Here is a 56,504-nt window from a genome sequence, read left to right on the forward strand (position 1 = left end):
CTCGGCCTCAAGCTGCGCCTCCAGACCTTGTGCCGTGTCACGGGTGCGCGCCAACGCCGCCTCGAGCGTGGCAACCTGCGCGGCCAACGATGCCGCGGCACCGCCCCGCTCATCGGCCTCGGCCTGCGCCTCGGCCAGTGCCGCCTCGGCGTTGGCCAGCCGCTCGGCCCAGCTTTCCTCGCGCGCGGCAAGCTGGGTTTCCAACTGCGCCGCCTGCGCCTGCGTATCGTCCAGCGCCGTCTCCAGCGCGGCCAGACGCGCCTCGAGCGTGTCGACCCGCCCGCGCGCACTCTCTCCCTCGGCCAGCGCCGCGGCCAGTGCCGCCTCAAGCGAGTCGATCCGCGCCGCCTGCTGCGCCTCCTCCTCCGCCGCCTCCGAAAGCGCCGCCTGCCGTTCTTCCCCGGCCAGCAGCGCCGCCGCCAGCGCCATTTCAAGGTCGTCGATCCGCAGCGCCCGCTGCGACGCTTCCTCTTCCACTTCCGAAAGCGCCGCCTGCGTTTGCTCGCCCTCCAGAAGCGCCGCCGCCAGACGCGCCTCGAGATCCGCGCCCGTCTCTTCCGCCGCCGCCAAAAGCGTCAGCGTCTCCTCGGCGCGCCTGCGCTGTTCTTCCAGCGCCAGCGTCATCGCCGTAAGCTCCGTTTCGGCATTCTCCAACCGGTCGCGCAACATCTCCGCCGCCGCCGCCTCGGCCAAGCGCGCCTGTTCTTCCTCGCTCAGCCGCTCTTCAAGCTCCGCCCGTTCGGCCATAAGCCCCGCCTGCGCGCTTTCCAGATCATCCTTTTCACTGCGCAGCGACGCAACCAGCGCCTCCAGCGCCTCGCGCCGCGCCGCCGCCAGCCGCGCGGCCTCCGCCCCGGCGTCGATCTCCTCGCGCGCCTGCGCCAGCGCAAGGTCAAGCGCCTCGCGCTCGCTCACAAGCTCGGCCTCGCGCGCCTCCAGCCCGGCAATCGTCTGGCGGTTCTCGGCCTGCGCGGCCAGAAGCCCCGCCACCTGTTCCTCGAATGTCGCGATCCGCCCCTCGGCCGTCTCAAGCTCCGCACCCAGCGCCGCGCGCTCGGCCCTGAGCCGCTCGATCACCGACGCCTGCCGCTCGGCCGCGGCCTCGGCCGTCTCGATCGTGTTGGCCAACTCGCTTTCAAGCCCCGCCGCACGGCGCTGCTCGACCCCGAGCGCCTGCGCCAGCGCCGCCACCTCGGCCGACAGCGTATCAAGCTCGGTCTCCTGCCCGCTGATCGTCTCGCGCAGCACGAACTGCACCAGCATGAAGATCGTCAGCACGAACATCAGGACCAGCAGAAGGCCGGTCATCGCATCGACGAACCCGGGCCAGATCGAGGCCTGGAACCGTTGCCCTGTGCGCCGCGACAGCGCCATGGCCTTACTCCTCTCCGCCCGGTTCCTGACCCGGGCCGTGCTGATGCTCGGGCGCCAGCTTCAACGTCCGCACCGGCCGCGTGCCGCGCCGCTCCAGAACCCGCACCAGCGCATTGATGTCATTGCGCAGCTCGGCCATGGTCTCGTGCCGCCCGGCGCTGATCTCCTCGAGAATGCGCAGCATCTGCACATCGATCGAGCGCAGCCGCATCCGGCTCTCGGCGTCGATCCCGCCAACCTCCGGGGGCGGCCGGTTCTGCATCTCGTAAAGGATCGCCTCCTGCCCCTCGGCCACCCGCATCAGCGCGGTATGCACCGGGTTCTGGTCGCTCATCCGATAGGTCATCCGCTCGATCGCATCGGCCAGCGTGCCCAGCTTTTCGTCGACCATCGCCCGGGTCATGTCGGACTGGGCGAACATCTGCTGCAACTCGTCCATCTGCTCGGCCATGTGATCGACGAGCCCGGCCAGAACCGCCTGTTCGCCGCCCCCATCACCGTCATGATCGCCACTGGCAAAGCCCAGCCGGGTGATCGAGGACAACCATTCCTCCAACTCGCGGTAGAACCGGTTCTGCCCATGCCCCGCGAACAGCTCCAGCAATCCCACGATCAGAGACCCGGCCAGCCCCAGCAGCGACGAGGCAAAGGCCACTCCCATGCCGCCCAACTGGGTCTCAAGCCCGCCCATCAGACGGTTGAACACATCCACGCCCTCTTCGCCCTCCTGCGGGGCAAGGCTGCGGATCGTGTCCACCACCGCCGGCACGGTCGTCGCCAACCCGTAGAACGTGCCCAGAAGGCCAAGGAAAATGAGCATGTTGACGATATAGCGCGTGATCTCGCGCTCTTCGTCGATCCGCTGCGCCACCGAATCGAGGATCGAGCGCGCCGAGGACGAGCTGATCTGCATCCGCTGCCCCCGCCCGCGCAACAGCGTCGCCAACGGCGCCAGAAGCTGCGGCGCATGCACGCCCTCGGCCTCACCCCGCCCCCCGGCAAAGGATTCGATCCAGCGCACCGAGCGCGACATCTGGAACACCTGCCAGAAGCAGGCCAGCACACCGATGATGAAAACGAAAAAGATGAACCCGTTGAGATAGGGGTTGGCGGTAAAGACCGGCATCACCCTTGGCAGGGCGAAAAAGATCCCCACCCCCGCAAGCGCCAGCACGACCAGCATCATCACGATCTGGCGCACGGGATGGGAGAACTGCGGTTCGGCCTCGCGGTCCGGCTGGTCCATCTGGACGGTTCCTGACACGTTGTTTCGTTGAGCGTCGATGATAGGGCCTCACCGCGCCCAAGCCAAGGAATATTGATGTTTCAGGGCGGCTTGCCCGCCTTTCTTCACGGCACCTGATGATAATTCCGCACCCGCCGCACCAGCCATTGCAGATCGGGGTCGTGAATGCCCATCTCGTCGAGATGCGTCACCGTGTTGATCAGGTATTCGTCGTTGGGCCCCATGCCCCCCTCGGCGCCCGCGATGATCCGCGCCTGCTCTTCCAGATCGAGCCCGCCGCAATACTGCACGTGATCGGCATCGACCACGTAACACAGCGCCTCGACCTCGCCACCGCCCTCCAGCACGACCGGCAAGCGCCGCTCCAGATAGGCGGCGGAGATCAGTTCACGCTCACGCAGATAGGCAAGGGTCTCGTCCTCGTGGCCTGGACTGACCCGAAGCGCGATCCCGTCACACCATGCCTTTTCGGTCTGATCGAGCGCCAGCACCAACCCCGGACGCTCGGGCGTGCCGCGATGATGGATCGAGCGCATGCAGAACGTGCGCGCATACCCCATCAACCGCGCCATGCGCCGCTCGGCCAGCGGAAAACCCGGCTTCCACATCAATGATCCGTATCCGAAGACCCACATGCTCTGGTCCTTTCTTTTGCGGGGCAGTAAACACCACGTCGCGGCTCGGACAACAAGGGGGCGACGCGTGAAACGGCTCTTGATCATCATCATCGTCGCCGGGTTGGGCTGGTCGGCCTACTGGTATGCCGCCATGATCGGCACCCGCAACGGGTTCGAAGCGTGGTTCGAGGCGCGCCGCGCCGAAGGCTGGCAGGCCGAATACACCGATCTCACCATCCGCGGCTTTCCCAACCGGGTCGATGCCACGTTCGAGCGGCCCGTGCTGGCCGATCCCGAAACCGGGCTGGCATGGTCGGCGCCGTTCTTCCAGATCTTCGCGCTCAGCTACCGGCCCAACCACATCATCGCCGCCTGGCCCGAGACCCAGCGCCTTTCGACCCCGCTGGCCCATTACGACATCGCCAGCAAGGAGATGCGCGCCAGCCTTGTGACCGAAGCGACCCCCACCCTGCCGCTTGAGCGGATGAACCTCGTCGCCGGAGCCATGGCGATCACCACCGATGACGATGCGATCACCACGCTCGACGGGATGCAGGCCGCCGTGACCCGCCTGCCCGGCGCGCCCTCCGGCTATCGCTTCGCGGTCAATGCCGACGGCCTCACCCCCGCCCTGCCCGACCGGGCCGGCCTGCGCACCGGCGGCGCATTGCCGCGACGGCTCGACGCGCTGCGCGCCGATCTCGAGGTGGAGTTCGACACGGCTTGGGATCTCTCGGCTCTCTCGGAGGCCCGGCCCCAGCCACGGCGCATCCGGCTCAGGCTGGCCGAAGCGCGCTGGGGCCAGCTCGAACTCAAGCTCGCCGGAACGCTCGACGTGGACCGCAACGGGCGACCCACCGGACGGCTCACCGTCAAGGCACAGAACTGGCGCGATATCCTCACCCTCGCCCGCGACCTCGGCTGGATCGGCCCGACTTGGGGCACGCGGCTCGAACAGGGGCTGGCTCTCGTGGCGCAGCTTTCCGGCAATCCCGAAACGCTCGACATCCCGCTCGATTTCACCGCCGACCGGGTCTCGCTCGGCCCGGTCCCGCTCGGCCCCGCCCCGGTGCTGCGGCTCCGCTAAGGATTGGCGCCGCGCTGACGCGCGTCGCTCAGGGGCGGGGGCCTCGCGACGCTCGGCCCCCGCCCCCGGAGTTCACCCGCGTTCACGCACCCTCGCCGCCGCGCCATCCGCAAGCCCCGGCCAATGAGTATTTTTCCCAAGAAAGAACACATACACGCCTGTGCTCTTTCTTGGTCAGAAATACTCGAAATTCCAACCGGGACAGTTTTCCCGGGGGCGGGCCACCGCGCGGTGCATTGATCAATTTTTCCCTAACCGATACCGCGGTGCGGCGGTGTACGCAGAACAGCCGCGGCGCAGCCGAGGATCACCCCCCGGTTCTCGGCGCATGGCAACGCGTTAACCACGCGGCGCGGTGCCACAACATATCCTTAACGGCAATATGTCCCCGCGCGATAGCGCGCCGTGTCGAGATGAAAATGATCGCGGTGATACCGGTCGGCGGCGGGGCCCAGAACCGTGCCGAAAGGGCCGCAGGCGCGCGCATGCATCTGCTTGAGCGCACGCCCGCGCCAGCCCCGGCCCCAATGGTTCAACACGTTGATTTCGCTACCATCTTTCAGCCTCACACCGGCCACATCAATGGCCCGTCCCTTGCCATGTTCCGAGATTTTCGCCCCGGTCTTGCTGTTGCGCGTCCGGCAGGCGTAATGCGCCGCGACCCTGATCTGGCTCGCCCCGCCGCCCCGCTGACCGAGGGCGGGTTTCATGCCGGTTTCCACCCATGTTTTCAGCGCCTTGGCCGTGCCGCAATCGACCACGGCCCGTTGGCTCAGCGTGACACCGGCCACCGAGCGCAGCCTTACCGCGTCGTTTACCCCGCATCCGTTAATCTTTCCCGGCACACGCCCCACCGTCTCGCCCTGAATCGACGGATCGCCACAAACCATGCCGCGCCGAATCGCCCGCTGACGCTTTGACGCGAAGATCCGCACCCCCTCACCGCGCTGCTTGGGCCGCAACACACGCCCAAGCCCGAGACCGCGCCGCTCCTGCCGCTCCGCGCCGGGCGCCGGGGCACCGGTCTCGGCCCGCGCCGACGGGCGCAGGGATGACTCGGGCGGGGCCGCGCAAGCTCCGAAGGGAAGGGGCAATAAAGCAAGCGTTATCAGCACCTTGAGCTTCATTTCGGCTTGACCCTGCCGAAATCGGGCGCATCCGTGTCCTGCCCCGCCTCGATGATCCCGCGCCGGATCGAGCGGGTGTGGCTGAAGTAGTCGAACAATTGCTCCCCGTCACCCGTACGGATCGCGCGTTGCAATGCGAAAAGCTCTTCGGTGAAACGGCCAAGGATCTCGAGCGTCGCCTCCTTGTTGTTGAGAAACACATCACGCCACATGGTCGGGTCCGAGGCCGCGATCCGGGTGAAATCGCGAAACCCCGCGGCCGAGAACTTGATCACTTCCTGCTCGCTCACCCGGCGGAAATCGTCGGCGACCCCCACCATCGTGTAGGCAATGAGATGCGGGATATGGCTCACGATGGCGCAGAGAAGGTCGTGGTGTTCGACCTCCATCACCTCGGTATTGGCCCCCAGCATCCGCCAAAACGCCGCCACCCGCTCGACCGCCTGCGCCTCCGTGCCCTCGGTCGGAACGATCAGGCACCAGCGGTTGTCGAACAGTTCGGCAAAGCCCGAACGCGGCCCCGAATGCTCGGTTCCCGCCATCGGGTGCGCCGGAACAAAGTGAACGTTTTCAGGAAGATGCGGCGCCACCGCTTCGAACACCGCCGCCTTGACCGACCCCACGTCCGACACCGTGGCCCCGGGTTTGAGCACGGCGGCGATCTCGCGCGCGACCGATCCCATCGCCCCCACGGGCACGCAAAGCACGACCAGATCGGCATCGCGGGCGGCCTCGGCGGCACTGTCGCAGACCCGGTCGACAAGGCCGATCTCGCGGGCGATCTCGCGCGTCTCGGCGCTTCTGGCATGGCCGGTGATCTCGCCCTCGTAACCGGCACGGCGCAGCGCGAGGCTCATCGAACCAGCGATCAGACCGAGGCCGATCAGGGCGATACGTTCATATGGCGCCGCCATCACACGCCCTCCCGCCAGCGCCCCAATGCCGCGATCACGCGGCCGGTCTGCACCGCGTCACCCACGGTGATCCGAAGCCCCTCGGGGAACCCGTATCCCGTGACCCGCCGCACGATGATCCCGTCTCGTTGCAACGCCGCATCCGCCGCCGTCGCCTGCGCCTCATCGGCAAAGCGGGCAAGTACGAAATTGGCATGGCTGTCATCGCAAGCGATGCCCATCTCCCGCAATGCCCCGATCAGCCGCGCCCGCTGTTTTGCGTTCAGCGCAGCACAACGCGCGACCCAGTCGCGATCACGCACCGCCGCCTCCGCCGCCGCCAGTTGCAGCACCGAAAGGTTGAAGGGCTGGCGGATACGGGTCATCACGTCGATCATGGAACGCGGTCCATAACCCCAGCCGACACGCAGCCCACCAAGCCCGTAGATCTTGGAAAAGGTGCGTGTCATCAAGACATTGGGCCGTTCCGAGGCGAGTGCCGCACCGCCATCATACCCCTCGGCATACTCGGTATAGGCGCCGTCGATCACGAGGATCACATGGTCCGGCAGCCCCCCGGCCAGCCGTTCCAGATCGCCTTCTGGCACCATCGTGCCGGTCGGATTGCCCGGGTTGGCGATCAGCACCAGCCGCGTCCGCCCGGTGACCGCGCGCAGGATCGCATCCACATCCACCACGCGCCCCGCCTCGGGCACGCATACCGGTGTCGCCCCCGCCATGTGGGCCAGGATCGGATACATCGAAAATCCGTGTTCGGTATGGATGATCTCGTCCCCCGGGCCGCTGAACGCCTGGGTGACGAATTGCAGCACCTCGTCCGAACCGACCCCACAGATGATGCGCTCGGGGTCGAGCCCATGCACCGCGCCGATCGCCGCGCGCAGGTCCGCGTGATCGGTCGGCGGGTAAAGATGCACATCGCCCGCCGCCCGGGCCAGCGCCTCGCCCGCCACCGGGGGTGATCCCAACGGGTTCTCGTTCGACGACAGCTTGAGCACCTCGTCATGCCCGGCCAGGCGCGACTTGCCGCCGACATAAAGGTCGATCTCCATGATGCCCGGTTGGGGTTCGATCTTGTGCATCGCGGTCTCCTTGGGGTGTTGATAACGGCCCCGTCCGGTCCGATCCAGACGGAAACGTGCCGCAACGGCATGGGCCGGGCATAAAAAAGGGCCGCGTCGGCATCCCGTCGCGGCCCTTTTCGATCCTGTTGCGAAGCGGCTTAGTTCTTCGCGTAGAATTCGACGACGAGGTTCGGTTCCATCATCACCGGATAGGGCACATCGCCCAGCGACGGCGTGCGCACGAAGGTCGCGCTCAGCTTGGAATGATCCGCGTCGATGTAATCGGGCACGTCACGTTCGGGCAGTTGGGTCGCTTCCAGGATGGCGGCCATCTGCTTGGATTTCTCGCGCACTTCGATCACGTCACCCTCGGACACACGGTAGGAGGGGATGTTGACCCGCTTGCCATTGACCAGAACATGGCCGTGGTTCACGAACTGGCGCGCGGCGAACACGGTCGGCACGAACTTGGCGCGGTAGACCACGGCATCAAGACGGCGTTCCAGCAGGCCGATGAGGTGCTCACCGGTGTCGCCCTTGACCCGCTCGGCCTCGGCATAGATGCGGCGGAACTGTTTTTCCGTCAGGTCGCCATAATACCCCTTGAGCTTTTGCTTGGCGCGCAGCTGGATGCCGAAATCGCTGAGCTTGCCCTTGCGGCGCTGGCCGTGCTGGCCGGGGCCGTATTCGCGGCGGTTGACGGGGGATTTCGGACGGCCCCAGATGTTTTCGCCCATCCGGCGGTCGATCTTGTACTTGGCAGTCGTGCGTTTGGTCACGGCTGGTCTCCTTCTGATGCATGGCCCCGCGGGCCACTATGGAAGGGCGTTGTCCTCTGGTCTTACCCGGTTTCCCGGCACCCGACAGGCATCCCCTTGCGGGGGCCACCAACACCAATGAAACCGCGCTTATAGATCAGAGCCTGCGCGTGTCAACCGGAAAGGCAGGCATCGAGGACAGGCCGAACGGCGCGGCTTATGCCGCCTCATGCCTCATGATCGCCGCTTCCGACTCCGACAGGTTGCGCCTTGCATAGTCGCCATAGGATCGCGGGCTGTATTCAAACGCCGGAAACCTCCGCAACAGCCGCTCGCGATCCCGCGCCCCAAGGGTCGAGATGGCGGTGTTCGCGGGGTGAAAGCTCTCGGTTTCCACGCCATTGGCCCAGACCACCTGATGCGCGGGCAAGAGCAGATGCACATATGTGACCTCGCGCAACTGGCTGTCGGTCACGACATCACGCCCGTTCACCATGTCCTTGGCGCGCACCAGCACCTCGTCGGTGTTGAAGAGCGCCCGCGCCACGGACCCCTTGACCACCATGCGATGCTCGGGGCTCACGATCAGTTCCTCGTCGGGGCGCCCGACACCCAACGCCCCGGCCCGAATGCGCACCGGCCTGAGGCGCGGCATCGCGAAAAGCCGTGCACCCGTCATCCGGCGCGACCCGATCCACAGGACGTCCTGCGCGCCGTTGTCCTTGGTCTGCACCCGATCACCCTCGCGCAGGTCTTCGACGCGCCGCGGCCCCTCGGGCGTTTCGATCCGCGTGCCGGGGGTGAAACAGATCACGCCCCCCGCGTCCGGCCCCGCCGGATCATGCACCGGCCCCTCATAGCTTTGATAAACGACCCAAAATTCCCGGTCACATGGGGGCATGTCGTTGAAAAACATCAACAGTGGCGGTTGCCCCGGTGCCACGTTGATCAAGGTAACGGTATAGCTGCGGCTGCCATCCGTCACGACGAAATTGTTGTCAAGAAGCGGCCGGTCCGGCTCGACATCTTCCAATCGCGTCCTGTCATGCACCGCCGCCCCGACAAGCCGATGCACCACCCGTGCCGCGCGCTTGCGAATATTCTGTTCCCCGTCCGCCTGTTCCAGCCGCAAAAGCTCACCAGGGCCATCCACGCGCACCGCTTCCCCACGCCAGAGCCATGTCGCCCCGACATTCAGTGCATAAACCGGCGCGGCACCCAAGCCGTCCACTTCCGTCTGCGACCAGGAGATGACAAACGTGCCGCGAAAGCCCGTTTTCATTGCCTGATTACCTGCCTTGTCGTTTTTTATTGCCTCGACGGTAACAGAGGCGATTCGTCCGGCCAACCCACCGGGATGACGATCACGCGCAAACTGTTGCTGAAAATCCTGATGTGACACATCAGGAACGGTTGGTAACGCCTTTTAGTTGCATCAAAAATTCACCTTCAACGTGACCGAACCCGAGAGTTTCGACCCGCTCTGGCCCACGACTTCCTCGCACACTCATGTCGGCCCGTTAAACCCGCTCGACCCCTGCCGGTGCCCCTCGGCACACGGGCACTGTCACACCCGCTCGCCGACCAGCCCCATCACCATGGCAAGGAAGAAGGCTTAGGGCCACAGACCCGGGAGTATCGCGATCAGATCCGCATCCGCGGCACATCGTTCGGATCAAGCCTGAGCTCGATCAACAGCGGCCGGTCGCGCGTTTCGATCGCCTTGATCGCGCCGTCCAGATCCTCGGCCGACTGCACATAGACCCCCTGCCCGCCCAGCGCGGTTGCGACCTCGGCAAAGGACGGCCAGTCGAACTGCGCAAGCCCCGGGTCCATGCGCTTGTCGAGAAACTGGATATGCTCGGCCCCATAGGCCGAATCGTTGCAAAGCACCACGATCAGATCCTGTTGCAATCGCACGGCGGTGTTGAACTCGTTGAGCCCACCCATCATGAACCCGCCATCGCCGGTGAACAGCACCACGGGCCGATCGGGTGCCGCAACGCTGGCCCCGATCGCCTCCTGAAGGCCGATGCCGATCGAGCCGAAATTCGTGGTGGCGATGAAACTCTTCGGATCGGGCGCCGAGACGCGGCACCAGACCTCGGTCATGAACCGCCCGCCATCCGTGGTCAGAACCCGGTTATCGGGCAGCGCCTCTTCCAGACGATCCAGCGCATACATGTAATTGACATAGCCCGGCTTGGCCTTGTCGGCCTGCCCGGGCGGATGCGCGGTCAGCGTTTTCATGTCCAACTCGCCGGTAAAGCCGCTGGGGGCGATCTCGGCCTCGTCAAGCCAGTAAACGATGTTGTCGGCGGTCAGCCCCGCATCGGCGGCCAGCGCCGCGTCGGGATGGTAATTGAAGCTGATCTGGGCCGGGTCCTCGTTGATCTGGATCACCCGCTTGCCCTTCATCAGCTTGCCCTGATCGGTGGTAAAGGCATGCAGGCTGGCGCCGAAGGCGACCACGCAATCGGCCTTGTCGATCACCTCATAGGCCGCCGGGGTGCTGAGCGTGCCGAAAATGTCCATGTTATAGGGATGATCGTTGAACAGCCCCTTGGCCTTCAACGTCGTGGCCAGCGGCGCCTCCAACCGGTCGGCCAGCCGGATCAGGCTGTCGCGCGCGCCCACGGCCCCTGCCCCGGCAAGGATGATCGGCCGCCGCGCCGATGCGATCATGCCGATTGCCTGATCCACACCGTCACCCTCGGGCACATAGGCGGGTGTCTCGAAAACCTCGAACACCTTCTTTTCATGCACGGTTTCCTGCCACATGAAATCGGCCGGCATGTTGAGCACGATGGGCCGCTTTTCGACTCGTGCGCGATAGAACGCATGGCCGATGTCATAGGATGCAGTCTCGGGCGCACGCATCTGCTCGAACCCGCATCCCGTCACCTTGACCAACTCGCGCTGGTCGATGCCCTGCAGGTGCTGCGGGTTCATCACCGGCGTATCCCCGGCCAGAAGAACCATGGGCACATGACCGCGCGCGCCCTCGGTCAGGGCGGTCGTGCAATTGGTCAGACCCGGCCCATGCGTCACCGTCGCCACGCCCACGCGTCCCGCCACATGCGAATAGGCCAGCGCCATCAGCACCGAACTGCCCTCGTATGCGACGGGCACGAAGGTGCCGCCACAGTTGCGCACGAAATGATCGACCATGAAGAGGTTCGCATCCCCCATCAGCCCGAACATCGTGTCAACGCCCTGATCCAGCACCGAACGTGCAATCGACTGATAGGTATAGTCCTTGCTTTCCGACATGTTCCCCTGATCCCTTCCTGTTCGCGGCTGTCACGGCTTCATCCAAGACGGGCTCTCTACCAGTCTGGTGTGGCATGGCAATATTAGACCACGTTGCGCCACCACCGCCAAGCCGCACAGCGGCTCCAATCGCGCCTTACATGGCCCGTGTCACGCCGCCATCCACGCGCAGGCTCTGCCCGGTGATATAGCTCGAATCGTCAGTGAGCAGGAACGCCGCCGCCTTGGCCTGCTCCTCGGCCCGCGCCAACCGGCCCAGCGCCGACATGTCGGCATATTTCTGTGGCAGGTCGAGGCTGTCGGTAAAGCCCGGCAACAGGCAGTTCATGCGGATATTCGCCGCGCCGTAGCGATCGGAATAAAGCTTGGCAAAACTCGACACGCCGACGCGGTAAACGCTCGACGTGGGAAAGATCAGCGACGGCTCGAAGGCCGAAAAGGTGGTGATGTTCACGATCGACCCGCCGCCCTGTGCCTCCATCACCGGGGTGAGCAGTTTCGCCATCCGGATCACCGGCTTCATGACCATCTCATGCGCCCGGTCCCACTCCTCTTCGGCAATCTCAAGCAGATCGCCCTTGGGCGGGCCGCCCACGTGGATCAGGCAGGCGTCGATCCGGCCATAGGTTTCCATCGTCAGGTCGAAAACCGCCCTCGTGTCCTCGGCCACCTCGGCCCGGCCACGATGCGCAACACCGTCCAGTTCCGCGGCCAGCGTCTCGCAGTTTTCCGATGGCGACATCAGCGCAAGCCGATACCCGCGGGCATGCATCTCGCGCGCGGTCGCGGCCCCCATGCCACGGCCACCCCCGATGATCAGACAGGTTTTCTCGCTCACGTCTCTTTCCTCCTCTATGGATATTCACTGCGGCACTTTGGCCCTTGTCAAAGCCCCGACTCGACAGCATTTCTCCCGGTGTCGGGGCCGTAGCTCAGTCGGGAGAGCGCGTCGTTCGCAATGACGAGGTCAGGGGTTCGATTCCCCTCGGCTCCACCATCCGCCACCACGCCACATCGGGCCTCCGGGTCACTCCGCTTGCGTCACCGTCAGCCCGAGCGCGCGCCAGACCTGCATGCCCCCGCGATAGTAGTAAATCTTCTCGGCCGGGAATCCAGCCTCGATCATCCGCCGCGCGGCGGTGGGCGACTGGCCGCACCATGGACCGTTGCAGTAAAGCGCCACCGATTTCACATCCGGGCCATCACAGATGAACCCGTCGAAATCAGGCTCGCAGCCCAGCTCATGCAGGCGATCGGCGGCTTCGGTATAGGGCACGTTCACCGCCCCGGGGATCGCGCCGCCGCGAAAATCGGGCCGCACCCGGCCGTCCATGACCACCACGTCGGGATCGTTCAGAAACCCCAGCATTTCCAGTTCGCCAATCGGGGTGACGCCCGGCGCGGGCACCATCGGCTGGATGCAGAAATTCGGACAAGGCCGCGAGGTCATGGAAAAATCGCCCGTCAGCCGGTTGTCATTGTCCTGAATCCGGCTGATCTCGACCGGGCCCTGCGCGGTTTCGACCGTGACCGACATCATGTCCGGCGTGATGTTCACCGGCTCCTGCGCCGCCAGTGGCGTGGCCAGAAACGCCGCGATCATTGCAAATTTCTTCATCCTCTTACCTTTCCTTTTTACCGAAACCCCGCGATCCGGCGCGGCCACCCGGCGGGTCGCCATTCTTCGGCATGACCCATGTCGGCCCCGGCCGTTCCCGCCCCCGGCGCGCGACCAGGCCCACAACCCTCGCCTGCACCCGGCTCAGCGCAGCACATGCACCGAGCATTGCGCGTGACGCACCACGCGCGCTGCGGTCGACCCCAGAAAGTAATCCGAAAACTCGGGCCTGTGCGAGGCCATGACGATACAGTCGATCCCCTTTTCCCCGGCGTAATCGAGGATCGTGCGTGCCGAATGGCCCGCGACCACCACGGGCGTCACGTCTGCGACACCACCCAGTTCGGCCTTGAGCGCCGCTTCGACCTCTTCCTGCATCTTCTGCATCTGCCCCTCGGGCATCTGCGACTGCACATAGCCCGGCATCTGCTCGACCACGGTCAGCGTGGTGATCTTGGCCCCGTCCGCCGCCAGCGCCCGCGCCACGTTCAGCACCGTCCCGGTATTGGGGTCATGATCGGCCGCAATCGGCACCAGAATATTCTTGTACATCGCTTGGTCTCCTTCTTGTCATATCTCGTACCGTGCAGCGATGATCAGCGCAGCACATGCACCGAACAGCCTGCGTGGCGCACCACCTGCGCCGCGGTCGAACCCAGAAAATAATCCTGCAAACCGGGCCGGTGCGACGCGAGAACGATGCAATCCGCCTCATGCTTCTCGGCCCAGTCAAGGATCGAGCGGCCGGAATGGCCCTCGATGACGACGGCGCTGGCATTCTCGACCCCTTCGGCCATCTTCTCGAGCTCGGCCTGAATTGCCTGGCCCGTCTCGTCGATGAATTCTTGCGACATATACGAGATCGCATAGCTCGGGACGTGCTCGACCACATGCAAAAGCGTGATCCGCGCACCCTCCCCGGCCAGTATCCCGGCCACCTCGATGGCCTGCTCGGCATCGCGTTCGGCCTCGAACGAGACCGGAACCAGAATATTCATGTACATGGCACAACCTCCCTGACTTGGCCCGCATCACCCTGCGACATCCGCGAGCGCGGCACCTTGATTCAAATCATGCCCCTCCCCCGCGCGGCACAGGCGATGTCAGTCGAAACATTCCACGACGTCATACATCACCGGCTCAAAGGTCTTGCACAGTTCGTTGATCGCGCGATTGCGCGCGCGCATCTCGTCGGTGCGCAGCATGGCCAGAAAATCCTCGCGCCGTTCCCATTGCGAGTAATTGGCGATCCGGGTCTGCGCGTCGTTGATATGCAGTCCCGCGGCGATAAAGCCCGGCTGCTTCGAAATGAACGCCGCGTAGGCATCATTTAGCGCATCCATCAGGTCCTGCGCCGTGCCCGGGGTCATTTCGAACGTGGTGATGACGGTTTGATAGCTGTTGTCCTTGGCGATCTTCGGCATGTTTGCCTCCCTTTGGCTTGCCACATCATGGCCTCGCTCCGGATGCTCCATGATGAGCCTAGCAGCCTGCGGGCGAAAAGCGAAAGCCGATTCTGGTTAACCCTCTGTTTACCAAGGTTACCCGATAGTGACCGTCCAATCCGGAGACGGCCCATGATCCGCGCTTTCGCCTGCCTGCTTGTCGCTTGCCTCGCCGCGTCGCCGGCCCTTGCCGGGGCATGGCCACGTACCAAGGGCGAGGTGTTCCTCGCGGCGGCGACCCGTGTCGTCGCCGCCCGTGCCGAAGGCCCCTACTCGATCTATTCCAACGCTTATCTCGAATACGGCCTCGGTGATCGCCTCACCCTCGGCCTCGACATCGGGCACGGCATATCGGGCGCGACCAAGACGATCGCCTTCGTGCAACACCCGCTGCCCATCCGCTCGGACAGGCACCGCTTTGCCGCCCAGATCGGGGTCGGCCAGATCTCGGGCGAGGTCACGCTGCGCCCCGGGTTCTCCTATGGGTTCGGCTTTGGCCATGCCAGCGGGACGGGCTGGTTCGCCATCGACAGCGTCGCCGAGATCCGCCTCGCCTCGGGGCGCACGGATTACAAATCCGACATCACCCTCGGCATGTCGCATGGCTCCCGCATGAAAAGCATTCTACAGGTTCAGACCGGGCTTTCTCATGGCGATCCGTCCTTCATCCGGCTTGCCCCCTCGCTGGTGATCCGGACCGGCGCGCGCACCCATCTCGAACTCGGCATGACCAGGGGGCTCGTGGGCGATCATCGCACCGGGCTCAAGCTCGGTTTCTGGCGGGCCTTTTGATCCCGCTGCCGGAACCCCGCCTGCCCGCACCGGCACAATGAGTATTTTTTCCAAGAAAGAGACAGGAGGGCCGGTTGAACCCGCACCCCCCGCTCTTTCTTGGCCCAAATACTCAAAGCACCTCATCCATTCTCAGCCTGACCGTCACCTCACCGCGCACCGCCTGATCGAAAACCAGCTCCACCCGGTCGTTGTTCGGCCCCTGCTTGAGGTTGGCATAGGGCTGCTCATGGCGCGCAACATTGGCGCTATTGCGCAACGCGCCGATCGGCTGAACCGATTCAAGCGTGCGCGCGAACCCGCCAAACGGCAGCGCGGGCGCGCCCTCGATCACCCATGTCTGCGCCTCGGTCGGCTGGACATGTTTGATCACCCGCGGGTTCTCGGTCGAGATGTCGACCAGGTTATACATGTTCGCATTGAAGGTGATGTTCTTCATCCGGTCATAGTTGAAATCGGCAAAGCTGGTATCCACCCGCTCGACCCGCTCGATATTGCCGCCGATGGTGCGAAAGTGATTGCCGCTCACCGTCATCCCGTTGATGAAATGCTCGTCACCGCGGGGTTTGGCCACGATGAAACTGAACCACGGCGCGACATGGCTGCACAGGAAGTAGTTGTCGGAAATCGTCAGCGCGCTGAACGAAAGCTCCGAGGCGAACGCGGGATGATTGTCATACTCGTTGGTCCATTCGACAAAGCAATTGTCGACGTAATTGCCATCTAGAACCGAGCGCGTGTTGGTCCTGGCAAAGACGATCCCGGCGGTGCGGATGCCATTCGACGCCCCGTCACCCTGAAAGAAATGGTTGCCGCTCACGATCGTGCCCGTGCCCCCCAGAATCGCGAAATGGCGGAACTTCGCGGCCCGGTTGTTGCGCAGTTTCACGTCGTTGCCATTGGTGTTGAGCACGATCGACACCCGGTCCTGGCTGAGCATGCTCCCCTCGTCCGAGATGAACTGGCATCGGTCGATCAGCATCCCCTGACAGCCCTCGCCATGGCTCGAGATACAGCGATCCTTCGCCCGGGTCACGAAACAGTCGCGCAGCTGAAAGATGAGCCCGGTCGGCGCCAGAAGAATACCACTCGCCACGCCCGAACACTGGAATTCCACATCCGAGATCGAGAGTTTCGACAGGTGCTCGAAGCCGCTGAAATCGAGGATGTACTTGAACCGCCGGAAGGTAAAGTTCTGCGTGCCTTCAGCATCGAACAGCTCCTGGCTGAGCGTGACTTCCTGTGCCGCCACGTTCTTGGCACGCACATAGACCTCGCGACCCACGCCATTGCCCTCGACCAGCGATCCCACCGGGATGTTGGCCACGTTGACCACCCCGGTCAGCACCTTGCCGTTGCTCGCCGCATAGCTCGCCTGGCTGGTCACCACCTCGGTATCCCAGGCCGGGCCGCTCGCGGCATCCAGCTGCCCGTTGCGGATATGGCGGCGCTGCGCGAACGTGGTGTGGTTGGCCACCGCCGCCTGCATGTCGATGGGTTCGCTCACGGTAATCCGCCGCCCCCCCATGTCGAGCCCCTCGTGATCGGAATTGTTCAACAGCGCCTGGAACGCCTTCTTGAAGGCCAGTTCCTCGTTGCCGAACGCGTCGATATAACTCGGCAGATCGAAATCCTTGGTCAGCGACAGGATCGCCGCGTCGGGCATGACCACCGTGCCCTCGAACTGCACCCGGCTCTCGAAGGTGACCGACTGGCCGAGGAAATACACCCCCTTCGAGACCAGCACCCGGCGCCCGTTCGCCGCCGCGTCCGCCGCCTCGAAAGCGTCGCGGTCGTCCGTCACACCGTCGCCCAGCGCGCCATAATCGCGCACATCGACCCACGGCATCATCTCGCGCAGGAAAACGCTGGTGACATCCTCGATCACGATATCGTCGATCCGCACCACGCCGCCGTTCGATCCGGTCAGGTCGAGCCCGAAATGACCATAAAGCGGCTCCGGGCCCCAGACCATGTCGACCCCGGTGCGCAACCCCGCGCCGATGATCGCGCTGACTTCGACCACCTCGCCATACTGGCTCAACGTCACGCCCGGCCCGGTCTCGGTCAGGCCCGGCACATGCGCGCCCCCCGCGCCCCCTGCCCATGCGGCGATGCGTATGCCCGGCAGGTTGCCACTGATCGCCTTGACCCGCGCACTCACCCGCAGATAGCAGCCGGGCAAGAGCGGCGTCTCGCCCATGTAGCGCAGCCGCTGAACGCTCTCGACCTTCTGCAATTCCAAGGCGCCGCCGAAATCCTGATCCGCAGGCACGAAGGCGGCGTTGAGCGCGTTGTCATAGGTGTCCGATCCCGGCGTGCCATCGCCGCTCGACCAAACGTCAAGCCCACCCGCAAAGGCCGGCGGCATCAGCACCACGCCATCGGTAATCGCCTTGTTCATCCCGTTTCCTTTCCGCAATCCGTGCCGGTGGCCCGGACGTTCCATCTGTCTCGAAACTCACGCTCCGGAACGCAGGACGACCCGGGCAGGAAAGGGAGGTATCAACAGGCGGTTAACGGTGCCTGAGCGCACCGTGACGGTGCCCGCCGCCGCACCGCGCGCCCGCAACGCCGGCGCACGCCGCGTTAACGCAGTCCGGTTAACCATTTGGAAGGCATTGCCCGGCAGCCGGGCAGCAGCCGGCGGGCAGCCGGATGTCACCCCCCCTGAAACGCCGAAAGCCGGGCGTTAAACCCGGCTTTCGAAATGGTTAAGATCGGCCTTGGGCTCAGGCGCTCAGCCGGTTCTTGATCATCGGCCCGACGGTGCCGAAATCCATCTGCCCGGTGTATTTTTTCTTGAGGATTCCCATCACCTTGCCCATGTCACGGATCGAGTTGGCCTCGGTTTCGGCGATTGCCTTTTCGATCGCCTTGGCGACCTCCGCCTCGTCGAGCTGCCGGGGCAGGAATTCCTCGATCACCGCGACCTCCGCGCGCTCCCGCTCGGCCAGGTCAAGCCGCCCGCCCTCTTCGTAAGCGCGCGCGCTCTCATGGCGTTGCTTGACCATTTTCCCAAGAATCGCAAGCACTTCCGCATCACCAACACCGGCCTCGTTGCCCTCGCCCCGGACCGCGATATCGCGGTCCTTGATCGCGGCATTGATCAGGCGCAGTGTCGAAAGGCGAGCGACCGCCTTGTCCTTCATCGCCTGCTTAAGGGCGGCGTTGACCCGCTCTCGCATATCCATTTCTCTGGCCATCCCCATGGTTGCCGTAAGGGAGGGACCATAACCATTCACACCGACCATGACAACCGCCGTGCAAGGGCCGCCAAGGGCCCCAAACCGCCCCTTGACCACCGCCCGCCCCGACACTAGTTTCGCGCCAATTTGCCCCCCTTGACCCCGCGGAGAGACTCGCATGGCGCTTGACACCCAACCCCGCCCGACCGCCTGCCTCGCCCTCGCCGACGGCACCCTGTTTTATGGCCACGGCTTTGGCGCCACCGGGGAAACCACGGCCGAGCTGTGCTTCAACACCGCGATGACCGGCTATCAGGAAATCATGACCGACCCGTCCTATGCCGGGCAGGTCGTGACCTTCACCTTTCCCCATATCGGCAATGTCGGCGTCAATGCCGACGACGATGAAACCGCCGATCCGGTGGCCGAAGGCATGGTCGTCAAATGGGACCCGACCGAACCAAGCAACTGGCGTGCCACGGAAAACCTTGCCCATTGGCTGGCCTCGCGCGGGCGGATCGCGATCGGTGGCGTCGATACGCGCCGCCTCACCCGCGCCATTCGCCAGCAGGGCGCACCGCATGTGGCGCTGGCCCATGATCCGCAGGGCAATTTCGACATCGCGGCGCTTGTGGCCCGGGCGCGCGGTTTTCCCGGGCTCGTCGGCCTCGATCTTGCCCGCGATGTAACCTGCGCGCAAAGCTATCGCTGGGATGAAATGCGCTGGGCCTGGCCCGAAGGCTACACGCGGCAGGCCGAACCACGGTTCAAGGTCGTCGCCATCGACTACGGCGCCAAGCGCAACATCCTGCGCTGCCTCGCCTCGGTCGGATGTGATGTCACCGTCCTGCCCGCCACCGCCACCACGGACGAGGTGCTGGCCCATGCGCCCGACGGGCTGTTCCTGTCCAACGGTCCCGGCGATCCGGCCGCGACCGGCGCCTATGCCGTGCCAATGATCCGCGAGATCCTCGATCAAAGCGATATGCCCCTATTCGGCATCTGCCTTGGCCACCAGATGCTCGCGCTGGCCCTCGGGGCCAAGACGGTCAAGATGAACCACGGCCACCACGGCGCCAACCACCCGGTCAAGGATCTTGAAACCGGCAAGGTCGAGATCACCTCGATGAACCACGGTTTCGCCGTCGACAGCCAATCGCTCCCCGAGGGCGTTCTGGAAACCCATGTTTCACTTTTCGATGGTAGCAATTGCGGCATCCGCCTGTCCGACCGCCCGGTCTATTCGGTTCAATACCACCCCGAAGCCTCCCCCGGCCCCCAAGACAGCTTCTATCTCTTCGAGAGATTTGCCAGAGAAATGGAAAAACGAGCCTGAACCGCGCCAAATGCACCGGATATCGTCAAGTTCCCGGTCACATGATAAACAAGCGTTAACCATTTCGCGTTTCCGAAACGCCAAGATTCCCCGCATTTTCAACGCTTTTTAACACAAAATTAACCCTGATTAAGCAATCCTTCCTCTGCAGAACGCCCGCAAAGCGTCGATGGGAAGGGACTTGTCATGCAACACGCCCGGTCATTTTCCGGAGCCGACCATAATGTCGAAGACCTCGGGCGGTTCCTGCAAAGGGCCGGTCTCGTCTCGGCCAGGGACCTGCTGGCGGCAAGAAGCATCAAGGCACGGTTCGGCACCTCGCTCGATCACATCCTGATCTCCGAAGGCCTGATCGACGCCGACACCATGGCCACTGCGCTGGCCCGGTTCCACGGTGTGGCCCGCATCGACCCCGAAAGTGAACCGCCCGACCCCGATCTGGCTGACCTGATCGACCTTCGCCTCTGTCTCAACCACAGCGTCCTTCCATGGCGCATGAAGGGCAACACTCTTCGGATCGCCGCGTCACGCTTCGAGGATTTCGCCCATGTGCTCACGATCCTCGGAAAGGATGCGCCGCATGCCGAAATGGTGCTGGCCACCTCGTCCGAAATACAGATCACGCTGGCCCGTCTGCATCGTGAAACCCTGACGGCAAAAGCGTCGGCACGCGTGCCGCTCGATGAAAGCTGTCGTGGCTGGGGCCAGACCGGATGGCTGCGCTTTGGCGTGACGCTCGGCGGCCTCGCTGTGCTGCTGGCTCTGACCTTCGCCTTTCCGTCGCATGTCTTCGCCCTGCTCGCCGGCTGGGCCGCCCTGACCTTGTTTGTCGCAGCCGGGCTTCGTCTCGCATCTTATGTCGCGTACATGTCCCGCCCCGCCGACCCCGCACCGCCGCCAATCAACCCGGAAGAAGTCCAGCTTCCCAAAGTCTCGGTGCTAGTGCCACTTTTCAAGGAGACCGAGATCGCTCAGGCTTTGGTGCGTCGGCTCGGACGATTAACCTATCCGAAATCCCTCCTCGATATCGTGCTCGTGCTTGAGGAAAACGACACCCTGACGCACGAAACCATCGCGAAATGCGACTTGCCCACCTGGATGCGCGTCGTCGAAGTTCCCGAAGGGCAGCCCAAGACCAAACCCAGAGCGATGAACTATGCGCTCGATTTCTGCGATGGCGAAATTATCGGCATCTGGGACGCAGAAGATTCACCGGACCCGGATCAGATCGACCGCGTTGTCGAACGGTTCTTTCACGCCCCCGAAGATGTCGTCTGTCTTCAAGGCGTCCTAGACTACTACAACAGCCGTCAAAACTGGCTTGCGCGCTGTTTCACCGTCGAATACGCGGCCTGGTTCCGGTTGATGCTGCCTGGAATGTCACGGCTCGGACTCGCCATTCCGCTTGGGGGAACCACGCTTTGGTTTCGGCGTGACATACTCGAAGAACTGGGCGGGTGGGATGCGCACAACGTAACAGAAGACGCCGACCTCGGCTTTCGCCTTGCGCGGCATGGCTATCGAACCGAAGTGATCAACACCACCACAGGCGAAGAGGCCAATTGCCGTCTTTGGCCATGGGTGCGCCAAAGGTCACGCTGGCTCAAGGGATACATGGTCACCTATCTCGTCCACATGCGTAACCCGATCAGATTCTACCGGCAGATGGGACATTTGAAATTCTGGGGGGTTCAGGCGCATTTCGTAACGGCCCTGTCACAATTCGTATTGGCGCCGTTCCTGTGGTCGTTCTGGCTAGTCCTTCTGGGGCTGCCGCACCCGCTTGACCCGATCCTGCCACGCAGTTTCCTCGTCAATCTTGGCGTCCTGTTCCTGATGATCGAGGTCCTTACCGTCCTGATCAATGCAACCGCCGTTTCAGGAGCCCGTCACCGCCACCTTCTTCCATGGGTGCCGACACTGCATTTCTACTTCCCGCTTGGTGCAATCGCTGCCTACAAGGCGCTCTACGAGCTGGTTTTCCGGCCCTTCTTCTGGGACAAGACACAACATGGGCATTCATTGAAAACACCCGAAATGGCGCCTGCCTCAGCTCTCGAAAGCACTCGCATCCAGCTTGAGTCGGGTCATGAAAGCCCGTGAAATGTGATCCTTCAACGCGGCCTGCGCGGCACCTTCGTTCCTGGCCTCGATCGCGCGCACGATCGCATCATGCTCGGCCAACGCCGTCTCGCCGCGCCCTTCAACCGCAAGCGAGGTCGTCTCCATCAAGGCCATCGACTGATGAACCAGCGTCAGTTGCTGCATGAGAAACCGGTTGTGAGAGGCCAAGTGAAGCTGACGGTGAAACCTGCGGTTTGCCCGGGCAAGCGCGGATGGATTATTCACCAGGTACCGATCATCCTCGACCATATCGCGCAGGACGCGCGTTTCCTCTTCCGTTGCATGTTTCGCTGCCAAACGCGCTGCAAGCCCCTCCAGCTCGGCGCGCACCACGTAAAGCTCGGCCATCTGGTTGTGGTCGAGCGACGCAATGATCAGGCTGCGCCCGTCCCGTGTCAGCAGTTGCTGGGTTTCGAGCCGCTGCAAGGCCTCGCGGATAGGAGTCCGCGATACTCCAAAACGCTCTGCAAGATCACTTTCGACCAGGCGGTCACCGGGACGAAATTCACCGACGTCGATCGCCTCCAGTATCAGGGAATAGGCATCGCGCTGAGCGGTCTTTGCCTCTTTCATCCTGTTCCTTTCGCAAACTGTGGGTTGCACAAAGTAGAGCCGCAAAAACCCAAGGCTTCAACCCTCACGTCACTTGCATGCCTTTCACGCTTCAAATAGCGTTTGCGCATGCCACGCAACCTGTTCTCGCATGTCACCCACTGGGTCTTCGATCTCGACAACACACTTTACCCTCCCGAGGCGCGCCTGTTCGATCAGATCGAGTTGCGGATGACAAATTATGTGATGGAGGCACTGGGTATCGACCGGCCCCGGGCCGACCATCTGCGCAAGAAATACTGGCGCGAATACGGCACCACCCTTGCGGGGTTGATGCAGGAACATGGTGCCGATCCGGCCCCTTATCTGACAGAGGTGCATGAAATCTCGCTCGAGACCCTTTCGCCGGATCGCGACCTGCGTCAGAGAATCGACGCCCTGCCCGGCCGCAAAATCGTCTACACCAACGGAACCGCCCCCTATGCCGAACGCGTGATCGCCGCACGGGGGCTCGACGGCGCGTTCGATGCGATCTACGGCGTCGAAGAAGCCGCGTTTCACCCGAAGCCCGATCGGCGTGCTTTTGAGCATGTGTTCTCCACCGACGGGCTCGATCCGTGCAAAGCTGCGATGTTCGAGGACGATCCACGCAATCTTGCCGTTCCGCATGCGCTTGGGATGCGAACAGTTCACGTGGCCCCGACCGCAGAAGAGGCCGTGCATGTGCATCATCATACGGATGATCTCGCCGGGTTTCTCGCGCGCCTGGTCGATTGAAACAACAACGCGTTTCAAGCGGTCACAACGTCACGCTGCGTCAATCCGCGTATGGCGCTCACATCCCTGATCGCTAGAAGCCCTCAACACTCAACCAAGGAGACGCGCGCATGACTGGCAATGGCACCCAAGACAACCCCGAGGTTGATGACAACGGTGACGATACGGCCCTGGTCAAAAAGATACTCCTCGCTCTTGTCGTCATTCTGGCGGCCTGGGGGGCTGCGATTTTCAAATGGGGTGTGCCCGGTCTTTACATCCCCGCGTTGGCCAGTGTGCCTTTGATCTATCTCGTCCTGATCATCGTCGCCCGGGGGTGACACGCAAAGGACAGAATGCCACTTGGAAACGCTCCATCCGATCCGCTAGGCATGGTGCAGGAGGTGCCTTGGCATGCCAGAGTTCGATTATGACATTCTTGTCTCCGGCGGCGGTGTCGCGGGGCTGACTGCCGCGGCGGTTTTCGGAAGCGCCGGCTTCTCCGTTCTTTGCGTCGACCCCGCCGCGCCAGTTACCGAGCGCGATGCCGAAGGGTCGGATCTGCGCACCACCGCATTTCTGCAGCCCTCCCGTGATCTCCTAGAATTTGCGGGGCTCTGGTCGAGGCTTGCGCCCCATGCAGCCCCGCTTCAGGTCATGCGGATCGTCGACGCGGGCGGCCCCAGCCCCGAACCCCGGCTGACAAAAGATTTCAACGCAGGCGATATCACGGACCTGCCGTTCGGATGGAATCTGCCCAATTGGCTTTTGCGCCGCGAGATGGTCGCGCGGCTTTTGGAACTGCCGAATGCCGAATTTCGACCGGGGACCGCTTTTGCCTCGCTGTTCACACGCGAAACCGGTGCGCGGGTCGGGTTGAGCGATGGCAGCCGGGTTCATGTCCAGTTGGTCATCGCTGCCGATGGGCGCAATTCGCCGGTACGCAGAGCCAGCGGAATACCTGTGAAAACGACGCGCTACGGGCAAAAGGCGCTGGCTTTCGCGGTAACGCATCCGGTCCCGCACAACAATGTTTCAACCGAAATCCACCGTTCGGGCGGGCCGTTCACGCTGGTCCCGCTGCCCGATTATCAAGGACTGCCCTCCTCCGCGATCGTGTGGATGGAACGCGGGCCTGAAGTGGCCCGGCTCGCCGGGTTGGATGTGCCCGATTTTGAAGCGGCGATGAATGAGCGGTCTTGCGGGCTGTTCGGCCCGTTGACGCTGGCTTCGCGGCGGACGATCTGGCCGATCATCAGCCAGATCGCGGACCGCATGCATGGCGAACGCGTGGCACTTGTGGCCGAAGCCGCCCATGTTGTCCCGCCCATCGGAGCGCAAGGGCTCAACATGTCGTTGAGTGATATGCGCACTCTACTAGATACTGCGCAATCCAACCCTGATCGACTGGGGGATCGGCAGATGCTCGAGACCTATCACAAGCACCGGCATACCGAAGTTGCGGCACGTGTGGCGGGGGTCGACCTGCTGAACCGCGCCTCGATGATCGAGAGCCAGCCCCTGCGTGATCTGCGCGCGGTGGGGTTGGGTGCGATCTATTCGCTGGCACCGGTGCGCAAGGTGATGATGCAACTGGGACTGGGTGCGCGCGGATAGGTAGGGGTTTGTTCATTTTCCGGTCTCGACCTCCGCCGCATCCGGGCAATATGCGAGTCGTCATCCTATAGGCCCCTCAAGGCGTTCTTCCGACAAAAGCACATTGGCCTCGACCTCGCCCGCTCCGGGAAGCGTCATGATGCGGCGGCGCAGGATGCGCTCGAAATCGGGGATATCCCGCGCAACCACGCGCAGCCGGTAATCGTAAAGCCCGAGCACGTGCTCAACGGTCTGCACCTCGGGGATGGCCGAGACGGCGCGTTCGAAATCTTCAAGGCTCACCCTCCCCTTGGTGGCCAACTTGACGCCCAGAAATACCGTGACGCCGAACCCCAACTTGTCCCGGTCGAGCACGAGACGGCGTGTGCGAATCACGCCGATCTCGGTCAATCGATTGATTCGGCGCCATGTCTGCGGTTGCGAAAGACCGATTCGTTTGCCGATGGCACCCGCGCTGAGACGGGCATCGGTGGCGAGATGGCGCAGGATGGCGCGGTCGGTGTCATCCAACTCGATCATATCGGCAGCACCTCATCGGTCTTGATACGAGCGACATGCATCAACGCCTCGATATCGGCGATATGCGGCAAGGTCAGGATGCGGTCGCGATAGACCTGCTGATAATGCGGCATGTCGCGGGCGATGACCGAGAGCCTTGTGTCAACTCGACCAAGAAACGTTTGAATCTCAAGGACTTCCAGAACTGTTCGTGCTGCTGCAAGAAACTCGTCAAAGGCACGCGGTTGGGTTTTGTCAAGCGTGATGCGCAAGGAGACCTCGACCGAATATCCCAGCGCCTGCCAGTCGATGACGATTTCCTGACCAAGGATGATGCCCTTTTCCTCCATCCGCTCAAGGCGCCGCCAGCAGTTCGACGCCGTCAACCCACAGATCTCGGCGAGGTGGGTGGTGGGGGAGTCGGGGGTGGCCTGGAGGTGGCGGAGGATGCGGCGGTCGGTGTCGTCTAGCATTGGTTTTTCAGATTTCTCTTTATTCACGAATTGATCTTTCGATTTTTGCCCGCTGGAAGCAATCTTGGCAAGGACTCACGCGTGAGGCGCCTTATGATTGCCAACCAGTGGCGGAGACCCGGAGAGTGGTCGCCGCGAAAGATCAACACGCACTGAAAGGAACGCACCGATGCGCGTCTATTATGATCGCGATTGCGATATCAACCTGATCAAGGACAAGAAGGTCGCCATTCTCGGCTATGGCAGCCAGGGCCATGCCCATGCGCTCAACCTGCGCGACAGCGGGGCCAAGAACGTGGTCGTCGCGCTGCGCGAAGGCAGCGCCAGCGCCGCCAAGGCCGAGGGTGAAGGACTCAAGGTCATGGGCATCGCGGAAGCGGCGGCCTGGTGCGACCTGATCATGTTCACCATGCCCGACGAGTTGCAGGCCGAGACCTACCGCAAATACGTGCATGACAACCTGCGCGACGGCGCGGCGATTGCCTTTGCCCACGGCCTCAACGTGCATTTCGGCCTGATCGAGCCGAAACCCGGCGTCGACGTGATCATGATGGCCCCCAAGGGCCCGGGCCACACGGTGCGCGGCGAATACGTCAAGGGCGGCGGTGTGCCCTGCCTTGTCGCGGTCGACAACGACGCCACCGGCAAGGCGCTGGAAATCGGCCTGTCCTATTGCTCGGCCATTGGTGGCGGGCGTTCGGGCATCATCGAGACCAATTTCCGCGAGGAATGCGAAACCGACCTCTTCGGTGAGCAGACGGTTCTGTGCGGCGGGTTGGTCGAACTGATCCGGATGGGTTTCGAGACGCTGGTCGAGGCGGGCTATGCGCCGGAAATGGCCTATTTCGAGTGCCTGCACGAAGTGAAGCTGATCGTTGACCTGATCTATGAGGGCGGCATCGCCAACATGAACTATTCGATCAGCAACACGGCCGAATATGGCGAGTATGTCAGCGGCCCGCGCATCCTGCCCTATGACGAGACCAAGGCCCGGATGAAAGAGGTTCTGACCGACATCCAGAGCGGCAAGTTCGTGCGTGATTTCATGACCGAGAATACCGTTGGCCAGCCCTTCTTCAAGGGGACGCGCCGGATCAACGACGCGCACCAGATCGAGGAAGTCGGCGAGAAACTGCGCGGGATGATGCCGTGGATCTCGGCCGGCAAGATGGTCGACAAATCGAAGAACTGAGGCGGGTTTCAAACCCGTCCTGACCACGCGAGTCGCGCGGGTCTTTCATCGTCTGACCCCGGCCTGCTGGCCGGGGTCTTTTCATGTGGAAAACGGGGTTTCGGGGGCAAGAATTAACCCTTTGGTGATGAAAAATCCATGCGCCGGGCGTGGGGAGCGTGCGCCCGCAACGGGCAAGCCATTGTTTTCATTGAATACGGGTATGCGCGGGTGCCCTGAACCGGGTAAACATGCAAGCAACGGTTAAGACCGGGCCGGGGGGTGACATCCGGCTGCCGCCCGGCTGCCCTCCGGCTGCCGGGTGATACGCATCGGGCTCCGTGCGCTATGTAACTTTTGGTAAAGCCGCGGGATGGCCGAGGGCGGAAAACGCCCAAGCGAGGGCATGCGCCGGCCCGAGTGAGCGCGAATGCGCCCGCCTTGGGGCGGGCGGGGAGACTCGCTCAGCCGCAGGCAAGCCCCAGCGCGTTTTCAGGTTTCAACGGACTCGAAACGCTTTAGAACGTCGCCTCGACCGCCGCGACCACCTGATCGACGGTGGCGTTGAGCAGGGCGTTGTCCTCGCATTCGGCCATGACCCGGATGAGCGGCTCGGTTCCCGATTTGCGGATCAGGAGCCGCCCCTTGTCGCCAAGCTGCACCTTGGCATCGGCGATGGCCCGTTGCACGCTGTCCTCGGTCAGGGGCGCCTGACCGGGCTTGAACCGCACATTCTTCAAGAGCTGCGGCACCTTTTCGAAACTCTGCACCAGGTCCGAAGCACGATGCCCGGTGCGCACCATCTCGGCGAGGAATTGCAGCCCCGCCATCAGCCCGTCACCGGTGGTGGCATAGTCGGTCATCACGATATGGCCCGATTGCTCGCCGCCAAGGTTGTAGCCGCCCGCGCGCATCCGTTCGACCACGTAGCGATCACCGACCGCGGTGCGTTCGAGCCGCAACCCGCGATCCACGAGGAAGCGTTCAAGCCCGAGATTGGACATCACCGTGGCGACCAGTGCGCCGCCCTTGAGCCGCCCCTCGTCGGCCCAGCGGGCGGCGAGAAGCGCCATGATCTGATCGCCGTCGGCGGGGGCGCCGGTTTCGTCGATCAGGATCGCGCGGTCGGCATCGCCATCAAGGCAGATGCCGAGATCGGCGCCGTGGGCGACCACGGTTTCGGACGCAAGGCGTGGCTGGGTCGAGCCGCATTCGTGGTTGATGTTGAACCCGTTGGGGGCGACGCCCACGGGGATGACGTCGGCACCGAGTTCCCATAGCACCTCGGGCGCGGTGCGGTGAGCGGCGCCGTTGGCGCAATCAATGACCACCTTGATCCCCTCGAGGCGCTGGCCCGGAGGAAAGGTGGATTTCACGCGCTCGGCATAGCGGAAGCGGCCATCGTCGATGCGTTTGGCGCGGCCGATATTGCGGGCCTGCACCGGCTCGACCCCGGATTCGATCAACGCCTCGATCTCGGTTTCGGCCTCGTCCGAGAGCTTGAACCCGTCGGGGCCGAAGAACTTGATCCCGTTGTCGATGGCGGGGTTGTGAGAGGCCGAGATCATCACGCCCAGATCGGCGCGCATCGAATGCGTCAGCAGCCCCACGGCGGGGGTGGGCACGGGGCCGAGCAGCAGCACGTTCATCCCGGTCGAGGTGAGCCCGGCGGTCAGCGCGTTCTCGAACATGTAGCCCGAGCGCCGCGTGTCCTTGCCGATCACGACGCGGTGGGCGACCGATTTGTTCCGCCGGAAATAGCGGCCCACGGCGGCGCCGATCCTGAGCGCCATTTCGGCGGTCATCGGGTAGGTGTTGGCGGTGCCACGCACCCCGTCGGTTCCGAAAAACTTGCGTGTCATGGTCGTCCTCGTGTGACGGCGCGCCAGAGGGCGAGCGCCTGTGCGGTTTCGCTTACATCATGAACCCGCAGGATTTGAACCCCCTGCGCGGCGGCGGCCAGTGCCACGGCGATCGAGCCGGGGGCGCGTGCATCGGCGTCGGGCGCGCGACCGAGCCGGCCGATGAACCCCTTGCGCGAGGCGCCCAGCAGGACCGGGCAGCCCAGCCCGTGAAAGAGCGAGATGCCGTGCAGAAGGGTCAGGTTGTGCGCGAGCGTCTTGCCAAAGCCGATGCCCGGATCGACGACGATGCGCGCGCGCGGGATGCCCGCCTGTTCGAGCGCCTCGACCCGGGCCGAGAGCCAGTCATGGACATCGAGCAGCACATCGTCATAGCGCGGGTCGTCCTGCATGGTTTCGGGGTCGCCCTGCGCATGCATGATGCAGACCGGCAGACCCTCTGCGGCGCAGAACGGCGCCAGTGCGGGATCGAAGGTGAGCCCGGCCACGTCGTTGACGAGCGCGGCACCCGCGGCATGGGCGGCGCGGGCCACCGGCTCCTTGCGGGTGTCGATCGAAATCGGGGTGGTGATCTCGGAGGCGATGGCGCGGATCACCGGTTCGGTGCGGGCGATCTCGCTTGCCAGTGGCACGGGTGTGGCGCCGGGGCGCGTGCTTTCGCCGCCGATGTCGATCATGTCGGCGCCTGCTTCGGCCATGGCGAGCGCGTGGCGCAGCGCTTGGGTGAAGCCGTCGAAGGCGCCGCCGTCGGAAAAGCTGTCCGGGGTGACGTTGAGGATGCCCATGATCCGGGGGGCATCCATGGTCAGGCCGCAGACCGGGGCGCGCGCCGCGGTGAGGCGGGCGCGGGTGTCGTCATCGAGCGCGGTGGCGGGCCGGATGTCGGGCGGGCCGTCGCGGCGCAGCGCCTCGACATGGGTGAACCAGCAGGGGCCGCCCGCGAGGGGCAACGCATCGGCGGGCCGGGACGGGCCGGTCTGGACGAGGGGGCGAAAATAGACGCTCATGCCGGTCTGAATGGGCGAATGCGCGGCTTTTGGCAAGGCTCAGAGACGTGTTGCGGTCACCGGCAGGCTGCGTCCGGGCAGGTCGGCGGGCGTTTCCGGCAGGGATTCGCCGATCGCCATGAACGAAGCCGCCTGCATCGCGCGCGCGAACCAGAGCGCCAGCGCCACCGCGTCGCCGCCCTTGGCCGAGGGACCGTCGACCGCGTCGAGCACGATCTTGGACGGTGCCCAGACGCTGATCTGGCCTTGTTTCATGGCCCAGTCGAGTTCGGTCCGGGTTTCGACCACGACGCAGCGCGGGTCGCGCGCGGCCAGAACCCATGCGTTCTGTTCGATGGCCAGAAGGTCGATGCGCCGTTGGGTCATCGCGTGGCCGGTGCGCGGCACGGCGAGATCGGACGGCCCGACGCAAAGGAGCACCGGGTTGTCGCCCGCTTCGAGTTGATCGAGCCAAGCCGCGAGATGCGGCGCGGCAATCGCCTCGTTCGACAGGAACACGACCTGCGGATGCGGCCCGTCACCGGGTTCGGGCGGGGCGGTGAACAGCGCCGGATCGCCCTTGGAGCGCACGATCTCGACGCCCAGCGCGCCGGGGCCGCGGTCGAGTTTCTCGACACGGACAAAGACACGCTCGGCCTGCGGTTCGAGCAGGATGCGTTCGGCAATGCGTTCGGCCAGCGTTTCAAGCAGGTTCAGACGTTCGGCCGCCAGCTCGGTGGCAATCGCCTCGGTCACCTTGTCATAGCTGAGGATGCGGTCGACATCATCGTCGATCAGGCTGTCGAGCGGGCGCACCTCGACCACGATGTTGAACTGCACGCGCTGTGTCTTGCCGCGCTCGGACTGAAAAGCGCCGATCTCGACCTCGACAACGTGATCGCGCAACGAGATCCGGTCATGCGGTTGCTCGCCGCCCGTGGCGCGGGCGCGCGCATCGGGATGGGCGAAAGCGAGTTGGATTTCGTTGCTCATGGCCTGAGCCCTCCGGGGCGGCGGCATTGGGGTTCGGATACTGGAGGCCAGTCTAGCCGTGCCGGGCGCGCATATCAGGATGAGGCGCGGCAAGAAAGCCGCGATTTGCGGCATGCAGACGCGATCAGCCGGGCGCTGCGTCCCGCCATGTTACCCGCAAGGGCAGTGATTTGACAGGTCAGTTCTGCGACAGGCGCGTCGGCTGGCGATAGAAATGGTGGAACCCGATCGTGGCGGTGCGCGGAAACGTGCGCGCCCAGCGCGGATTGACCGCCTTGGTATGGAAATGGGTCGCCCCCTTGGTCAGCGCGCGCGGCGCGCCATCCACCATGAGCTTGGCAACCTTGCCGACCCGGGCAAAGGCATCCGGTTCGTTGATCACGTTCTTCTTGCCATTGCAGTTATAGGAAAACTGGCAGGCATGTTTGCGGCCCGTGCCCTGACCGACCACGCTGCAAATCGTGTCGGGGTAGTTGGGGTTGTCGACCCGATTGAGGATCACCTCGGCCACCGCGAACTGGCCTTTCAGGGTTTCGCCGCGGGCTTCGAAATAAAGCGCCTCGGCCAGACAGCGCCATTGCGGTCCGCCTTTGGCGCGCGGCTGTGCGGCGAGCCGATCGGTGGAATAGAGGGGGGCCGTGACGGACGCGGGATCGAGCAAGGCCTTGGCCTGCTCCGACGACAGCGACGCGAGGGCGCGCTTTTCCTCGCTCAAAAGCTGTTTGACGGTGGTGTCGGCAAAGGTGGGCGTGGCGGCGACGAGCGCCACGAGAAAGGCAGGCAGCAAAGACATGACGGACATCCCCGGATGACGGAATTCACCAAGAACGTGAACTTGGATTCAGAACAGCCGGTTTTTTAGTCAAATTTTCCCCGAAGGTCCAGCGTAGCCGCCACGGGCAATTTGGCGCAGTGTGGCGCAACTGTTCCACCTGTTATGGACCTGCGCAGGATATTGCCGACACCGGCAGCCCTGCTACCCGATCTTGTCACGCACGGCGATCTGTGCCGCCGCAAGCCGTGCCACGGGAACCCGGAACGGCGAGCAGGAAACATAGTCGAAACCGGCCGCGCGGCAGAAGTCGATTGATTCGGGGCTGCCGCCATGTTCGCCGCAGATCGACAGGACCAGATCGGGATGTGCCGCGCGCCCGCGTTCGGCGGCGAGGCGCAGAAGCTCGCCCACGCCCTCCTGATCGAGCGTGTGAAACGGGTCCTCGGGAAACACGCCCTGTTGCACATAGGTCGACATGAACCGGCCCGCGTCGTCGCGCGACAGGCCATAGGTCATCTGGGTCAGGTCGTTGGTGCCGAAGCTCAAAAAGGCGCAATGCGGCGCGATATCGCCCGCGCGCAACGCGGCGCGGGGGGTTTCGACCATGACCCCGATGCGGTAGTCGAATTTCTGCCCGGTCTCGTTGCGCACCGCCGCCGCGACAGCGTCGATATGGGTCTTGACCAGTTCGACCTCGCGCTTGGCGCTGACCAGCGGGATCATGATTTCCGGCACCACCGGGGCGCCATCGCGGCTGGCCTCGATCGTGGCTTCGAAGATGGCACGGGCCTGCATGTCGTAGATCTCGGGCACGGTGATCCCGAGGCGCACGCCGCGCATGCCCAGCATCGGGTTGTATTCGCCCAGCGCCTCGACCCGGCGGGTCACGTCCGACAGCGGCAGGTCGAGCGCATCGGCCAGTTCGCGATGCCCGGCGCGATCATGCGGCAGGAATTCGTGCAAGGGCGGGTCGAGCAGGCGGATGCAGACCGGCTGGCCCTGCATGATGCGAAACAGTTCGGTAAAATCGGCGCGCTGCATCGGCAGGAGCCGCTCCAGCGCCGCACGCCGGTCCTGCGCGGTGTTGGCGAAGATCATCTCTCGCATGACGATCAGGCGGTCGGCCTCGAAGAACATGTGCTCGGTCCGGCACAGCCCGATGCCCTCGGCGTTGAAATTGCGCGCGGTGAGCGCATCGGCGGGGGTGTCGGCATTGGCGCGCACGGCGATGTCGCGTTCGGCATCGGCCCAGCCCATGAGCGTCTGGAAGGTGTCGTCCTGCGCCGATTCCAGAAGCGGCGCGGCGCCGGCGAGGATCTCGCCCGAGGTGCCGTCGACGGTGATCACGTCGCCGGCGCGCAGCACCCGCCCATCCGGCGCGGTGAGCGTCTTCTTGCGCAGGTGAAAGCGCAGCTCTGTCGCGCCCACCACGCAAGGCAGGCCCAGCCCGCGCCCGATCACGGCGGCGTGGCTCGTCATGCCGCCACGTTCGGTCAGCACGGCAACGGCGGCATGCATGCCGCGAATATCCTCGGGCGAGGTTTCGCGGCGCACGAGAATGCAGGGTTCGTCGCGCGAGGCGCTGGCCTGGGCCTCGGAGGCGGAAAAGACGATCCTGCCGGTCGCGGCGCCCGGGCTGGCGGCGATGCCGCGGGCGAGGCGGTCGCGCGGCGCGTTGGGGTCGACCTGCCGGTGCAGAAGCTCGCTCAGCATGCGTGGATCGACGCGCATCAGCGCCTCTTGCGGCGGGATGATCCCGTCCGTCGCAAGTTGCACGGCGATGCGCACGGCGGCGCGGGTCGAACGCGGCACGCGCACCCCGTCGAGCAGCCAGACCTTGCCGTTCTCGATGGTGAACTCGGCCTGCATCTCGGCGCGCAGTTTCACGCGCATGAGCTTGGTATACTCGATGAGATCGGCAAAGGCCTGTGGTGCCAGTTCCTCGAGCGAGGGGCCGCGCGGGTCGCGTTCGAGATAGAGCGACGCCTCGCCCCGGAGCGCGTCGCGGCCCTGGCTTTGCGAAAGGTAGCGCCCAGTGATCTGGGGCAGGCCGGTTTCGCTGCTGACAAGCTGGATCACGCCGGAGCCAGACTCGCCCTGCCCCACCCCGAAGACCATTTCCTGCACCACGAGGCCCAGCCCGGCATCGACCGGCGCGCCCTTGGCCTGGCGCAGGAGCCGCGCGGTGGTGCCCTCCCACGCGCGGGCCATCGAGCGCAGGACGGCGGCGAGCTGCACCGCCGGTTCCTGCGGGAATTCCTCTTCGGCCTCGTCCTCGTAGGCGTCGAGCGCCGCGGCGAGGCCCGCGGGGCCGGTGTGGGTGATGCTTTCGAACGTGTCGGGGTCGAGCCGGGCGACGTGGATCGCATAGGATTGCACGAAGCGCAGGTAGAGCGTCGCTGCCGCCTCCTTGCCCAGGCGGTCGGCGAGATCGGCATGGACCGCGTCGTTCATGCCGATATTGAGCACCGCACCCGGCCCGCCCCAATCGGGATCTTCCGACGAGGGGCGCACGCACAGGAGAGCGGCGTTACCAAAGGGGGCGAGCAAATCGCCCATGTCGGGCATCTGCCCCGCCGCGATCTGGTGGACGGCATCAAAGGACAGCGCCACCGTCCGGGGCACCGGCAGATCGAGCCGCACCAGGCGTTGCAGGCATTTCGCCCGCCCGCCATGGGTCTTGGCCGCAACCGGCGCGGTGGGGGTGATCAGGGTGATATGGGGATCGTCTTGCTGCAACGCGGCGTCCTTTGCTTTGGGGCGCAGAATACGCGCACATGAAGGGCAGGCAAGCAAAAGCTTGATCCCCGTGCCCGCCCGGCCCATGGTCGGCGACAGCAATCATCGGGAACGGAAGGAAACAGGAATGAGCATGGTCCACGTCTTTGCACTCATCACCACGAAACCGGGCCAGCGCGACGCGGTGCTGGAAAAGTTCCGCGCCAACGTGCCGGCGGTCGAGGCCGAGGCGGGCTGCATCGAATATCGCCCGGTGGTGGATATGGACGAGGCCGGTTCATTCCAGACGCCGCTTGGCCCCGATACGTTCGGCGTGATCGAGAAATGGGAGAGCATGGCGGCGCTGCAAGCCCATGCGGTGGCGCCGCATATGAAAGCCTATGGCGCGGCGGTGAAGGACATGCTGGCCGACCGGGTGATCCATGTGCTGAGCGACGCCTGAGGCGGGCGCGCAAACGCAAGGGCGACGGGGGCCAGCCCCCGCGGCGCAAAACGCGTCGCGTTTTGTCGCCTACCCCCGGAGTATTTCGGGCAAGATGAAGCCCGGGGCCGGGCGCGCCTCAGCCCTGGATGCGGGTGAGATCGGCGACCGAGAGGCAGAGCGTGCGGATGCGGCTCAGGAGGTTGAGGCGGTTGCGGCGCAGCACCTCGTTCCCGGCATTGACCTGCACCGCCTCGAAAAACGCATCCGTAGGCGCACGCAGCCGGGCCATGGCGGCCATGGCGGCGGCGAAATCCTCAGCCTGCATGGCGCTGGCGATCTCGGGCTCGGCGGTGTCGAGCGCGGTGAAGAGGGTTTTTTCCTCTGGTGTGTCGGCGAATTTCACATCCGCGCCGAAGGAATATTCCACGCCGTCGTTTTCCTCGGCCTGGGTGAGGATGTTGTTGGCGCGTTTGAAACCCTGAAGCAGGTTGTCGCCATCGTCGGTCTTGAGGAAATCGGCCAGCGCCTCGGCACGTTTGACCAGAAGGGTGAGATCGTCATTGCCCTCCATGACAAGGCAGGCGTCGATCACGTCATGGCGGATGCCCTCGTCGCGCAGATGGACCTTGAGTCGATCATGGAGGAAGGCGAGGAGGTCAAGTATGACCACTTGTTTCTCGTCAAAAACCAAACCGCTTTCATCAATACCAAGGGCAGCATCAGCCTTTGTGTGAGCTTGAGAGGATTTAGCTGACTGGATAATCCAATCAGCAGGTTGAGGACCAAAAGCACTCTTCATGATAGCTTCCAGCCCAAACCTGACTCCATTCCCCAACACCAACCGGATCACCCCCAGCGCCGCACGGCGCAGCGCATAGGGGTCTTTTGAGCCGGTGGGTTTCTCGTCGATCGCCCAGAACCCGGTCAGCGTGTCGATCTTGTCGGCCAGTGCGACGGCGACGCTCACGGGGTTTGTGGGCACGGCGTCGCCCGGCCCGAGCGGTTTGTAATGCTCTTCGCAAGCCTCCGGCACACCGTCGTCATGGCCTGCGGCCTCGGCGTAATACCGCCCCATAAGCCCTTGCAATTCGGGGAATTCACCGACCATTTCGGATTGCAGGTCGGCCTTGGCGACGCGCGCGGCCTCGGCGGCGAGGTCGGGCTTGGCGCCGACCATGGGGGCGATTTCTCGGGCCAGTGCCTCGATGCGCTTAATACGGTCGGCCTGGCTCCCCAGCTTGTTGTGGAACGTCACGTCCGAGAGCCCGGCGGCCATGCCTTCGAGCCCCTTTTCACGGATGGTGCGCAGGTCGTTTTCCCAGAAGAATTTCGCATCGCTGAGCCGTGCCGCGAGCACCTTTTGATTGCCCGCGAGGATGGTCGCGCCGTGGTCGGGCGTTTCGATATTGGCGACGGTGATGAAGCGTTCGATGCGCCCCGTCTTGGGGTTGCGCACCGAGAAGAATTTCTGATGCTCCTTCATCGAGGTTTGCAGCACCTCGGGCGGCAGGGCGAGGAAATCCTCGCCGATCTCGCCCATCAGCACCACGGGCCATTCGACGAGCCCCGCCACTTCGGCCAGAAGGCCGCGATCCTCGACCAGTTCGAACCCGGCGGCGAAGGCGCGGTTCTGCGCCTCTTGCAGGATGTGGCCCTCGCGCTCGCCCGCGTCGAGGATCACATGGGCGCGTTTGAGCTTGGCGGCATAATCGTCAAAGCCGGTCACGGCGAAGGGTTCAGCGCCCATGAAGCGGTGGCCGCGGGTGGTGTTGCCGGCGGTGATGCCGTCGATCTCGAACGGGACGGTCTCGGCGCCTTCCTCGGTGCTGAGGATGCACAGGATCGAATGCAGGGGCCGGACCCAGCGCAGGCTGCCCGCGCCCCAGCGCATGGATTTGGGCCATGGGAAATTGCGGATTGTGTCTTCGAGCACCTCGGCCACGATGGCGGCGGCGGGGCGGCCCGGTTTCTCGATACTGGCGAAATAGATCGCGCCCTTGGGGGTGTCGCGCTGTTCCAGTTGATCGCGGGTGAGACCCGCGCCGCGCAGGAAGCCCTCAATCGCCTTTTCCGGCGCGTCGACGCGGGGGCCCTTGCGTTCCTCGCGGAGGGTGGGGCTTGCGGCGAGCAGATCCTCGATGGCGAGGGTGAGGCGACGCGGGGTGGAAAAGGCCTTGGCCCCGCCATAGGTCAGCCCCGCCTCGACCAGGCCGTCGGTCATGCGCTTTTGCAGATCCTGCGCCGCGCGGGCCTGCATCCGCGCGGGGATTTCCTCGGAGAAAAGTTCGATCAGGAGGTTGGGCATGTCAGTTGCCTTGCTCTTTTGGAGGGCAGTCTTCGGGGGCGGGGCGGCCGTCGAAGACCACTTCGCCGCAATGGTTGATCTGGTGCCAGACGAAGCCGCGCCCGTCGGGCATCACGGCGACCACGCGGTCGATGCCGTATTCGATGTTGGAGGTGCCCATGAAGGCATGCGCCGCGCCGGTTTCGAGGGCGCGGCCGATTTCCTTGGCATCAAAGCACGAGAACCAGTGCGGGGCGACGCGCGGTTCGGCCCCGTCATAGCGTTCATAACTCGTGCGCAGCGCATCGAGGCCAAGCGTGGTGGTGAAACAGGCGCGGTAGCGGATTGGCGAGCTATCGGCGTTGATGGCGCGGAACTCGTCATAGACGATGGGTTCGGGCGCGCCGGTGGTCATGGTCGTGAGCATCACGTCACCGGTGCCGATGGGCGTGACCTCTTCGTAGTAGGCGTAAACCTGGAGGTAATAGATCGCCGCACCCGCGATGAGCGAGACGATGACGATGAACCCTGCGATGATCTTGCCGCTCATGACCCGGCATACCCCCCGGCCTCGGTCAGAACGAAGGCGTCGGCGCATTGCTTGGCCAGCGCGCGGACGCGGCCGATATAGGCCTGACGCTCGGTGACCGAGATCACCCCGCGCGCGTCGAGCAGGTTGAAGATGTGGCTGGCCTTGATGCATTGGTCATAGGCCGGGTGGGCCATGACGATGCGCTTGGCGGTCTTGGGGTCATGATGGTCCTGCGACAGGATCGCCTCGCATTCGGCCTCGGCCTCCTCAAAGTGGCGCAGGAACACATCGGTGTTGGCGACGTCGAAATTCCAGCGTGAATATTCCTCTTCGGTCTGGCGGAACACGTCGCCATAGGAAAGCGGGATCGGCGCGTCGGGGTCGTTGAAGGGCATGTCCATCACGTGGTCGATGCCCAGCACATACATCGCCAGCCGTTCGAGGCCGTAGGTCAGCTCGCCCGAGACGGGGTGGCAGTCATGGCCGCCAACCTGTTGAAAATACGTGAATTGCGAGACTTCCATGCCGTCGCACCAGACCTCCCACCCGAGGCCCCAGGCGCCGAGCGTGGGGGATTCCCAATCGTCCTCGACAAAGCGGATGTCGTGCAGCTCCATGTCGATGCCGATGGCCGCGAGGCTGCCGAGGTAAAGCTCTTGCAGGTCGGGGGGGCTCGGTTTGATCAGCACCTGGTACTGGTAATAATGCTGGAGCCGGTTGGGGTTCTCGCCATAGCGCCCGTCGGTGGGGCGGCGCGAGGGCTGAACATAGGCGGCGGCCCAGGGGCGGTTGCCGAGGCTGCGCAGCGTGGTCGCGGGGTGAAAGGTGCCCGCGCCCACCTCCATGTCGTAGGGTTGCATCATGGCACAGCCCTGCGCGGCCCAATAGGATTGAAGCCGCAGGATGATCTCTTGAAAACTGCGGGGTTTGGACGGTCGGGACGTCATTGAAATGCCTCTTTCATGCGCCTTTGTCGCGCCTCGGGTCGCGTTCGCGCCCTGCTTAATCGGGGGGGGCGGAAGGGTCAATTGCAGGCTCACGCATATTTTGGATGCGCCGGGCGCGGGATTTGGTAAAACACGCCTAGGAAACAAGACCAAAGCGGACAGGGCAAAGGCGTTAATTTCACCATGATCAGACAGTTCCATGCAGTTTTCACCGTCCTTTTTCTTCTGGCTCAACCGCTTGCGGCGCAGCAATTTGTCGCCGCGTGGGTTCAGGTGGAAGCGCAGCCCAGCCTGTCACAGGCGCAGGAACGTATCCGCGCCTATGCCGCGCGCCTGCCGGATGTGAACGGGTTTGCGCTCAGCAGCGGCTGGTACGGCATCGTACTCGGCCCCTACACCGAGGATGACGCCGAGCGGGTGTTGCGGGTTTACCGCGCCGAAGGTGAGATTCCGCGTGACAGTTTCATCGCCCGCACCGCGAGTTTTCGTCAACAATTCTGGCCGGTTGGCGCGAATTTGCTGGACCTGCCCGACCTGGTCGAACCACGGGAAAGCATCGAAACGCAAGCCGTCGAGGCAGAGCCCGAGCCGGAGATGAAACCCATCGACGAAACCCCCGCCGAGGCGCGCCGGAACGAGGCGGCGCTGACCCGCGAGGAGCGCATGGAGCTTCAGACGATGCTGCAATGGGCTGGGGTCTATACAGCGGGGATCGACGGCGCGTTCGGGCGCGGCACGCGCAGCGCGATGGCCGCGTGGCAGCGCGACAACCGGTATGAGCCGACCGGTATCCTGACCACCATGCAGCGGGCCGCGTTGAAACGGCAATACAATGCCATTCTCGACGGTCTGAACCTCGAGCTGGTGCGGGACGACACCGCGGGGATCGAAATGGCGATTCCGACGGGCGTGGTGGACTTTTCCGCCTACAGACCGCCATTCGTGCATTTCGACGCCACCGGGGAGCTTGACGCAAAAGTGTTGATGATTTCCCAACCGGGCGATCAGAACACGCTGTTCGGGCTTTACGACATCATGCAGACGCTTGAAATCGTGCCCGAAACCGGGCCGCGCGAGCGTGACCGCGACAATTTCGTTCTGACCGGGCGGGATGCCCACATCGTCAGCCATACCGAAGCGCGGTTGCAGGGCGGCGAGATCAAGGGGTTCACCCTCGTCTGGCCCAGCGGCGATGAAGAGCGCCGGACCCGGCTTCTGGATGAAATGCGCAAGAGTTTCAATCGATTGGACGGTGTGATGAGCCCCGCCGAAGGAATCGACACGGAGCAGAATATCGACCTTGTTTCAGGGCTGGATATCCGGCGGCCGTCCTTGTCGCGCTCGGGCTTTTTCATTGATGGGCGCGGCACGGTGGTGACCACGGCGCAGGCGGTGGAAGGCTGCGAGAAGATCACGCTCGACAACCGCTATGATGCTGAAATCCTTGGCCTTGACGCGGCACAGGGGATTGCGGTCCTGCGCGCCACGGAGGCGCTGGCACCGGCGCGGGTGGCGGCGCTGCGCGAGGGCGATCCGCGGCTGCAATCGGAGGTGGCGGTGTCGGGATTCTCTTACGAGGGGCGGCTGGGCGCGCCCACGCTGACCTTTGGAACGCTGAGTGATATCAAGGGATTGCGCGGCGAATCCAGCCTCAAGAGGCTGGCGTTGAACGCGCTTCCGGGGGATGCGGGGGGCCCGGTGATGGATGCGGGCGGGGCCGTGTTCGGGATGCTTTTGCCGCAGCCCGAGGGCGCGCGCAAACTGCCCGAGGACGTGCATTTCGCCGCCGATGCGGCGACCATTCGTGCGATGCTGCAAGACCTTGGAATCACGGCACAATCCGGCACCATCAGTAGAACCATGACGCCCGAGGCGCTGACCGATCATGCCGCCGGGATGACGGTTCTGGTCAATTGCTGGTAAGCCCCGCGCAGGTCAGCGCACAGTTTGGCGCACGGTGGGGTTAACAGGATTTTTTCAGCGAAAAATCGGGGGGTGATCCCCGGCTGCTGCCCGGCTGTTACCCGTACACCGCCGCGTTGCAGCGAAATCGGGGCTGACAGGCGTTAACGCAACGCGCGCGCCATTCGAGCCACGCCCGAAGGTGACGAGGAACCAGCCGCGCGGGCGGTTCTCAGGCTCTCCAGAACCCGGGCAGGACGAGCACGATGACCGAAATGATCTCGAGACGGCCGAGTAGCATGCCGAAGGTCATGAGCCATTTGGCCGCGTCGGGGAAACCATCCATGGCACCGGTCGGGCCGATCAATGACCCGAACGCGGGGCCGATGTTGAAGATCGCTGTCCAGGCACCTGTAACCGACTCGAGAAAGGGGAGTCCGGTCAAGGCAAGCCCCACGGACAGGAGACCCAGTGACAGGACGTAGACCGTGAACATGACGCTGATCGACGTGACAACATCATCGGGCACGGCCCGCCCGCTCATGCGCAGCGGAAGGACGCGGTGCGGATACCCGATGCGGCGGACTTGATTGCCAAGGGTCGAGAAAAGAACCTTGTAGCGGAATACCTTGATCGAGCAGACGGTGGAACCGGTGCAGCCGCCGATCGCGCCGACCGAGAACAGCACCACGAAGGCAAGCGGGCCCCAGAGCGTGACGTCCGCACTGCCATAGCCGGTCCCGGAGAACAGGGAAACGACGTTGAACACGATCTCGCGGAAGGTGGCGGCATCGTATTGTCCGCCGATCAGGAAGACCGAGGCGCTTACCCCGAGAACGGCATAGGCGATCCAGAGCAGATAGGTGCGCACCTGTTCGTCGCGCCAGATCGGGACAGGATCGCCGCGCATCAGTTGCAGCAGGCGCACGAAGGGAACACTGGCCACGATCATGAACACCACGCCTGCATATTCGGCTGGCCCGGCGAATTTGGCAAAGGAGAGATCGGACGTGGAAAACCCCCCCGTCGACATGGAGGTGAGCGCATGGACGGTGGCGTCAAGCGCGTTCATGCCGAACGCCAGGTAGGTCAGAATGGCGACGACGGTGAGGCCGATATAGACCTCGAACAACCCGCGCGAAATGTCGATCGTGCGCGGCAGCACCTTGCCCAGCGTATCGAAACCTTCGCTGCGAAAGAACTGCATGCCGCCGACGCGCATCACCGGCAGGAAGATCATCGCCACGATCACGATCCCGAGCCCGCCGACCCATTGCAGGATGCCGCGCCACAGCAGTAGCCCCGCCGGCAGATCGTCAAGCCCGACAATCACGGTCGCACCTGTCGTGGTAACGCCGGACATGGCCTCGAAATAGGCGTCGGTGAAATTGAGATCGGTCTCGCCCAGCATGAGGGGCAATACCCCGAACAGCGGCAGAACGACCCAGACCCCCGTTGTCAGGATAAAACTGTGCTGGATGGTCAGCCCGTCGCGGATGCCGCTGCGACAGGCAAGCGCCATGAGCGTGCCGAACAGGATCGTGAGCACCGCGGATTCGGCAAAGGCAGGCCAGTGGCCGCGCCCCTCGGCCAGATCCACGAGGAGCGGCGGCACCATGAAGAGCCCGAGCACGGCCACGAGAAGGCCAATGATATATCCAACGGGGCGCAGGTCGATCATGCGCTGAGCGTTGGGAGTTTCCGCGCGCACTGTCAAGCGGGATCGGAGCGCCCTACGGGCGCAGTTCGGCCCGAGTCGGAACGTCTCGGCAAAACCTCAGACGTAGTAGAGATCGCGGAAGACGTGATGCGCGATATCCTCGCGTTTGAGGCCCATCTCTGCCAGTTCGGCATCGGAGCGGGCTTCGAGCGCGACAATCTGGTCACGACGCGAACGGATGTGGGCATAGGTTTCAAGCCTGCCCATGAGCGTGTCCAGCCAGCGGCCCACGCGTGCGCGGGCGGTGTCGATGACCGTGATTTGAGATGTGATATCAGCCATTTTGGAAACCTTTCCTGAATTTGGTCAGACTGTGGTTTCCTCCCTGCTGATCAAGATAAGGGATAAATGGGTCAGCACCACTGACAAATTCGCAACCCTGCCGCCCGCCCGGTGCATGCGTTTTGCACGCGGCCGGGGCGGGAATCGGCGCCGGTCAGTGCGTTCAGCCGACGTGGAACAGCGTGGTGAAGAGCCGCGGGTCGAGGCTGGCGGTTTCGAACAATTCGCCCTCGGTCAGGATCGAGACGGCATCGTGGGAATGCAGCGATTCCTGGTGGCTGGCGACTATGCGGAAATCGCCGATGCGCGGGTCGTCTTCGAGTTGCTGGGCGAAAAGCCGGGCCGCGTCCTCGACGAAGATCGGGTTGGCGGCGTTCAACTCGGCGAAGGCCTGTTCATCCTCGCGTTTGACCATCACCTGCGTTTCGGTCGGCACCGCGGCGCGGGCGAGGTCGATGAGATCCTCGAACCACAGGCATTTCGCCGTATCCCGCACCTCGACCGAGAGCCGCGCCACCGAGCGTTGCGAATGCGGCGTGGCGAGTTGCCCGCGCGCGGAGCGGGCATGTTCGGAAAGTTCGAGCGAGCAGGGGCAGGTCGAGGAATAGACGTAATCGAGATGGATGATCTTGCGCCGCGCCCCGCCCTGTTCGACGAGTTCGAGCGCGATGTCGTAATATTGATAACCGGCGAGGCCCGAGCGCAGGCTTTGCACCTTCATCGGGAAGGAAAGGCGCATCTGGATTCGGGCATCGAAGCTTTCAAGGTCGGATTTGTAATCGTCGAGCGCGGCCTCGATCACCTCGAAGCTGAAGGTCTTGTCGGCATGGGCATAGAAGCTGCGCATGATGCGGCTCATGTTGATGCCCTTCTTCTCGGCCTCGAGGCTGACACTGCCGGTGACGGAGGTTTCCAGCGTCAGGTCGCCGTTGTCGCGGGTGTGATACTGGATCGGCAGGCGGAAATTCGAGATGCCGACATGCTGGATCACCCGTTTTGCGCCACGAATGAGGCTGGCCGGGCCGTTCTGGAGATCGGGCAGCGTCGCCTTGTAGGCGGGGGTGACGGTGAAGCCTTCGGGATAATCGCGCGAAAACTCGGGGTAGTCGGCGCCGGGAATCAGGCGGGCAAGCGCGGGGTCGAGATCGGCGCGTTCCTCGGGGCTCGCCTGCTCGGCCCATTGGCGCAGCCGGGCGAGCGCGGTTTCGGCCTCTTCCCGCGAAGGCGCCTTGTCGATGTCGGGCGTGATCTTGTTCATGTGCCTGCCCCCCTTAGGGCCGATGCTGCCAGTCGCAATGTAGTGCCGACAGGGCGAAATTGCCAATGCTTATGCCCACGTATACGTGAGGGCACGGGCACGGATCAGTTTTTTGCGCCCCTGCCGCAGGGAAATACGACGCGGGGGGCGCGCGTTTCGGGGTCTTTTCACGAACGATGGAACGCCGGGTCTAGGCGCGGTCGAGCGCGGCCATCACGTCGGCGATGAGATCGTCGGGGTCTTCAAGCCCCACCGAGAAGCGGATGAGGCCCGGCGTGATGCCAAGCGCCGCGCGCTGATCCTCGGTGAGGCGTTGATGGGTCGTCGTCGCGGGGTGGGTGGCGATGGATTTCGCATCCCCGAGGTTGTTCGAGATCACCGCGATTTCAAGCGCGTTGAGGAAGCGGAAGGCCGCCCCCTGCCCGCCCGCGAGATCGAGCGAAACCACGGTGCCGCCCTGCCCGGTCTGGGCCTTGACCAGCGCGTTTTGCGGATGGGTCGGCAGGCCCGGATAGAGCACGCGGGCGAGTTTTGGATGACCTTCGAGCGCCTCGGCCAGCTTGAGGGTGCTGGCGGCCTGCGCACGCACCCGCAGGTCGATGGTTTCCAGCCCCTTGAGCATGATCCACGCGGTGAAGGGCGACATCGCGCCGCCGGTGTGTTTCATGTAGGGCTCGACCGTCTTGCGAATGAAATCGCGCGTGCCCAGCACCACGCCGCCCAGCGCGCGGCCCTGCCCGTCGATATGCTTGGTCGCGGAATAGACCACCACGTCGGCGCCGAGCGAAATGGCGCGGGAAAAGACCGGGGTGGCGAAAACATTGTCGACGATGACCAGCGCGCCGTGTTCATGGGCGATGTCGGCCACCACCCGGATGTCGATCACCTCCAAGGTGGGATTGGCGGTGGATTCAAAGAAGATCGCGGTGGTGTCGGGGCGGATGGCGGCGCGCCACTGGTCGAGATCGGTGCCGTCGACGAAGGTCACCTCGACCCCGAAGCGGGGCAGCAGGTCTTCGAGGATGTAAAGGCAGGAACCAAAGAGCGCGCGGGCGGCGACGACGTGATCGCCCGCGCGCAGGCAGGACATCAGCGCGGCATTGACCGCGGCCATGCCGGAGGCGGTGGCGAAGGCATCCTCGGCCCCTTCGAGCCGGGCGATCCGCTCTTCGAACATCGCCACGGTGGGGTTGCCGTAGCGGGCATAGATGAATTCGTCCGCGCCCGCTTCGACAAAGCGGGCCTCGGCGGCTTCGGCGCTGTCGTAGACGAAGCCCTGGGTGAGGAAGATCGCCTCGCTCACCTCGCCATATTGCGACCGGCGGGTGCCGCCATGCACCAGCGCGGTGCGGGTGTTCCATTTCTCGCTCATCACTCGCTCCTTTCGGGGGCTGCGCGCCCCAAGAAAAAACCCCCGGCCGCGGTCATGCGACGGGGGTAGCCCTGCGATGACCTCTTTAGCGGCATGTTTAACGTGGCCCGCAATCCGGTAACAAATCGCCACGAGGTCGCGTTTAATCGCAGGGCGGGCGGGCGTCAATTCAATTCGTGGCCGGGGGGCAACGTCATGGATTTGTAACCCATGTTTCACGCGGGTTTCATGGGGGCGGGCCATAGCACACCCACAAGATGTTGTAGGAGCAGGTCGGATGCCTGTGATCCGGGTGAATTGTGACGATGCGGGGCTGGTGCTGCATCGTGAAGCGGGGTCGGCGGATGCGGCGCTGGCCCGGGCCGCGCGGGAAAGCGCGGGGCCGGTGATCGTGATGGTGCACGGGTTCAGTTTTCGCCCCGGGTATGGGGCGCATTGCCCGCATGAGCATATCCTGTCGATGGAGGATGGCCCGAGCTGGAAGGCGAAAAGCTGGCCCCGGGGCTTGGGCTTCGGCAGCGGGATGGCGGATGAGGGGCTGGGCCTTGCCCTTGGCTGGGAGGCGCGCGGCACGATCTGGGATGCCTATCGCCGCGCCGCGATTGCTGGGCGCGCACTGGCGCGGGCGGTGCGGATCATCCGCGCCGCCACGCCGGGGCGGGAGGTGCACGCGATCGGCCACTCCCTTGGCGCGCGGGTGGTGATGCGGGCGATGGCACAGCTTGAGCCGGGCACGGTGAGGCGGGCGATCCTGCTCAACCCGGCGGAGTTTCGCGGCGCGGCCGAGGCGGCACTGGCGCGCGGTGCCGGGCCGGGGGCCGAGGTGATCGCCGTCACCGGGCGCGAGAATGCCGGGTTCGACATGATGCTGGAACGGCTGGTCGGGCCGGTGCGGCGGGGGCGTTTGCGGCCGGGCGACCGGGTGCTGGGGCGTGCGCCGCTCGACGGGCCGGGGCAGGTGACGCTGCGGCTTGATCGCTCAGAGGTGGTGGCGCGGCTGGCGGCACTGGGTCATCCGCTGGGCGAGAAGCGGCCCGCCGTTTGTCACTGGTCGCCCTATCTGCGCCGGGGTGCGCTGCCACTTTACGCGGCGCTGATGCGGCAGCCGGAGGCCATTGCGCTCGACAAGCTGCGGGTGGCCGCGCCGAGGGCCGCGTCCGAGGTTGCGCCGGTGACGTGGCGACCGTTGCTCGCGCTCTTGCCAATGGGGCGAAATGCGCCATCATGACGCCCGCAAAGGAGGCGCGTCATGACGAAACCGATCGAATTCTATTTCTGGCCCACTCCGAACGGGTGGAAAGCCTCTGTCGCGCTGGAGGAGATGGGGCTGCCTTACGAGGTGAAGCTTATCAATATCGGCAAGGGCGAGCAGTTCGCGCCGGAATTCCTTGCGATTTCGCCCAACAACCGGATGCCGGCGATCGTCGATCCCGAGGGACCGGACGGTGCGCCCGTTTCGGTGTTCGAGAGCGGCGCGATCCTCATGTACCTCGCGCGCAAGACGGGGCGGTTCTACGGATCATCCGAGCGCGAGCGGATCGCGGTCGAGGAATGGCTGATGTGGCAGATGGGCGGCGTCGGGCCAATGGCCGGACAGGCGCATCATTTCCTGAAATACGCGCCCGTGATGGACCCGCCGCAGGTGCTTCCTTATGCGCAGGATCGCTATCGCGGCGAGGTGGCGCGGCTTTACAAGGTGCTCGATACGCGGCTGGCGGAGAACGAATACGTGGCGGGCGATTTCTATTCGATTGCCGACATGGCGATCTGGCCCTGGGCGTCGCTTTGGGAGGGGCAGCAGCAGACGCTTGAGGACAAGCCGCATTTCGCCCGCTGGCTGGAGACGGTGGGCGCGCGCGAGGGCGTCAAGGCGGGCCGGGCGCTGCATGCCGAGCTGCGCCAGACGCCGCAGGAGAACAAGGAGAGCCACAAGGTTCTGTTTGGGCGCAAGGAGTGAGCGCGAAGGCGGCGCGCGTGGCGACACTCACGGGCCGGGGGTTTCGATCCGATCACCGCGGCTGGAGGGGGTGGAGGTGACGAGGAACACCACCTCGTGGGTACTGTCGTTGCGGGCCTGGTGAGGCTCGCCGGGGGGCACTTCGATGCCCTGCTGCGGGGCGAGCCGGTGTATCCTGCCCGCAAGCTCCATGGTCAATTCGCCGGAGAGGACGAAAAAGAACTGTCGCGCGGTTTCATGGACATGCCGGGTTTCCGCAGTGCCCGGGGGCATCCGTTCCTGAATGATCAGAAGATCGGGACCACCGGCGAGCACCCATCCGTCACAGCCCGCGCCCCACCTGTAATGCTCTGCATTATCCGTGCTGACGATCATCCGCCCCGCTCCTCTGCGTCAGGCTTGCGAATCCTCGTCGCCCTCGCCGGTGCCGTGATCGCGGAACAGGCGGCCCTGGGTCATGAAGAAAACAAAGATCGCGGCGGTGAGGCCGAAGGTCTTGAAACTGACCCAGGCGGCTTCGGACATCAGGCGCCAGACCAGTTCGTTGGCGATGGCGAGACCGAAGAAGAACAGCATCAGCCGGCGGGTCAGGATGATCCAGCCGTCGTGGGTGAGCGGTACCATCGCGTCCATCACCACCCGCAGGAGCGATTTCCCGCGCAGGAGGCCGAACCCGAGGATGCCACCGAAGACGAGATAGAGGATCGTCGGCTTCATCTTGATGAAGCGCGGATCGTTGAGCCAGACGGTGAGTCCGCCGAAGATCACCACGAGCACAACGGTGAACACCTGCATCCGGCTGAGATGGCCGGAGAGTTTCCACAGGATCGCGGTCGAGAGGATCATCAGCGGCACGAAACCCGCCGTCACCAGGATGAAGCCCGAATATTCGGTGCCCGCGATGGTGAAGACGCGATCCTTGAGCCAGACATAGGCGACGAAGAAGGCCAGAACCGGGCCCAGTTCGAGCGCCATTTTCAGCATCGGGTTGATTTCCCGGGTCGGTTTGGTCGGTTCGCTCATGGGTCTGGGTCTCCTATCCGCCCAACTCAACTATCACGGCCCCGGCGGCGATCAAGGCCATAAGGGCAATTCGTCGCGGGCCGGTGCGCTCGCCCAGCATGAGCCAGGCGATGAGCGCGGCAAAGACGGTCGAGGTTTCGCGCAGCACCGCCGCCTGCCCCACCTTGTCGAGCCGCGTGGCCAGCATGATCGAGCCGAAGCTGGCAAAGGCGATGAGCCCGCCCATCACCCCCATGCGCAGCAGCGGCGCGAGCGGCGGCGGCGAGAGCATCGCGCGATAGCGCAGCCCGGCAATCACCGGAAAGGTCAGCCCGTCGATGAAGAAGAACCACGCAAGGAAGGTGAAAGGGTCGGCGGTGGCGCGGATGCCGTAAGCATCCCACGTGGTGTAGAGCGCCACGAAAAGCCCGGTCATCACCGCCAGCCCCAGCGCCAGAGGCATGGTGTCACGATCGAGCGTGATGGTGCGCAGGTTGTAGAGCGCAAGCCCGTAGATCCCCGCGACCAGCGTCGCCACGCCCAGCCATTGCACCGGGTTGAACACCTCGCCAAAGAGCAGCCACGCACCGATCACGGTAAAGAGCGGGCCGGTGCCGCGCACCACCGGGTAGACGACCGTGTAGGCGCCCTTGGAATAGGCCTGGGCCTGCAAGAGCTTGTAGATGGTGTGGATCACGTAGGCGGCGGCGAAGATCGGCCAGATATGCGGCTCGGGCCAGGGCACGACGAAAAAGGCGAAGGGTGCGGCCATGAGGCCATAAGCGCCGTCGATTGCCCCGCGCGAGAGCCACGGATCGTAACGCCCCTTTTGCAGCGCGCCAAAGATCGCGTGCAGGAGTGCCGCGCTCAATGCCAGGAAGGTGGCGAGTTGCTTGCCCGCCGCGGTGCCTTCGAGTGCGATGATCCAGTCGCTCATGCGCGGCCCGCGCCGCGTCTTCCCCTGCACGATGAAGGGGGGATCAGGAGGTCAGGCACGGAGGTCATGCCGTGCGATCGAGACCGGTGAGAGCGGCAGCGAAATCCTGCGGATCGAAGGGGGCGAGATCGTCGATCTGTTCGCCTACCCCGATGGCGTGGATCGGTAGGCCGAATTTATCCGCCAGCGCGACCAGCACGCCGCCCTTGGCGGTGCCGTCGAGCTTCGTCATCACGAGGCCGCTCACATCGGCGATCTGGCGGAACACCTCGACCTGGTTGAGCGCGTTCTGCCCGGTGGTGGCGTCGAGCACGAGAAGCGTGTTGTGCGGCGCGGTGGGGTCGACCTTGCGCAGGACGCGGACGATCTTGGCCAGTTCCTCCATCAGGTCCTTGCGGTTCTGGAGCCGCCCGGCAGTGTCGATCATCAGGAGGTCGGCGCCCTCGGCATGCGCCTTGGTGAGCGCGTCATAGGCGAGGCTCGCCGGGTCGGAGCCTTCGGGCGCGGTGAGCACCGGCACCCCGGCACGTTCGCCCCAGACCTGCAGCTGTTCGACCGCGGCGGCGCGGAACGTGTCGCCCGCGGCGATCACCACGCTTTTGCCCGCGGCCTTGAACTGCGCCGCCAGCTTGCCGATGGTGGTGGTCTTGCCCGAGCCGTTCACGCCGACCACCAGCACGACCTGCGGCGTGTCGGGATAAAGCGGCATCGGGCGGGCGACCTCGTCCATCACGCGGGCGATCTCGGCGGCGAGCAATTGCTTGATCTCCTGCGTCGAGACGCGCGAGCCGAACCGGCCCTCGGCCATGTTGGCGGTGACGCGCAGGGCGGTATCGACGCCCATGTCCGAGGCGATGAGCAGCTCTTCGATCTGTTCGAGCATGTCATCGTCGAGCACCCGCCTCGTGACGGTTTTCGTTTCGCGCCGCAGGAGCCGCGAGAGAAACCCGGGGCGCCGTTCGGTCGGCTCGGAGGTCACCGAGCCGGTCAGTTCATCGGGTCCGGCCTCGGGGATTTCGAGCGGCGCGGGCGTGGGCGAGGGATCGGAGGGGCGTGGCGACTCCTCGGGGCTGTCGCCGGGAAACTCCTCGGGCGAGGGTTCGGGGAGCGGGTCGGTGCCCGGGGGGATTTCCGGTGGCGACGTGTCGGGCCGCTCGCCGGGTTGGGGCTCTTCCTCGGGGGCGGGTTCTTCGGGGTCGTCCGGCGCGGGGATCGGCTCGGGTTCGGGCGTGGGGTCGGGCAGCGGGTCGGGTTCGAACTCGGGGCGCGCGGGGGGCGGCGTCGGCTCTTCGCTCGGCGGTTGTTCGGGCGGGGCGGGCCGCGGTGCAGGTTCGTCATCGGGGAGCGGTTCCGGCGCGGGCGGTGTCTCGGGCGCGGGGTCGGGGATGGGCAGGGGATCGGGTTCGGGGGCCGGTTCGGGGTCGCTTTCGGGTTGTGGTTCGGGGTCGGGTTCCGGGTCGGGCTCGGGCGGTGTCTCGGGCGCAGGTTGCGTGTCCGGGTCCGGCGACTCGTCAGGGGTTTCGAGCTCGATCTCTTCCTCGACGCCGCCATCCTCGACGATCGCATCCAGCCCTTCCTCCAGCTTGGAGGAGGATTTGAGCAGGCGATCCTTGAGTTTTCGGAAGAACGACATTGAGAGACTCCGGCTTTTCACTCCAGTTAATACGCCTTGGCCGGAAGGAAAAGGCGCCATTGCGAGGTTGAGGCGACGGCACGGGCCACGCACCGGGCAGAATCGTGCGGCCAAGCAGCGCCTTGGCGCGCGCTCAGGCAGGTGCTCAGGGCAGCGTGAAGCCCAGCGTGAGGGACAGTTGCGCGCCCCAATAGGTCGGCCACACGGCGAAGGGGGCAAGGCGGTGCATCGGATGACCCCGTGCCAGGACAAAGCGTTCGAGCGCCAGAACGGTATCGGACAGCACGAAGAGCAGCGCGCCCGCCAGCACGAGCGCCAGCGCCCCGGTGAGCGGCACGGTCAGCGCGGCCAGCCCCATGGCGAGGATCACCGGCATATAGAGCAGCACCGGCAGGCGCAGCGCCCCGGCGCGGTGCCACAAGAGCCAGCCCATTACCCCGCAGAGCAGCACCAGTGCCGACGCCAGCGTATAGGCGACGGGCAGCGACAGCGTATCGGGGGCCCCGCCCGGATGCCCGCCCGAATGATCGAGGAACAAGAGCACATAGGCGACATGGCCCAGGGCAAAGGCGGCAACCCCGGCGATGAACGGGCCCTCGCCCTCGCGCGAGAGCAGGAAATCGCCGAGCGCAGAGGCCAGAAGCGCCGCCAGCAACAGGACCGGCCCGCCCGCGAGCCACGCGGCGAGCGCGAGACCGAGGACCGAGCCGGTCTTCACCGCCGATTTCATCCAGCCCGGCCCGGCACGGCAATAGCGCAGCCAGTAGAGCGCGGCGAGCAGGGCAGCGATGAGGATCGGGGTGGTCATGGGCACGGCTCCGGCGCGGTTTCGCGGAAGGTTAGCCGAGGCTGGCGCCCCGGTCGAGTGATCTGCGCTATCCACGGGATCGCCCGCGGTGCGACGATCGGGCGGGCGGGCGTGTGAAGGGCGCGATTGCACCCGCATGCGGGGGGTTCTATCCTCTGGCTGTCGCATGTCGCACCGGAACGAATGCAAGCTCACCCGCCCCGGATGCGCGGTGCATGATGGAGAGGACCCCCCGATGCAGATGAGCCTTTTTGCCCTCGCCACGCTGATGCCGGTGGGGCTCATCCTGCTGGCTGCGGGTCTGGGCGGGATTTGGGGTTGGGTCGCGCTCATCTACATGACGGTATTGACCGCGGCGCTTGACCGCTATGTGCCGCGGCTCTTGCCGGAGCGAGCGGAGGGGGCCGAGTTTCCCGCGGGCAAGGGGTTGTCGGCGGGCTTGGGCCTGGCGCATTTCGCGGTGCTGGGGGCCATACCGGCGGCGGTGGCATGGGGTGGTCACGGCTGGGTCGCACTGGTGGTGACTCTGATCGCGGCGGCGCTCTGGCTGGGGCAGGTCAGCCACCCGAACGCGCATGAGTTGATCCATCGCGGTGCATGGCTGCCCCGGGCGCTGGGGCGCTGGGTTTATGTCTCGATGCTCATCGGGCATCATGCCTCGGCACATGTGCTGGTGCATCATACCCATGTCGGCACCGATGCCGACCCCAGTTCGGCGCGGCGGGGGCAAGGGTTCTGGCGCTTTGCCCCGCGCGCCTGGGCCGGATCGTTCATGGCCGGGTGGCGCGCCGAAAGCGCGCGCCGCACGCGGGCGGGCAAGGCGTGGATCGGGCATCCTTATGTCCAGTATGTCGGCGGTGCGGCGGGGTTCGTTGCGGCTTCGGCGCTGATTTTCGGGGCCCAGGGGTTGGTGGTGTTCCTGATCCTCGCGCTTTATGCGCAGCTTCAGATCCTTCTGGCCGATTACGTGCAGCATTACGGGCTGCGACGTCAGACCGGCGCGGATGGTCGGCCCGAACCGGTGAGCGACGGTCATAGCTGGAACACGCCGCACTGGTTTTCCTCGGCGTTGATGGTCAACGCGCCGCGCCATTCCGATCACCATCTGCACCCGACCCGGCCCTATCCGGGGCTGCAGTTGCGCGACGCGATGCCGATGCTGCCGCATGCGCTGCCGGTGATGGCAGTGATCGCGCTTTTTCCGCCGCTCTGGCACCGGGTCATGCGGCGTGCACTTTCACGGGTCGGGCAAAGCGGTTAGGCTCTGCGCCATGAGATGGGTTTTCATCCTGATCGTGGCGCTGTGGGGCGGCATCGCCGGGGCCGGTGAGAGGCTCGACGCGGAGGCGTTCGACGCGCTGACCCAAGGCAAGACGTTCTACTATGGCGAGGGCGGACAGCCCTACGGGGCGGAAGAATATCTCGACAACCGCCGGGTGCGCTGGTCGTTTCTGGACGGGCAATGCAAGGACGGGCACTGGTACGAGGCGGATGGCATGATCTGTTTCGCCTACGAAGATGCGCCCGAGCCGCATTGCTGGGTGTTCGAGACGGGCGCACGCGGGCTGATCGCGCGGTTCATGGGCGAGACGGGTGCGACCGAGCTTTACGAGATGCAGCAGACTCGCCAACCGTTGCGGTGCAAGGGGCCGGAAGTGGGGGTCTGAGGCAGGCAATGCGTCCGTGTTTCTTCACGAGATCGAACCATCAAAGCATTTCGCGCGCGATCAAACTGATTCCGCCCGGGCCGCTTGTGGCCCGGGCAGCGAAATCAATTGAACACACCAGACCCTAGAACAGGCTGCCCTGTTCGGGCGGTTTGGCGGGTTTGCGGGTCTTTGACGCGCTGCCGCCGCCGATTTTCAACCGGCCATCCTGGAACTCGATTTCGAGCGCGCCGGCGGTCTCGGCGGCGGATCTGGTGGTCAGCACCCCCGCCTCGCCGCGCACCACGGCATAGCCGCGTTCGAGCGTGGCCTTGTAGCCCAGCGTTTCGCGCAGCCGGTCGAGCGCGGCAAGGCGGCGCTTTGCCTCTTCGATGCGCGGCCCGCCCGCCTGTGCAAGGCGGCGCGAGATTGCCGTGAGCCGGTCGCCCTTGGCCGCAATGTCACGCAGGATCGGGCCGGGGCTGAGCCGGTCGGTGCGGCGGCCCAGCGCCTCGGCCCGGGCGCGAACGGTCTGGAGCAACCCGGCGGGCAGGCGTGGCGCGATGCCGTCGAGATGGCGTCGTTCCTGCGCGATCTGGCGGCGCAGCGTGGCGGGACGCAGCGCGCCCGAGACCTCGGAGAGGCGCACCTGGCGGCGTTGAACCCCGGTGATGAGCGCGGCGGGAAGCCGTTCGCCCGCGCGGTCGAGCCGTTGCGCCGCGCCTTCGGTCAATGTCTGGGGCCGGGGCAGCGCACGGGCGAGATCACGCAGGCGCTGGCCGCGCGCGGCGATGCCCTGCCCCGCCGCATGCGACATGCGCGCGCCCTGCCCGTCGACCCATGACAGGAGATCAAGCCGCACCGGCACGGCGAGTTCGGCCGCCGCCGTGGGGGTCGGCGCGCGCTTGTCGGAGACGAAGTCGATCAGCGTGGTGTCGGTTTCATGGCCCACTGCCGAAATCAACGGGATGTCCGAGGCAGCGGCGGCGCGAGCGACGATCTCCTCGTTGAAGCCCCAGAGATCCTCGATGCTGCCGCCACCGCGGGCGACGATAATGAGGTCGGGGCGCGGGATGCGCCCGCCGGGGTCAAGCGCGTTGAAGCCACGAATCGCGGCAGCCACCTCGGGCGCGCATTTCTCGCCTTGCACGGCGACGGGCCAGATCAGCACCTTGCGCGGGAAGCGGTCGCGCAACCGGTGCAGGATGTCGCGGATCACCGCGCCGGAAGGCGAGGTGACGACTCCGATCACCTCGGGCAGGTAGGGCAGCTTCTTTTTGCGCTCGGGCGCGAACAACCCCTCGGCGGCGAGCGCCGCCTTGCGCTTTTCCAGCATCGCCATCAGCGCGCCGAGCCCGGCAGGTTTCAGATCCTCGATCACGATCTGGTAGCGCGATTGCCCGCCGAAGGTGGTGATGCGCCCCGTTGCCACCATCTCCATGCCTTCCTCGGGCTGGACCGAAAGGCGGGTGGCCACGCCCTTCCAGATCACGCCCGACAGCACCGAGCGGTCATCCTTGAGATCGAGATAGACATGCCCCGAACGCGGGCGCGAGACGCGGCCCACCTCGCCGCGGATGCGGACATGGCCGAACTCGCCCTCGATCACGCGCTTGATCGCGTTCGAGAACTCCGAAACGGTGAACTCGGGCTCGTTCATGCCCGGGCCGGGGTCGTCGATCAGGTCTGACATGGGGCCTCGCTTGCCTATGGCGCGCGCACATCCTAGAACGCCGCCCAGCAAAGGCCAAGCGGAAGGGCAGCCCATGAACATCCTCATTCTCGGCGGCGGCGGGCGGGAACACAGCCTCGCCTGGGCGGTGATGCAGAATCCCAAATGCGACAAGCTCATCGTGGCGCCGGGCAATGCGGGGATCGCGCAGATCGCGGAATGCGCCAGCATCGACATCATGAATCCCGGGCTGGTCGCGACATTCGCCGAAGAGAACGCGATTGATTTCGTGATCGTCGGCCCCGAGGCGCCGCTGGAAGCGGGGGTGGCCGACCGGCTGCGCGCGGCGGGGATTCCGGTGTTTGGCCCCTCGGCGGCGGCGGCGCGGCTGGAAAGTTCGAAAAGTTTCACCAAGGCGGTCTGCGACGCGGCGGGTGCCCCGACGGCGGGCTATGCCCATTTCACCGATCACGCGGCGGCGCGGGACTACGTGGAAGACCAGGGCGCGCCGATCGTGATCAAGGCGGACGGGCTGGCTGCGGGAAAGGGCGTGGTCGTGGCCGAAACGGTGGATCAGGCGCTGGCGGCGCTTGACGACATGTTCGGCGGCGCGTTCGGAGAGGCCGGGGCCGAGGTGGTGATCGAGGAATTCATGGAGGGCGAGGAGGCGTCGTTCTTCGTGCTGTGCGATGGCGAGGACGCGCTGCCCATCGGCACGGCGCAGGACCACAAGCGGGTCGGCGAAGGCGACACCGGCCCCAATACCGGCGGCATGGGCGCCTATTCACCCGCCCCGGTGCTAACGGACGCGGTGGCGCAGAAGACGATGGACGAGATCGTTTACCCGACGCTGAAGGAGATGGCCCGGCGCGGCACGCCCTACCAGGGGGTGCTTTACGTGGGGCTGATGATCAGGGACGGGCAACCGCGGCTGGTGGAATACAACGTGCGCTTTGGCGATCCCGAGTGCCAGGTGCTGATGATGCGGCTGGGCGCGCAGGCGTTCGATCTGATGCATGCGGCGGCCGAGGGGCGGCTTTCGGAATGCGCGGTCAACTGGGCCGACGATCACGCGATGACAGTGGTGATGGCGGCAAAGGGCTATCCCGGCGCCTATGACAAGGGCAGCGTGATCGGCGGGCTTGAGGATTGCCCTGCGGATTCGTTCCGGATGGTGTTCCACGCGGGCACCGCGCGCGAACGCGGGCAATTCATCGCGAATGGCGGGCGGGTTCTGAACGTCACCGCGCGCGGCGCCAGTTTGCGCGAAGCGCGCGAGCGGGCCTATGCGATGGTCGATCGGATCGACTGGGCGCAGGGGTTTTGCCGCCGCGATATCGGCTGGCGGGCCCTCTAGGCGCCGGGCCGGCTTCGAATCGCTGACGCGATACGATCAACGTGAGGGGCTCTGCCCCTCACACTCCCCGAGGTATTTTCAGTCAGATGAAGCCAGGGCGGTCGGTGCGGCGTCAGTCGAGCTCGGTCCAGGGCCAGGGTTTGACGTTGGCGCCCGTCATGTAGCGGGCGGCCTTGGCCATCCAGACCCCGAGATCGGTGCCGAATTCGGCAAGGCTGGGATTCGGGGTGCCCTTGTTGACCAGCATGATCACGATCTGGATCACGGTCAGGACGCCAAGCACGGTATGGCTCACACTGAGCATCATCGCGATCAGGATCGTGTAGAGAATGCGCAGCAGCATGGTGTCCGGTTGTTCAGGTTCGAACTGTTCGCCATGCAGGCGA

At 64.8% G+C, this 56,504-nt stretch carries 52 protein-coding genes, 1 tRNA gene, 1 pseudogene and 1 riboswitch (1 of these 55 running past the window's edge); of the genes and pseudogenes, 16 read left to right on the forward strand and 38 right to left on the reverse strand.

The window, feature by feature from the left end; translation table 11 throughout:
- The 3 genes and pseudogenes from FLO80_RS16810 to FLO80_RS16820 all read right to left on the reverse strand — a co-directional run.
- Positions 1-1,374: pseudogene (locus tag FLO80_RS16810) on the reverse strand (peptidoglycan -binding protein); the annotation flags it as partial.
- Between the two features lie 4 nt (positions 1,375-1,378).
- Positions 1,379-2,620, reverse strand: a complete 1,242-nt coding sequence (locus tag FLO80_RS16815) for a biopolymer transporter ExbB (RefSeq protein ID WP_246156712.1) — start codon at positions 2,618-2,620, stop codon at positions 1,379-1,381.
- A gap of 104 nt (positions 2,621-2,724) precedes the next feature.
- Entirely contained in the window at positions 2,725-3,255 is a 531-nt protein-coding gene (locus FLO80_RS16820; protein ID WP_111367172.1) for a gamma-glutamylcyclotransferase, read from the reverse strand.
- Between the two features lie 67 nt (positions 3,256-3,322).
- Here FLO80_RS16820 and FLO80_RS16825 point away from each other — a divergent pair, with 67 nt between their 5' ends.
- A complete protein-coding gene (locus FLO80_RS16825; RefSeq protein ID WP_246156713.1) occupies positions 3,323-4,324 on the forward strand; it encodes a DUF2125 domain-containing protein in 1,002 nt (333 codons plus the stop codon).
- A 371-nt stretch (positions 4,325-4,695) separates the two neighbouring features.
- Here FLO80_RS16825 and FLO80_RS16830 read toward each other — a convergent pair whose 3' ends face one another.
- From FLO80_RS16830 to FLO80_RS16860, 7 genes are all read right to left on the reverse strand, one after another.
- Positions 4,696-5,451 carry an extensin-like domain-containing protein gene (locus FLO80_RS16830; protein WP_111367164.1) on the reverse strand — a complete coding sequence of 252 codons (756 nt, stop codon included), beginning with the start codon at positions 5,449-5,451 and terminating at the stop codon, positions 4,696-4,698.
- Positions 5,448-6,365 (reverse strand): prephenate/arogenate dehydrogenase family protein, encoded by a 918-nt coding sequence (locus tag FLO80_RS16835; RefSeq protein WP_111367160.1) that lies wholly within the window; start codon positions 6,363-6,365, stop codon positions 5,448-5,450. Before FLO80_RS16835 ends, FLO80_RS16830 begins: the two co-directional genes overlap by 4 nt.
- Entirely contained in the window at positions 6,365-7,447 is a 1,083-nt protein-coding gene (hisC, locus tag FLO80_RS16840; protein ID WP_111367156.1) for a histidinol-phosphate transaminase, read from the reverse strand. Before hisC ends, FLO80_RS16835 begins: the two co-directional genes overlap by 1 nt.
- 140 nt (positions 7,448-7,587) lie before the next feature.
- The gene (rpsD, locus tag FLO80_RS16845) at positions 7,588-8,208 is read right to left on the reverse strand and encodes a 30S ribosomal protein S4 (protein WP_111367153.1); all 621 of its coding nucleotides are present in this window, start codon (positions 8,206-8,208) and stop codon (positions 7,588-7,590) included.
- A gap of 196 nt (positions 8,209-8,404) precedes the next feature.
- Positions 8,405-9,469 (reverse strand): Hint domain-containing protein, encoded by a 1,065-nt coding sequence (locus tag FLO80_RS16850; protein WP_111367150.1) that lies wholly within the window; start codon positions 9,467-9,469, stop codon positions 8,405-8,407.
- A 362-nt stretch (positions 9,470-9,831) separates the two neighbouring features.
- Positions 9,832-11,460 carry a thiamine pyrophosphate-binding protein gene (locus FLO80_RS16855; protein WP_111367147.1) on the reverse strand — a complete coding sequence of 543 codons (1,629 nt, stop codon included), beginning with the start codon at positions 11,458-11,460 and terminating at the stop codon, positions 9,832-9,834.
- 136 nt (positions 11,461-11,596) lie between these two features.
- On the reverse strand, positions 11,597-12,298 hold the full coding sequence (locus FLO80_RS16860) for an SDR family oxidoreductase (RefSeq protein WP_111367144.1): 702 nt from the start codon (positions 12,296-12,298) through the stop codon (positions 11,597-11,599).
- Between the two features lie 83 nt (positions 12,299-12,381).
- Here FLO80_RS16860 and FLO80_RS16865 point away from each other — a divergent pair.
- A tRNA-Ala gene (locus FLO80_RS16865) sits at positions 12,382-12,457 on the forward strand.
- Positions 12,458-12,487: 30 nt separating this feature from the next.
- On the opposite strand, the gene FLO80_RS16870 is transcribed toward FLO80_RS16865, so the two are convergent.
- From FLO80_RS16870 to FLO80_RS16885, 4 genes are all read right to left on the reverse strand, one after another.
- Positions 12,488-13,078: a rhodanese-like domain-containing protein gene (locus FLO80_RS16870; RefSeq protein ID WP_111367142.1), complete on the reverse strand. Its 591-nt coding sequence runs from the start codon at positions 13,076-13,078 to the stop codon at positions 12,488-12,490.
- A 144-nt stretch (positions 13,079-13,222) separates the two neighbouring features.
- The gene (locus tag FLO80_RS16875) at positions 13,223-13,630 is read right to left on the reverse strand and encodes a universal stress protein (protein ID WP_111367140.1); all 408 of its coding nucleotides are present in this window, start codon (positions 13,628-13,630) and stop codon (positions 13,223-13,225) included.
- A gap of 44 nt (positions 13,631-13,674) precedes the next feature.
- Positions 13,675-14,082 carry a universal stress protein gene (locus FLO80_RS16880; protein ID WP_111367137.1) on the reverse strand — a complete coding sequence of 136 codons (408 nt, stop codon included), beginning with the start codon at positions 14,080-14,082 and terminating at the stop codon, positions 13,675-13,677.
- A gap of 99 nt (positions 14,083-14,181) precedes the next feature.
- Positions 14,182-14,502: an antibiotic biosynthesis monooxygenase family protein gene (locus tag FLO80_RS16885; RefSeq protein WP_111367134.1), complete on the reverse strand. Its 321-nt coding sequence runs from the start codon at positions 14,500-14,502 to the stop codon at positions 14,182-14,184.
- A gap of 153 nt (positions 14,503-14,655) precedes the next feature.
- Here FLO80_RS16885 and FLO80_RS16890 point away from each other — a divergent pair, with 153 nt between their 5' ends.
- The gene (locus FLO80_RS16890; RefSeq protein ID WP_111367131.1) at positions 14,656-15,315 is read left to right on the forward strand and encodes a hypothetical protein; all 660 of its coding nucleotides are present in this window, start codon (positions 14,656-14,658) and stop codon (positions 15,313-15,315) included.
- Between the two features lie 112 nt (positions 15,316-15,427).
- Here FLO80_RS16890 and FLO80_RS16895 read toward each other — a convergent pair whose 3' ends face one another.
- Together FLO80_RS16895 and FLO80_RS16900 are read right to left on the reverse strand one after the other, a co-directional pair.
- Entirely contained in the window at positions 15,428-17,719 is a 2,292-nt protein-coding gene (locus tag FLO80_RS16895) for a glycosyl hydrolase family 28-related protein (protein WP_111367128.1), read from the reverse strand.
- 328 nt (positions 17,720-18,047) lie between these two features.
- Positions 18,048-18,509: a GatB/YqeY domain-containing protein gene (locus FLO80_RS16900; protein ID WP_111367126.1), complete on the reverse strand. Its 462-nt coding sequence runs from the start codon at positions 18,507-18,509 to the stop codon at positions 18,048-18,050.
- Positions 18,510-18,681: 172 nt separating this feature from the next.
- Here FLO80_RS16900 and carA point away from each other — a divergent pair, with 172 nt between their 5' ends.
- Positions 18,682-19,839, forward strand: coding sequence for a glutamine-hydrolyzing carbamoyl-phosphate synthase small subunit (carA, locus tag FLO80_RS16905; protein ID WP_111367122.1), 1,158 nt, complete (start codon positions 18,682-18,684; stop codon positions 19,837-19,839).
- A gap of 186 nt (positions 19,840-20,025) precedes the next feature.
- The gene (locus FLO80_RS16910; RefSeq protein WP_111367120.1) at positions 20,026-21,942 is read left to right on the forward strand and encodes a glycosyltransferase; all 1,917 of its coding nucleotides are present in this window, start codon (positions 20,026-20,028) and stop codon (positions 21,940-21,942) included.
- Here FLO80_RS16910 and FLO80_RS16915 read toward each other — a convergent pair.
- Positions 21,889-22,536, reverse strand: coding sequence for a GntR family transcriptional regulator (locus FLO80_RS16915; protein ID WP_111367117.1), 648 nt, complete (start codon positions 22,534-22,536; stop codon positions 21,889-21,891). The two genes, FLO80_RS16910 and FLO80_RS16915, sit on opposite strands and share 54 nt — an antisense overlap.
- Positions 22,537-22,644: 108 nt before the next feature.
- Between FLO80_RS16915 and FLO80_RS16920 the strand changes: the two genes are divergently transcribed.
- The 3 genes from FLO80_RS16920 to FLO80_RS16930 all read left to right on the forward strand — a co-directional run bounded on the left by FLO80_RS16920 (position 22,645) and on the right by FLO80_RS16930 (position 24,888).
- Complete coding sequence (locus FLO80_RS16920; RefSeq protein WP_111367114.1) at positions 22,645-23,292, forward strand: pyrimidine 5'-nucleotidase; 648 nt, start codon at positions 22,645-22,647, stop codon at positions 23,290-23,292.
- A gap of 110 nt (positions 23,293-23,402) precedes the next feature.
- Entirely contained in the window at positions 23,403-23,612 is a 210-nt protein-coding gene (locus FLO80_RS16925; protein ID WP_111367112.1) for a hypothetical protein, read from the forward strand.
- 73 nt (positions 23,613-23,685) lie between these two features.
- Complete coding sequence (locus tag FLO80_RS16930; RefSeq protein ID WP_111367110.1) at positions 23,686-24,888, forward strand: UbiH/UbiF family hydroxylase; 1,203 nt, start codon at positions 23,686-23,688, stop codon at positions 24,886-24,888.
- A gap of 60 nt (positions 24,889-24,948) precedes the next feature.
- Here the strand turns inward: FLO80_RS16930 and FLO80_RS16935 are convergent, their stop codons facing one another.
- Both FLO80_RS16935 and FLO80_RS16940 read right to left on the reverse strand, forming a co-directional pair.
- Complete coding sequence (locus FLO80_RS16935) at positions 24,949-25,407, reverse strand: Lrp/AsnC family transcriptional regulator (RefSeq protein ID WP_111367105.1); 459 nt, start codon at positions 25,405-25,407, stop codon at positions 24,949-24,951.
- Complete coding sequence (locus FLO80_RS16940) at positions 25,404-25,859, reverse strand: Lrp/AsnC family transcriptional regulator (RefSeq protein ID WP_111367103.1); 456 nt, start codon at positions 25,857-25,859, stop codon at positions 25,404-25,406. The genes FLO80_RS16935 and FLO80_RS16940 overlap by 4 nt, the downstream gene beginning before the upstream one ends.
- A 169-nt stretch (positions 25,860-26,028) precedes the next feature.
- On the opposite strand from FLO80_RS16940, the gene ilvC reads away from it, so the two are divergent.
- The gene (gene ilvC / locus FLO80_RS16945; protein WP_111367099.1) at positions 26,029-27,051 is read left to right on the forward strand and encodes a ketol-acid reductoisomerase; all 1,023 of its coding nucleotides are present in this window, start codon (positions 26,029-26,031) and stop codon (positions 27,049-27,051) included.
- Between the two features lie 497 nt (positions 27,052-27,548).
- On the opposite strand, the gene glmM is transcribed toward ilvC, so the two are convergent.
- The 5 genes from glmM to ppdK all read right to left on the reverse strand — a co-directional run bounded on the left by glmM (position 27,549) and on the right by ppdK (position 34,385).
- Positions 27,549-28,892, reverse strand: a complete 1,344-nt coding sequence (gene glmM / locus FLO80_RS16950) for a phosphoglucosamine mutase (RefSeq protein ID WP_111367095.1) — start codon at positions 28,890-28,892, stop codon at positions 27,549-27,551.
- Positions 28,889-29,899 (reverse strand): dihydropteroate synthase, encoded by a 1,011-nt coding sequence (gene folP / locus FLO80_RS16955; protein ID WP_111367091.1) that lies wholly within the window; start codon positions 29,897-29,899, stop codon positions 28,889-28,891. Before folP ends, glmM begins: the two co-directional genes overlap by 4 nt.
- A gap of 39 nt (positions 29,900-29,938) precedes the next feature.
- Positions 29,939-30,871: a dihydroneopterin aldolase gene (locus FLO80_RS16960; protein WP_111367087.1), complete on the reverse strand. Its 933-nt coding sequence runs from the start codon at positions 30,869-30,871 to the stop codon at positions 29,939-29,941.
- A gap of 178 nt (positions 30,872-31,049) precedes the next feature.
- Entirely contained in the window at positions 31,050-31,664 is a 615-nt protein-coding gene (locus FLO80_RS16965; protein ID WP_246156714.1) for a cell wall hydrolase, read from the reverse strand.
- Positions 31,665-31,847: 183 nt separating this feature from the next.
- Positions 31,848-34,385 (reverse strand): pyruvate, phosphate dikinase, encoded by a 2,538-nt coding sequence (ppdK, locus tag FLO80_RS16970; protein ID WP_111367476.1) that lies wholly within the window; start codon positions 34,383-34,385, stop codon positions 31,848-31,850.
- Between the two features lie 127 nt (positions 34,386-34,512).
- Between ppdK and FLO80_RS16975 the strand changes: the two genes are divergently transcribed.
- Positions 34,513-34,827 (forward strand): putative quinol monooxygenase, encoded by a 315-nt coding sequence (locus FLO80_RS16975; protein ID WP_223145499.1) that lies wholly within the window; start codon positions 34,513-34,515, stop codon positions 34,825-34,827.
- A 118-nt stretch (positions 34,828-34,945) separates the two neighbouring features.
- On the opposite strand, the gene glyS is transcribed toward FLO80_RS16975, so the two are convergent.
- Genes glyS through FLO80_RS16990 form a run of 3 tightly spaced genes read right to left on the reverse strand, consistent with a single transcriptional unit; the run spans position 34,946 to position 38,572 of the window.
- Positions 34,946-37,114, reverse strand: coding sequence for a glycine--tRNA ligase subunit beta (gene glyS / locus FLO80_RS16980; protein WP_111367082.1), 2,169 nt, complete (start codon positions 37,112-37,114; stop codon positions 34,946-34,948).
- 1 nt (position 37,115) lies between these two features.
- Positions 37,116-37,643 (reverse strand): DUF6446 family protein, encoded by a 528-nt coding sequence (locus FLO80_RS16985; RefSeq protein WP_111367079.1) that lies wholly within the window; start codon positions 37,641-37,643, stop codon positions 37,116-37,118.
- On the reverse strand, positions 37,640-38,572 hold the full coding sequence (locus FLO80_RS16990) for a glycine--tRNA ligase subunit alpha (protein ID WP_111367077.1): 933 nt from the start codon (positions 38,570-38,572) through the stop codon (positions 37,640-37,642). Before FLO80_RS16990 ends, FLO80_RS16985 begins: the two co-directional genes overlap by 4 nt.
- Positions 38,573-38,755: 183 nt before the next feature.
- On the opposite strand from FLO80_RS16990, the gene FLO80_RS16995 reads away from it, so the two are divergent.
- Positions 38,756-40,495 carry a serine protease gene (locus FLO80_RS16995; RefSeq protein ID WP_111367074.1) on the forward strand — a complete coding sequence of 580 codons (1,740 nt, stop codon included), beginning with the start codon at positions 38,756-38,758 and terminating at the stop codon, positions 40,493-40,495.
- A gap of 211 nt (positions 40,496-40,706) precedes the next feature.
- On the opposite strand, the gene FLO80_RS17000 is transcribed toward FLO80_RS16995, so the two are convergent.
- The 4 genes from FLO80_RS17000 to metZ form a co-directional block, all read right to left on the reverse strand.
- Positions 40,707-42,155, reverse strand: a complete 1,449-nt coding sequence (locus FLO80_RS17000; RefSeq protein ID WP_111367071.1) for a TrkH family potassium uptake protein — start codon at positions 42,153-42,155, stop codon at positions 40,707-40,709.
- 96 nt (positions 42,156-42,251) lie between these two features.
- Positions 42,252-42,476: a hypothetical protein gene (locus FLO80_RS17005; RefSeq protein ID WP_111367059.1), complete on the reverse strand. Its 225-nt coding sequence runs from the start codon at positions 42,474-42,476 to the stop codon at positions 42,252-42,254.
- Positions 42,477-42,639: 163 nt separating this feature from the next.
- Positions 42,640-43,734, reverse strand: coding sequence for a GTP cyclohydrolase FolE2 (folE2, locus tag FLO80_RS17010; protein ID WP_111367057.1), 1,095 nt, complete (start codon positions 43,732-43,734; stop codon positions 42,640-42,642).
- A 190-nt stretch (positions 43,735-43,924) separates the two neighbouring features.
- The gene (metZ, locus tag FLO80_RS17015; RefSeq protein WP_111367054.1) at positions 43,925-45,106 is read right to left on the reverse strand and encodes an O-succinylhomoserine sulfhydrylase; all 1,182 of its coding nucleotides are present in this window, start codon (positions 45,104-45,106) and stop codon (positions 43,925-43,927) included.
- A gap of 64 nt (positions 45,107-45,170) precedes the next feature.
- A riboswitch (SAM riboswitch) is annotated at positions 45,171-45,248 on the reverse strand.
- 135 nt (positions 45,249-45,383) lie between these two features.
- On the opposite strand from metZ, the gene FLO80_RS17020 reads away from it, so the two are divergent.
- Complete coding sequence (locus FLO80_RS17020; RefSeq protein WP_111367051.1) at positions 45,384-46,334, forward strand: alpha/beta fold hydrolase; 951 nt, start codon at positions 45,384-45,386, stop codon at positions 46,332-46,334.
- Positions 46,335-46,355: 21 nt separating this feature from the next.
- Complete coding sequence (locus FLO80_RS17025) at positions 46,356-47,063, forward strand: glutathione S-transferase N-terminal domain-containing protein (protein ID WP_111367048.1); 708 nt, start codon at positions 46,356-46,358, stop codon at positions 47,061-47,063.
- A gap of 27 nt (positions 47,064-47,090) precedes the next feature.
- Here FLO80_RS17025 and FLO80_RS17030 read toward each other — a convergent pair whose 3' ends face one another.
- The 5 genes from FLO80_RS17030 to FLO80_RS17050 all read right to left on the reverse strand — a co-directional run bounded on the left by FLO80_RS17030 (position 47,091) and on the right by FLO80_RS17050 (position 51,443).
- Positions 47,091-47,438 (reverse strand): cupin domain-containing protein, encoded by a 348-nt coding sequence (locus tag FLO80_RS17030; RefSeq protein WP_111367045.1) that lies wholly within the window; start codon positions 47,436-47,438, stop codon positions 47,091-47,093.
- 18 nt (positions 47,439-47,456) lie between these two features.
- Entirely contained in the window at positions 47,457-48,086 is a 630-nt protein-coding gene (locus tag FLO80_RS17035) for an inner membrane-spanning protein YciB (RefSeq protein WP_111367043.1), read from the reverse strand.
- Positions 48,087-48,099: 13 nt separating this feature from the next.
- Complete coding sequence (locus tag FLO80_RS17040; RefSeq protein ID WP_111367041.1) at positions 48,100-49,002, reverse strand: EamA family transporter; 903 nt, start codon at positions 49,000-49,002, stop codon at positions 48,100-48,102.
- Positions 49,003-49,066: 64 nt separating this feature from the next.
- On the reverse strand, positions 49,067-50,635 hold the full coding sequence (ftsY, locus tag FLO80_RS17045) for a signal recognition particle-docking protein FtsY (RefSeq protein WP_111367038.1): 1,569 nt from the start codon (positions 50,633-50,635) through the stop codon (positions 49,067-49,069).
- A gap of 145 nt (positions 50,636-50,780) precedes the next feature.
- On the reverse strand, positions 50,781-51,443 hold the full coding sequence (locus tag FLO80_RS17050; RefSeq protein WP_111367035.1) for a lysoplasmalogenase family protein: 663 nt from the start codon (positions 51,441-51,443) through the stop codon (positions 50,781-50,783).
- A 235-nt stretch (positions 51,444-51,678) separates the two neighbouring features.
- Between FLO80_RS17050 and FLO80_RS17055 the strand changes: the two genes are divergently transcribed.
- The gene (locus FLO80_RS17055; protein WP_342781744.1) at positions 51,679-52,704 is read left to right on the forward strand and encodes an alkane 1-monooxygenase; all 1,026 of its coding nucleotides are present in this window, start codon (positions 51,679-51,681) and stop codon (positions 52,702-52,704) included.
- 10 nt (positions 52,705-52,714) lie between these two features.
- Positions 52,715-53,110, forward strand: a complete 396-nt coding sequence (locus FLO80_RS17060) for a hypothetical protein (protein WP_111367033.1) — start codon at positions 52,715-52,717, stop codon at positions 53,108-53,110.
- Positions 53,111-53,234: 124 nt separating this feature from the next.
- Here the strand turns inward: FLO80_RS17060 and xseA are convergent, their stop codons facing one another.
- Complete coding sequence (gene xseA, locus FLO80_RS17065; RefSeq protein ID WP_111367030.1) at positions 53,235-54,782, reverse strand: exodeoxyribonuclease VII large subunit; 1,548 nt, start codon at positions 54,780-54,782, stop codon at positions 53,235-53,237.
- Positions 54,783-54,855: 73 nt separating this feature from the next.
- On the opposite strand from xseA, the gene purD reads away from it, so the two are divergent.
- Complete coding sequence (gene purD / locus FLO80_RS17070) at positions 54,856-56,118, forward strand: phosphoribosylamine--glycine ligase (protein WP_111367027.1); 1,263 nt, start codon at positions 54,856-54,858, stop codon at positions 56,116-56,118.
- 112 nt (positions 56,119-56,230) lie between these two features.
- On the opposite strand, the gene FLO80_RS17075 is transcribed toward purD, so the two are convergent.
- Positions 56,231-56,504, reverse strand: partial view of a DUF4389 domain-containing protein gene (locus FLO80_RS17075; RefSeq protein ID WP_246156715.1) — the 3' portion only. The gene runs 26 nt beyond the window's last position; the window shows 274 of its 300 coding nt (coding positions 27-300); its start codon lies off the right edge, out of view; its stop codon occupies positions 56,231-56,233.

This window comes from Aquicoccus porphyridii (assembly GCF_008369105.1).
Classification (GTDB): Bacteria; Pseudomonadota; Alphaproteobacteria; order Rhodobacterales; family Rhodobacteraceae; genus Aquicoccus; species Aquicoccus porphyridii.

Coding starts and splice junctions, on each gene's coding strand:
- FLO80_RS16960 (WP_111367087.1), bottom strand. CDS start 30,871: ATGAGCAACGAAATCCAACTCGCTTTCGCCCATCCCGATGCGCGCGCC.
- FLO80_RS16900 (WP_111367126.1), bottom strand. CDS start 18,509: ATGGATATGCGAGAGCGGGTCAACGCCGCCCTTAAGCAGGCGATGAAG.
- FLO80_RS16985 (WP_111367079.1), bottom strand. CDS start 37,643: ATGAGCGGCAAGATCATCGCAGGGTTCATCGTCATCGTCTCGCTCATC.
- FLO80_RS16930 (WP_111367110.1), top strand. CDS start 23,686: ATGCCAGAGTTCGATTATGACATTCTTGTCTCCGGCGGCGGTGTCGCG.
- FLO80_RS16920 (WP_111367114.1), top strand. CDS start 22,645: ATGCCACGCAACCTGTTCTCGCATGTCACCCACTGGGTCTTCGATCTC.
- FLO80_RS17050 (WP_111367035.1), bottom strand. CDS start 51,443: ATGACCACCCCGATCCTCATCGCTGCCCTGCTCGCCGCGCTCTACTGG.
- metZ (WP_111367054.1), bottom strand. CDS start 45,106: ATGAGCGAGAAATGGAACACCCGCACCGCGCTGGTGCATGGCGGCACC.
- folP (WP_111367091.1), bottom strand. CDS start 29,899: ATGAGCGTCTATTTTCGCCCCCTCGTCCAGACCGGCCCGTCCCGGCCC.
- FLO80_RS16890 (WP_111367131.1), top strand. CDS start 14,656: ATGATCCGCGCTTTCGCCTGCCTGCTTGTCGCTTGCCTCGCCGCGTCG.
- FLO80_RS17040 (WP_111367041.1), bottom strand. CDS start 49,002: ATGAGCGACTGGATCATCGCACTCGAAGGCACCGCGGCGGGCAAGCAA.
- FLO80_RS16915 (WP_111367117.1), bottom strand. CDS start 22,536: ATGAAAGAGGCAAAGACCGCTCAGCGCGATGCCTATTCCCTGATACTG.
- FLO80_RS16820 (WP_111367172.1), bottom strand. CDS start 3,255: ATGTGGGTCTTCGGATACGGATCATTGATGTGGAAGCCGGGTTTTCCG.
- ftsY (WP_111367038.1), bottom strand. CDS start 50,635: ATGTCGTTCTTCCGAAAACTCAAGGATCGCCTGCTCAAATCCTCCTCC.
- FLO80_RS16995 (WP_111367074.1), top strand. CDS start 38,756: ATGATCAGACAGTTCCATGCAGTTTTCACCGTCCTTTTTCTTCTGGCT.
- FLO80_RS17030 (WP_111367045.1), bottom strand. CDS start 47,438: ATGATCGTCAGCACGGATAATGCAGAGCATTACAGGTGGGGCGCGGGC.
- hisC (WP_111367156.1), bottom strand. CDS start 7,447: ATGCACAAGATCGAACCCCAACCGGGCATCATGGAGATCGACCTTTAT.
- FLO80_RS16910 (WP_111367120.1), top strand. CDS start 20,026: ATGCAACACGCCCGGTCATTTTCCGGAGCCGACCATAATGTCGAAGAC.
- FLO80_RS16835 (WP_111367160.1), bottom strand. CDS start 6,365: ATGGCGGCGCCATATGAACGTATCGCCCTGATCGGCCTCGGTCTGATC.
- FLO80_RS17000 (WP_111367071.1), bottom strand. CDS start 42,155: ATGATCGACCTGCGCCCCGTTGGATATATCATTGGCCTTCTCGTGGCC.
- FLO80_RS16870 (WP_111367142.1), bottom strand. CDS start 13,078: ATGAAGAAATTTGCAATGATCGCGGCGTTTCTGGCCACGCCACTGGCG.
- FLO80_RS16940 (WP_111367103.1), bottom strand. CDS start 25,859: ATGCTAGACGACACCGACCGCCGCATCCTCCGCCACCTCCAGGCCACC.
- FLO80_RS16990 (WP_111367077.1), bottom strand. CDS start 38,572: ATGACGTCCCGACCGTCCAAACCCCGCAGTTTTCAAGAGATCATCCTG.
- FLO80_RS16855 (WP_111367147.1), bottom strand. CDS start 11,460: ATGTCGGAAAGCAAGGACTATACCTATCAGTCGATTGCACGTTCGGTG.
- FLO80_RS17060 (WP_111367033.1), top strand. CDS start 52,715: ATGAGATGGGTTTTCATCCTGATCGTGGCGCTGTGGGGCGGCATCGCC.
- purD (WP_111367027.1), top strand. CDS start 54,856: ATGAACATCCTCATTCTCGGCGGCGGCGGGCGGGAACACAGCCTCGCC.
- FLO80_RS16975 (WP_223145499.1), top strand. CDS start 34,513: ATGAGCATGGTCCACGTCTTTGCACTCATCACCACGAAACCGGGCCAG.
- FLO80_RS16830 (WP_111367164.1), bottom strand. CDS start 5,451: ATGAAGCTCAAGGTGCTGATAACGCTTGCTTTATTGCCCCTTCCCTTC.
- glyS (WP_111367082.1), bottom strand. CDS start 37,114: ATGCCCAACCTCCTGATCGAACTTTTCTCCGAGGAAATCCCCGCGCGG.
- FLO80_RS16895 (WP_111367128.1), bottom strand. CDS start 17,719: ATGAACAAGGCGATTACCGATGGCGTGGTGCTGATGCCGCCGGCCTTT.
- FLO80_RS17035 (WP_111367043.1), bottom strand. CDS start 48,086: ATGAGCGAACCGACCAAACCGACCCGGGAAATCAACCCGATGCTGAAA.
- FLO80_RS17025 (WP_111367048.1), top strand. CDS start 46,356: ATGACGAAACCGATCGAATTCTATTTCTGGCCCACTCCGAACGGGTGG.
- xseA (WP_111367030.1), bottom strand. CDS start 54,782: ATGTCAGACCTGATCGACGACCCCGGCCCGGGCATGAACGAGCCCGAG.
- FLO80_RS16935 (WP_111367105.1), bottom strand. CDS start 25,407: ATGATCGAGTTGGATGACACCGACCGCGCCATCCTGCGCCATCTCGCC.
- FLO80_RS16880 (WP_111367137.1), bottom strand. CDS start 14,082: ATGTACATGAATATTCTGGTTCCGGTCTCGTTCGAGGCCGAACGCGAT.
- folE2 (WP_111367057.1), bottom strand. CDS start 43,734: ATGAACAAGATCACGCCCGACATCGACAAGGCGCCTTCGCGGGAAGAG.
- ilvC (WP_111367099.1), top strand. CDS start 26,029: ATGCGCGTCTATTATGATCGCGATTGCGATATCAACCTGATCAAGGAC.
- glmM (WP_111367095.1), bottom strand. CDS start 28,892: ATGACACGCAAGTTTTTCGGAACCGACGGGGTGCGTGGCACCGCCAAC.
- FLO80_RS16885 (WP_111367134.1), bottom strand. CDS start 14,502: ATGCCGAAGATCGCCAAGGACAACAGCTATCAAACCGTCATCACCACG.
- FLO80_RS16875 (WP_111367140.1), bottom strand. CDS start 13,630: ATGTACAAGAATATTCTGGTGCCGATTGCGGCCGATCATGACCCCAAT.
- FLO80_RS17005 (WP_111367059.1), bottom strand. CDS start 42,476: ATGGCTGATATCACATCTCAAATCACGGTCATCGACACCGCCCGCGCA.
- FLO80_RS16850 (WP_111367150.1), bottom strand. CDS start 9,469: ATGAAAACGGGCTTTCGCGGCACGTTTGTCATCTCCTGGTCGCAGACG.
- FLO80_RS16815 (WP_246156712.1), bottom strand. CDS start 2,620: ATGGACCAGCCGGACCGCGAGGCCGAACCGCAGTTCTCCCATCCCGTG.
- carA (WP_111367122.1), top strand. CDS start 18,682: ATGGCGCTTGACACCCAACCCCGCCCGACCGCCTGCCTCGCCCTCGCC.
- FLO80_RS17020 (WP_111367051.1), top strand. CDS start 45,384: ATGCCTGTGATCCGGGTGAATTGTGACGATGCGGGGCTGGTGCTGCAT.
- FLO80_RS17055 (WP_342781744.1), top strand. CDS start 51,679: ATGCAGATGAGCCTTTTTGCCCTCGCCACGCTGATGCCGGTGGGGCTC.
- FLO80_RS16925 (WP_111367112.1), top strand. CDS start 23,403: ATGACTGGCAATGGCACCCAAGACAACCCCGAGGTTGATGACAACGGT.
- FLO80_RS16965 (WP_246156714.1), bottom strand. CDS start 31,664: ATGTCTTTGCTGCCTGCCTTTCTCGTGGCGCTCGTCGCCGCCACGCCC.